The 54,813-nt window shown below is 64.4% G+C and carries 58 protein-coding genes and 1 pseudogene (1 of these 59 only partly in view); 27 read left to right on the top strand and 32 right to left on the bottom strand.

Translation table 11 applies throughout. The annotated features are described in order from the left end of the window. Positions 1 to 225 precede the first annotated feature (225 nt). The 3 genes from EPO50_RS28510 to EPO50_RS28520 are packed head-to-tail and all read left to right on the top strand — an operon-like array spanning position 226 to position 3,563. The gene (locus tag EPO50_RS28510) at positions 226 to 1,485 is read left to right on the top strand and encodes a UbiH/UbiF/VisC/COQ6 family ubiquinone biosynthesis hydroxylase (protein WP_296349971.1); all 1,260 of its coding nucleotides are present in this window, start codon (positions 226 to 228) and stop codon (positions 1,483 to 1,485) included. Between the two features lie 50 nt (positions 1,486 to 1,535). Then, positions 1,536 to 2,513 carry a GTP-binding protein gene (locus EPO50_RS28515; RefSeq protein ID WP_296349973.1) on the top strand — a complete coding sequence of 326 codons (978 nt, stop codon included), beginning with the start codon at positions 1,536 to 1,538 and terminating at the stop codon, positions 2,511 to 2,513. Positions 2,514 to 2,522: 9 nt separating this feature from the next. Next, complete coding sequence (locus EPO50_RS28520; RefSeq protein WP_296349975.1) at positions 2,523 to 3,563, top strand: WD40 repeat domain-containing protein; 1,041 nt, start codon at positions 2,523 to 2,525, stop codon at positions 3,561 to 3,563. Here EPO50_RS28520 and EPO50_RS28525 read toward each other — a convergent pair whose 3' ends face one another. Further along, positions 3,564 to 4,769, bottom strand: coding sequence for a Bcr/CflA family multidrug efflux MFS transporter (locus tag EPO50_RS28525; RefSeq protein ID WP_296349977.1), 1,206 nt, complete (start codon positions 4,767 to 4,769; stop codon positions 3,564 to 3,566). It abuts the gene before it with no gap. Positions 4,770 to 4,837: 68 nt separating this feature from the next. Between EPO50_RS28525 and EPO50_RS28530 the strand changes: the two genes are divergently transcribed. The 4 genes from EPO50_RS28530 to EPO50_RS28545 are packed head-to-tail and all read left to right on the top strand — an operon-like array spanning position 4,838 to position 8,388. Further along, on the top strand, positions 4,838 to 5,611 hold the full coding sequence (locus tag EPO50_RS28530; protein ID WP_296349979.1) for a molybdopterin-synthase adenylyltransferase MoeB: 774 nt from the start codon (positions 4,838 to 4,840) through the stop codon (positions 5,609 to 5,611). After that, complete coding sequence (locus EPO50_RS28535; protein WP_296349981.1) at positions 5,608 to 5,997, top strand: DsrE family protein; 390 nt, start codon at positions 5,608 to 5,610, stop codon at positions 5,995 to 5,997. Before EPO50_RS28530 ends, EPO50_RS28535 begins: the two co-directional genes overlap by 4 nt. Before the next feature lie 16 nt (positions 5,998 to 6,013). Next, positions 6,014 to 6,991, top strand: coding sequence for an adenosine kinase (locus EPO50_RS28540; protein WP_296349985.1), 978 nt, complete (start codon positions 6,014 to 6,016; stop codon positions 6,989 to 6,991). Continuing rightward, complete coding sequence (locus EPO50_RS28545; RefSeq protein ID WP_296349987.1) at positions 6,988 to 8,388, top strand: MFS transporter; 1,401 nt, start codon at positions 6,988 to 6,990, stop codon at positions 8,386 to 8,388. The genes EPO50_RS28540 and EPO50_RS28545 overlap by 4 nt, the downstream gene beginning before the upstream one ends. A gap of 172 nt (positions 8,389 to 8,560) precedes the next feature. Here EPO50_RS28545 and phoB read toward each other — a convergent pair whose 3' ends face one another. From phoB to pstS, 6 genes are all read right to left on the bottom strand, one after another. Next, a complete protein-coding gene (phoB, locus tag EPO50_RS28550; protein WP_296350466.1) occupies positions 8,561 to 9,253 on the bottom strand; it encodes a phosphate regulon transcriptional regulator PhoB in 693 nt (230 codons plus the stop codon). A 47-nt stretch (positions 9,254 to 9,300) separates the two neighbouring features. Continuing rightward, a complete protein-coding gene (gene phoU, locus EPO50_RS28555; protein ID WP_296349989.1) occupies positions 9,301 to 10,011 on the bottom strand; it encodes a phosphate signaling complex protein PhoU in 711 nt (236 codons plus the stop codon). 43 nt (positions 10,012 to 10,054) lie between these two features. Then, a complete protein-coding gene (gene pstB, locus EPO50_RS28560) occupies positions 10,055 to 10,885 on the bottom strand; it encodes a phosphate ABC transporter ATP-binding protein PstB (protein WP_296349991.1) in 831 nt (276 codons plus the stop codon). After that, positions 10,885 to 11,739, bottom strand: coding sequence for a phosphate ABC transporter permease PstA (pstA, locus tag EPO50_RS28565; protein ID WP_296349993.1), 855 nt, complete (start codon positions 11,737 to 11,739; stop codon positions 10,885 to 10,887). The genes pstB and pstA overlap by 1 nt, the downstream gene beginning before the upstream one ends. Positions 11,740 to 11,743: 4 nt before the next feature. Further along, positions 11,744 to 12,754, bottom strand: a complete 1,011-nt coding sequence (gene pstC / locus EPO50_RS28570) for a phosphate ABC transporter permease subunit PstC (RefSeq protein WP_296349995.1) — start codon at positions 12,752 to 12,754, stop codon at positions 11,744 to 11,746. Positions 12,755 to 12,842: 88 nt separating this feature from the next. Next, the gene (gene pstS, locus EPO50_RS28575; RefSeq protein ID WP_296349997.1) at positions 12,843 to 13,889 is read right to left on the bottom strand and encodes a phosphate ABC transporter substrate-binding protein PstS; all 1,047 of its coding nucleotides are present in this window, start codon (positions 13,887 to 13,889) and stop codon (positions 12,843 to 12,845) included. Between the two features lie 359 nt (positions 13,890 to 14,248). Here pstS and phnG point away from each other — a divergent pair, with 359 nt between their 5' ends. The 8 genes from phnG to phnN are packed head-to-tail and all read left to right on the top strand — an operon-like array spanning position 14,249 to position 20,534. Next, on the top strand, positions 14,249 to 14,719 hold the full coding sequence (gene phnG, locus EPO50_RS28580) for a phosphonate C-P lyase system protein PhnG (protein WP_296349998.1): 471 nt from the start codon (positions 14,249 to 14,251) through the stop codon (positions 14,717 to 14,719). Then, positions 14,716 to 15,330 (top strand): phosphonate C-P lyase system protein PhnH, encoded by a 615-nt coding sequence (gene phnH, locus EPO50_RS28585; RefSeq protein WP_296350000.1) that lies wholly within the window; start codon positions 14,716 to 14,718, stop codon positions 15,328 to 15,330. The genes phnG and phnH overlap by 4 nt, the downstream gene beginning before the upstream one ends. After that, positions 15,315 to 16,433: a carbon-phosphorus lyase complex subunit PhnI gene (locus EPO50_RS28590; protein ID WP_296350002.1), complete on the top strand. Its 1,119-nt coding sequence runs from the start codon at positions 15,315 to 15,317 to the stop codon at positions 16,431 to 16,433. Before phnH ends, EPO50_RS28590 begins: the two co-directional genes overlap by 16 nt. Before the next feature lie 3 nt (positions 16,434 to 16,436). Continuing rightward, positions 16,437 to 17,279 (top strand): alpha-D-ribose 1-methylphosphonate 5-phosphate C-P-lyase PhnJ, encoded by an 843-nt coding sequence (locus EPO50_RS28595; RefSeq protein WP_296350003.1) that lies wholly within the window; start codon positions 16,437 to 16,439, stop codon positions 17,277 to 17,279. Further along, the gene (phnK, locus tag EPO50_RS28600; RefSeq protein ID WP_296350005.1) at positions 17,276 to 18,064 is read left to right on the top strand and encodes a phosphonate C-P lyase system protein PhnK; all 789 of its coding nucleotides are present in this window, start codon (positions 17,276 to 17,278) and stop codon (positions 18,062 to 18,064) included. Before EPO50_RS28595 ends, phnK begins: the two co-directional genes overlap by 4 nt. Positions 18,065 to 18,095: 31 nt before the next feature. Beyond that, positions 18,096 to 18,809, top strand: a complete 714-nt coding sequence (phnL, locus tag EPO50_RS28605) for a phosphonate C-P lyase system protein PhnL (RefSeq protein WP_296350006.1) — start codon at positions 18,096 to 18,098, stop codon at positions 18,807 to 18,809. Next, positions 18,802 to 19,947 carry an alpha-D-ribose 1-methylphosphonate 5-triphosphate diphosphatase gene (locus EPO50_RS28610; protein WP_296350008.1) on the top strand — a complete coding sequence of 382 codons (1,146 nt, stop codon included), beginning with the start codon at positions 18,802 to 18,804 and terminating at the stop codon, positions 19,945 to 19,947. Before phnL ends, EPO50_RS28610 begins: the two co-directional genes overlap by 8 nt. 11 nt (positions 19,948 to 19,958) lie before the next feature. Then, complete coding sequence (gene phnN / locus EPO50_RS28615; protein ID WP_296350010.1) at positions 19,959 to 20,534, top strand: phosphonate metabolism protein/1,5-bisphosphokinase (PRPP-forming) PhnN; 576 nt, start codon at positions 19,959 to 19,961, stop codon at positions 20,532 to 20,534. Here phnN and EPO50_RS28620 read toward each other — a convergent pair. The 10 genes from EPO50_RS28620 to EPO50_RS28665 form a co-directional block, all read right to left on the bottom strand. After that, complete coding sequence (locus EPO50_RS28620) at positions 20,482 to 21,240, bottom strand: DUF1045 domain-containing protein (protein WP_296350012.1); 759 nt, start codon at positions 21,238 to 21,240, stop codon at positions 20,482 to 20,484. The genes phnN and EPO50_RS28620 overlap by 53 nt on opposite strands. Then, positions 21,237 to 22,064 carry a phosphonate ABC transporter, permease protein PhnE gene (gene phnE / locus EPO50_RS28625; RefSeq protein WP_296350467.1) on the bottom strand — a complete coding sequence of 276 codons (828 nt, stop codon included), beginning with the start codon at positions 22,062 to 22,064 and terminating at the stop codon, positions 21,237 to 21,239. The genes EPO50_RS28620 and phnE (EPO50_RS28625) overlap by 4 nt, the downstream gene beginning before the upstream one ends. Before the next feature lie 8 nt (positions 22,065 to 22,072). After that, positions 22,073 to 22,903 (bottom strand): phosphonate ABC transporter, permease protein PhnE, encoded by an 831-nt coding sequence (gene phnE, locus EPO50_RS28630; RefSeq protein WP_296350469.1) that lies wholly within the window; start codon positions 22,901 to 22,903, stop codon positions 22,073 to 22,075. Positions 22,904 to 22,991: 88 nt separating this feature from the next. Next, complete coding sequence (gene phnD, locus EPO50_RS28635; RefSeq protein WP_296350016.1) at positions 22,992 to 23,900, bottom strand: phosphonate ABC transporter substrate-binding protein; 909 nt, start codon at positions 23,898 to 23,900, stop codon at positions 22,992 to 22,994. Between the two features lie 38 nt (positions 23,901 to 23,938). Beyond that, on the bottom strand, positions 23,939 to 24,754 hold the full coding sequence (gene phnC / locus EPO50_RS28640; RefSeq protein WP_296350019.1) for a phosphonate ABC transporter ATP-binding protein: 816 nt from the start codon (positions 24,752 to 24,754) through the stop codon (positions 23,939 to 23,941). Between the two features lie 106 nt (positions 24,755 to 24,860). After that, a complete protein-coding gene (locus tag EPO50_RS28645) occupies positions 24,861 to 26,246 on the bottom strand; it encodes an ATP-binding protein (RefSeq protein WP_296350021.1) in 1,386 nt (461 codons plus the stop codon). 30 nt (positions 26,247 to 26,276) lie between these two features. Further along, positions 26,277 to 26,945, bottom strand: coding sequence for a rhomboid family intramembrane serine protease (locus EPO50_RS28650; RefSeq protein ID WP_296350022.1), 669 nt, complete (start codon positions 26,943 to 26,945; stop codon positions 26,277 to 26,279). A gap of 290 nt (positions 26,946 to 27,235) precedes the next feature. Continuing rightward, on the bottom strand, positions 27,236 to 28,651 hold the full coding sequence (locus EPO50_RS28655; RefSeq protein ID WP_296350024.1) for a radical SAM protein: 1,416 nt from the start codon (positions 28,649 to 28,651) through the stop codon (positions 27,236 to 27,238). Continuing rightward, a complete protein-coding gene (locus tag EPO50_RS28660; protein WP_296350026.1) occupies positions 28,636 to 29,298 on the bottom strand; it encodes a prolipoprotein diacylglyceryl transferase in 663 nt (220 codons plus the stop codon). The genes EPO50_RS28655 and EPO50_RS28660 overlap by 16 nt, the downstream gene beginning before the upstream one ends. Positions 29,299 to 29,354: 56 nt before the next feature. Further along, on the bottom strand, positions 29,355 to 30,611 hold the full coding sequence (locus EPO50_RS28665; protein WP_296350028.1) for an argininosuccinate synthase: 1,257 nt from the start codon (positions 30,609 to 30,611) through the stop codon (positions 29,355 to 29,357). 122 nt (positions 30,612 to 30,733) lie between these two features. Here EPO50_RS28665 and EPO50_RS28670 point away from each other — a divergent pair, with 122 nt between their 5' ends. Then, positions 30,734 to 31,765 carry a class I SAM-dependent methyltransferase gene (locus EPO50_RS28670; protein ID WP_296350031.1) on the top strand — a complete coding sequence of 344 codons (1,032 nt, stop codon included), beginning with the start codon at positions 30,734 to 30,736 and terminating at the stop codon, positions 31,763 to 31,765. A 7-nt stretch (positions 31,766 to 31,772) separates the two neighbouring features. Here the strand turns inward: EPO50_RS28670 and rlmN are convergent, their stop codons facing one another. Together rlmN and EPO50_RS28680 are read right to left on the bottom strand one after the other, a co-directional pair. Further along, positions 31,773 to 32,957, bottom strand: coding sequence for a 23S rRNA (adenine(2503)-C(2))-methyltransferase RlmN (rlmN, locus tag EPO50_RS28675; RefSeq protein WP_296350032.1), 1,185 nt, complete (start codon positions 32,955 to 32,957; stop codon positions 31,773 to 31,775). 11 nt (positions 32,958 to 32,968) lie between these two features. Then, positions 32,969 to 33,529 carry an RNA methyltransferase gene (locus EPO50_RS28680; RefSeq protein WP_296350034.1) on the bottom strand — a complete coding sequence of 187 codons (561 nt, stop codon included), beginning with the start codon at positions 33,527 to 33,529 and terminating at the stop codon, positions 32,969 to 32,971. An 83-nt stretch (positions 33,530 to 33,612) separates the two neighbouring features. Here EPO50_RS28680 and EPO50_RS28685 point away from each other — a divergent pair, with 83 nt between their 5' ends. Together EPO50_RS28685 and EPO50_RS28690 are read left to right on the top strand one after the other, a co-directional pair. Beyond that, positions 33,613 to 34,863 carry a bifunctional 2-polyprenyl-6-hydroxyphenol methylase/3-demethylubiquinol 3-O-methyltransferase UbiG gene (locus EPO50_RS28685; RefSeq protein ID WP_296350036.1) on the top strand — a complete coding sequence of 417 codons (1,251 nt, stop codon included), beginning with the start codon at positions 33,613 to 33,615 and terminating at the stop codon, positions 34,861 to 34,863. A gap of 9 nt (positions 34,864 to 34,872) precedes the next feature. Beyond that, complete coding sequence (locus tag EPO50_RS28690; RefSeq protein ID WP_296350038.1) at positions 34,873 to 35,820, top strand: hypothetical protein; 948 nt, start codon at positions 34,873 to 34,875, stop codon at positions 35,818 to 35,820. Here the strand turns inward: EPO50_RS28690 and EPO50_RS28695 are convergent. After that, complete coding sequence (locus EPO50_RS28695) at positions 35,810 to 36,802, bottom strand: D-2-hydroxyacid dehydrogenase family protein (RefSeq protein ID WP_296350040.1); 993 nt, start codon at positions 36,800 to 36,802, stop codon at positions 35,810 to 35,812. The two genes, EPO50_RS28690 and EPO50_RS28695, sit on opposite strands and share 11 nt — an antisense overlap. Positions 36,803 to 36,857: 55 nt before the next feature. On the opposite strand from EPO50_RS28695, the gene EPO50_RS28700 reads away from it, so the two are divergent. Both EPO50_RS28700 and EPO50_RS28705 read left to right on the top strand, forming a co-directional pair. Next, entirely contained in the window at positions 36,858 to 37,742 is an 885-nt protein-coding gene (locus EPO50_RS28700) for a TauD/TfdA family dioxygenase (RefSeq protein WP_296350042.1), read from the top strand. A gap of 9 nt (positions 37,743 to 37,751) precedes the next feature. Then, a complete protein-coding gene (locus EPO50_RS28705) occupies positions 37,752 to 39,029 on the top strand; it encodes an acetyl-CoA C-acyltransferase (protein WP_296350044.1) in 1,278 nt (425 codons plus the stop codon). Here the strand turns inward: EPO50_RS28705 and panC are convergent. The 4 genes from panC to EPO50_RS28725 are packed head-to-tail and all read right to left on the bottom strand — an operon-like array spanning position 39,026 to position 43,340. Continuing rightward, entirely contained in the window at positions 39,026 to 39,898 is an 873-nt protein-coding gene (panC, locus tag EPO50_RS28710) for a pantoate--beta-alanine ligase (RefSeq protein ID WP_296350046.1), read from the bottom strand. The genes EPO50_RS28705 and panC overlap by 4 nt on opposite strands. Positions 39,899 to 39,943: 45 nt before the next feature. After that, the gene (locus tag EPO50_RS28715; protein ID WP_296350048.1) at positions 39,944 to 41,224 is read right to left on the bottom strand and encodes an SGNH/GDSL hydrolase family protein; all 1,281 of its coding nucleotides are present in this window, start codon (positions 41,222 to 41,224) and stop codon (positions 39,944 to 39,946) included. Positions 41,225 to 41,237: 13 nt separating this feature from the next. Continuing rightward, entirely contained in the window at positions 41,238 to 42,278 is a 1,041-nt protein-coding gene (locus tag EPO50_RS28720; protein WP_296350050.1) for a glycosyltransferase, read from the bottom strand. Positions 42,279 to 42,290: 12 nt separating this feature from the next. Next, positions 42,291 to 43,340 (bottom strand): FkbM family methyltransferase, encoded by a 1,050-nt coding sequence (locus EPO50_RS28725; RefSeq protein ID WP_296350052.1) that lies wholly within the window; start codon positions 43,338 to 43,340, stop codon positions 42,291 to 42,293. A gap of 505 nt (positions 43,341 to 43,845) precedes the next feature. Between EPO50_RS28725 and EPO50_RS28730 the strand changes: the two genes are divergently transcribed. Then, positions 43,846 to 45,198, top strand: coding sequence for a site-specific integrase (locus EPO50_RS28730; protein ID WP_296350054.1), 1,353 nt, complete (start codon positions 43,846 to 43,848; stop codon positions 45,196 to 45,198). A gap of 37 nt (positions 45,199 to 45,235) precedes the next feature. Here EPO50_RS28730 and EPO50_RS28735 read toward each other — a convergent pair whose 3' ends face one another. From EPO50_RS28735 to EPO50_RS28765, 7 genes are all read right to left on the bottom strand, one after another. Continuing rightward, on the bottom strand, positions 45,236 to 45,931 hold the full coding sequence (locus EPO50_RS28735) for a cytochrome c biogenesis CcdA family protein (protein ID WP_296350056.1): 696 nt from the start codon (positions 45,929 to 45,931) through the stop codon (positions 45,236 to 45,238). A gap of 1 nt (position 45,932) precedes the next feature. Next, positions 45,933 to 46,193: a thioredoxin family protein gene (locus EPO50_RS28740; RefSeq protein WP_296350060.1), complete on the bottom strand. Its 261-nt coding sequence runs from the start codon at positions 46,191 to 46,193 to the stop codon at positions 45,933 to 45,935. Between the two features lie 3 nt (positions 46,194 to 46,196). Beyond that, entirely contained in the window at positions 46,197 to 46,610 is a 414-nt protein-coding gene (locus tag EPO50_RS28745) for a heavy metal-responsive transcriptional regulator (RefSeq protein WP_296350061.1), read from the bottom strand. A gap of 73 nt (positions 46,611 to 46,683) precedes the next feature. Next, positions 46,684 to 49,137 carry a cation-translocating P-type ATPase gene (locus tag EPO50_RS28750; RefSeq protein ID WP_296350063.1) on the bottom strand — a complete coding sequence of 818 codons (2,454 nt, stop codon included), beginning with the start codon at positions 49,135 to 49,137 and terminating at the stop codon, positions 46,684 to 46,686. A gap of 27 nt (positions 49,138 to 49,164) precedes the next feature. Further along, positions 49,165 to 49,380 (bottom strand): heavy-metal-associated domain-containing protein, encoded by a 216-nt coding sequence (locus EPO50_RS28755; protein WP_296350065.1) that lies wholly within the window; start codon positions 49,378 to 49,380, stop codon positions 49,165 to 49,167. 347 nt (positions 49,381 to 49,727) lie between these two features. Then, complete coding sequence (locus EPO50_RS28760) at positions 49,728 to 50,057, bottom strand: YnfA family protein (RefSeq protein WP_296350066.1); 330 nt, start codon at positions 50,055 to 50,057, stop codon at positions 49,728 to 49,730. Positions 50,058 to 50,073: 16 nt separating this feature from the next. After that, complete coding sequence (locus tag EPO50_RS28765; protein WP_367268074.1) at positions 50,074 to 50,583, bottom strand: helix-turn-helix domain-containing protein; 510 nt, start codon at positions 50,581 to 50,583, stop codon at positions 50,074 to 50,076. A gap of 65 nt (positions 50,584 to 50,648) precedes the next feature. Between EPO50_RS28765 and EPO50_RS28770 the strand changes: the two genes are divergently transcribed. The 3 genes and pseudogenes from EPO50_RS28770 to merB all read left to right on the top strand — a co-directional run bounded on the left by EPO50_RS28770 (position 50,649) and on the right by merB (position 52,294). Then, positions 50,649 to 51,041: a mercuric reductase gene (locus EPO50_RS28770; RefSeq protein WP_296350068.1), complete on the top strand. Its 393-nt coding sequence runs from the start codon at positions 50,649 to 50,651 to the stop codon at positions 51,039 to 51,041. Continuing rightward, positions 51,038 to 51,223, top strand: a pseudogene (locus tag EPO50_RS28775) (GDCCVxC domain-containing (seleno)protein); the annotation flags it as partial. The gene EPO50_RS28770 and the pseudogene EPO50_RS28775, both read left to right, overlap by 4 nt. A gap of 90 nt (positions 51,224 to 51,313) precedes the next feature. Next, positions 51,314 to 52,294, top strand: coding sequence for an organomercurial lyase (gene merB, locus EPO50_RS28780; RefSeq protein WP_367268081.1), 981 nt, complete (start codon positions 51,314 to 51,316; stop codon positions 52,292 to 52,294). Positions 52,295 to 52,366: 72 nt separating this feature from the next. On the opposite strand, the gene EPO50_RS28785 is transcribed toward merB, so the two are convergent. Further along, positions 52,367 to 53,626 (bottom strand): MFS transporter, encoded by a 1,260-nt coding sequence (locus EPO50_RS28785; protein ID WP_296350070.1) that lies wholly within the window; start codon positions 53,624 to 53,626, stop codon positions 52,367 to 52,369. Between the two features lie 71 nt (positions 53,627 to 53,697). Here EPO50_RS28785 and EPO50_RS28790 point away from each other — a divergent pair, with 71 nt between their 5' ends. The 3 genes from EPO50_RS28790 to EPO50_RS28800 form a co-directional block, all read left to right on the top strand. Further along, on the top strand, positions 53,698 to 54,030 hold the full coding sequence (locus EPO50_RS28790; RefSeq protein WP_296350071.1) for a helix-turn-helix domain-containing protein: 333 nt from the start codon (positions 53,698 to 53,700) through the stop codon (positions 54,028 to 54,030). A gap of 303 nt (positions 54,031 to 54,333) precedes the next feature. After that, entirely contained in the window at positions 54,334 to 54,732 is a 399-nt protein-coding gene (locus EPO50_RS28795; protein WP_296350073.1) for a helix-turn-helix transcriptional regulator, read from the top strand. Beyond that, on the top strand, positions 54,725 to 54,813 hold the start of the coding sequence (locus EPO50_RS28800; RefSeq protein WP_296350075.1) for a hypothetical protein. Its footprint extends 436 nt past the window's final position; the window shows 89 of its 525 coding nt (coding positions 1–89); it begins with the start codon at positions 54,725 to 54,727; its stop codon lies beyond the right edge, outside the window. The genes EPO50_RS28795 and EPO50_RS28800 overlap by 8 nt, the downstream gene beginning before the upstream one ends.

The following is a 54,813-nucleotide window of genomic DNA, read 5'->3' on the forward strand; positions in this document are numbered from 1 at the left end:
CCCAACGACAACTACTGGGACTGGCAGGCCGGCGTCGTCGTCAACGTCTATGGCTTCGACCTCTCCGCCGTCTACACAGGCACCAACCTCAGCGTCCAGGACTGCCTCGGCACCCAGAACTGCGCCTCACGCGTCATCATCGGTATCTCAAAGACGTTCTAGGCAAGGCTGACCCAGCGACCATAGAGGGTTGCCGCTCCACCGGGCGGCTGCCATCTATGGCGGATGGACAAGGAACGGTTCGATCTCGCCATCGTCGGCGCCGGCCTCAACGGCAGCCTGCTGGCGCTGGCCGCCGGCGAAGCAGGGCTCTCCACCGCCCTGATCGATCGCGTGGCGCTCACCACCATGAGCCAGGCCGGTTTCGACGGCCGCACCACAGCCATCGCCTACACCAGCCAACGCCTGTTCGCCGCGTTGGGCCTGTGGGACGAGGTCGCCGCCGAAGCCGAACCGATCCGCGATATCCGCATCTCGGATGCAGGCCATGATGGCCGCGCCAGCCCGCTGTTCCTGCACTTCGACCATCGCGAGGCGGCCGACGAGGGAACCGAAGCGGCCCCGATGGGCTGGATCGTCGAAAACCGCTTCCTGCGTGCCGCACTACTGCGCCGACTCGCCACCTGCCCGCAGGTCGAGCTGATTGCCCCCGACGAAGTCACCGATAGCAAGCGTGACCTCGACAAGGCCGAGCTCACCTTGAAGAGCGGGCGTCGCATCGCCACACGGCTGATCGCCTCCGCCGAGGGCCGCTTCGGCTCGATGCGCGAGGACGCCGGCATCGGCGCGCGCGCCTGGTCCTACGATCAGATCGCCATCGTGCTCGTGGCCAAACACGAACGGCCGCATCGCGGCGTGGCGCAGGAGAAGTTTCTGCCGGGCGGACCCTTCGCCATCCTGCCGATGACCGACAGCTCCACAGGCGAGCATCGTTCGTCGATCGTCTGGACCGAACGCGCCGATCTCGCGCGCCGCCTGCTCGAACTCGATGGACCGCGCTTCCAGGCCGAATTCGCCCGCCGCTTCGGCGACCATCTCGGTGCCGTCGCGCCCATCGGTCCGCGTTGGTGGTATCCGTTGGGCCTTGTGCATGCCGAGCGCTACATCGACACGCGGCTGGTGTTGGTAGGCGATGCCGCCCATGGCATCCATCCCATCGCGGGCCAGGGCTACAATCTCGGCGTCCGCGATATCGCCGCTCTCGTCGAAGTGTTGATCGACACCAAGCGGCTGGGCCTCGATGTCGGTGGCGCCGACGCGTTGGAGCGCTATGCCCAGTGGCGTCGCGCCGACAACTTCACCATGGTTGCCGCCACCGATCTCCTGAACCGGTTGTTCTCCAACGACATCACGCCGCTCCGTCTCGCGCGCGACCTCGGCCTCGCCGCCGTGAACCGCGTGCCGCCGCTGCGCCGCTTTTTCGTCCGCCATGCGATGGGCCTGGTCGGCGATCTGCCCAAGCTGATCCGCGGCGAGCGGCCCTAGACTTAAGGGGTTTGCAGCCCTATCTCAGGGGCCAATTTCGAGGATTTCGCATGGCCAGTCCCCAATCATCGGCGCAGGTGCCCGTCACCGTGCTCACCGGCTATCTCGGCGCCGGCAAGACCACCCTTCTCAACCGCATCCTGAGCGAACAGCACGGCAAGAAATACGCCGTCATCGTGAATGAATTCGGCGAGCTCGGCGTCGACAACGACCTCGTGGTGAATGCCGACGAGGAAGTGTTCGAGATGAACAACGGTTGCATCTGCTGCACCGTGCGTGGCGATCTGATCCGCATCATCGAAGGCCTGATGAAGCGCAAGGACAAGTTCGACGGCATCCTGGTCGAGACGACCGGACTCGCCGACCCTGGACCGGTGGCGCAGACCTTCTTCACCGACGACGACGTGAAGGCCCGCACCCGCCTCGACGCCATCGTGACCGTGATCGATGCCAAGCACTTCTTCGGCCAGCTCGAACAGGGTTCCGAAGCCGAGCAGCAGGTGGCGTTCGCCGACGTGATCCTGCTCAACAAGACCGATCTGGTGAGCCCCGACGACCTCAAGAAGGTCGAAGACAAGATCCGCGGCATCAACCGCTATGCCCGCATCTTCCGCACGCAGAAGAGCCAGATCGAGCTCGACGCCATCCTCGACAAGGGCGCATTCGATCTCGCCCGCATCCTCGAGTTCGAACCGGACTTCCTGCACTCCGGCCACGACCACAATCATGGCGACGAAGTCGCAAGCCTCTCGATTAGCGCCGACCGGCCCGTCGATCCCGACAAGTTCCAGAAGTGGATGGGCGCGCTGCTGCAGATCAAGGGTCCCGATATCTTCCGCAGCAAGGGCATCCTGGCGATCGACGGCGCGCCGCGCCGCTACGTCTATCAGGGCGTCCACATGATGATGGACAGCGACTGGGGTTCGGCCTGGAAGGACGGGGAGGCTCGGTCGAGCAAGCTGGTCTTCATCGGCCGCAACCTCGACGGCGACAACCTGAAGCGCGGCTTCGAAGACTGTCTGAAGTAGTTTGACCCTGTGAAACTCGATCTCGCCAATCCGGCCTGGCAGCAGACCCTGCCGCCGGCCCGTTCGCTTGCGACCGACGCACCAGTCGCCGCCTGCGCCTTCAGCCGCGACGGCAACACCGTAGCCTTTGCCCTGGGTGATGGCCAAGTTCGGCAGATGCCGGCCGACATCAAAGCCGCCGCACCCGACGCTGCGCCGCCCCTGCACAGCGGCGTCGCGCTGGCGTTGATCGGCGATCCAGCCGGCGACGGCTTCGTGAGTGGCGGCGATGACGGCCGCGTGCTGCGCGTGGCGCTCGACGGTACCGCCACGGAGCTGCTGACGCAGAAGGGAAAATGGGTCGAGCATCTTGCCGCCCATCGCAATGGCGCGATCGCCGCCGGCGTGGGCCGCGCGATGTTCGTGGCCAAGGATGGCGAGGTGCGCGAATTCGGGCCGCATCAGAGCACGGTGGCCGGTCTCGATTTCAGCAAGGACGGCAGCCGCGTCGCCTGCGCCCACTATGACGGCATCACCGTGTGGAGCATCGGCCAGGTCGTCCTGCCGCCGCGTCGCTTCGCCTGGCGCGGCAGCCACGTCGCGCTGAAGTGGAGCACCGACGGCAAGTTCATCGCCACGGGCACGCAGGAAAACGACATCCATGTCTGGCGCGTGGCGCAGGCCACCGACATGCGCATGCAGGGCTACCCCGCCAAGGTGAAGTCGCTCTCCTGGACCGCCGACGCGCGCTTTCTCTACACCTCGTCGCAGCCTGTCTTCACGGCCTGGCCGTTCGCCGGCAAGGGGCCCGAGGGCAAGCCGCCGTTGCAGTTCGGCGACGAGGGCGCGGGCCTGATGACGGTGGTCGCGGCCCATCCCACGGCCGAGTTCGTGGCCGGCGGCTACGACTCCGGCGAGCTGCAGCTCGGCGACATCAAGACCAAGCGCTCTGTCGTGCTCAAGATGGCCGATGGTTCGGCAATCACCTGCCTCGCCTGGGCGCCGGGCGGTTTCCGGCTCGCCGTCGGCAACGACCGCGGCGATCTTCTGGTGATCGACCTTAGGCGTTAGCTAGCCCTGTCGCACCAGCACGCGGTGCGACAAGAGGCAAAGCAGACCCGCAACGCCCATTGCCGTCGTCATGGGCGCTATGGTGCCGTCGAAGGTCTGGCCGACGGCAGCGCCGAAGGCCGCACCGATGCCGAAGGTCAGTACGCCCATGAGAGACGAGGCCGTGCCGGCCATGTGCGGATAGCGCTGCAGCGCGAGCGCCGTGGCGTTGGGGCCGATGAGGCTTAGCGTCGCGATCTGGGCGACAAAGCACACCAGAAACGGGATCAGGCCAATCGTGCCGTAAGACGCCTCGATCCACCCCAGCACGGCGGCGGTCACGCCCGCGAGAGCGGGCACGAGCACGCCGTAACGCAGGATGCGGCTGGCCCCGATCTTGGGCACGAAGCGGGCATTGAGCAGGCTGCCGACCGTCATGAAGATCACCATGCCGCCGAACACCAGGCCGAAGTCCCGTGGCGCGATGCCATAGCGCTCGATGAAGACGAACGGCGAGCCTGAGATGAACGAGAACAGGGCCGCGAACATGAAGGCGCCGGTGAAGGCATAGCCCATGAAGGCGCGATGGCGGAGCAGCTCGCCGAAGCGTTTCACCACCAGCAGCGGTTCGAGCGGCTGGCGATATTCCGGCCGCAGGGTCTCGGGCAGGCGCCACCAGGCAACGAGAAACCCGATAATGCCGGCACCCGCGAGTGCCCAGAAGATCGCACGCCAACCGGCGAACCACAGGATCTGGCCACCGATCAACGGTGCCAGCATCGGCGCGATCGAGGTCGCCGCCAGCATCAGCGACATGGCGCGCGCCGCCTCGTCGCGCTCGGCCATGTCGCGCACCATGGTGCGCGCCAGAACCACGCCACCACAGGCCGCCAGCCCCTGCAGGAAACGCAGCGCGATCAATTGGCCGGCCGAGGCCGCGAAGGCACAACCCACGCTTGCCAGTACATAGACCACCAGCCCCGACAGGATGACCGGCCGCCGCCCGAAGCGATCGCCGGCGGGTCCGTAGAAGATCTGGCCGAAGCCGAACGCCACCATGAACATCGACAGCGTGAGCTGGATGTCGCCGACGCTGCCCTTGAGATCGACGGTGATTACCGGCAGCGCCGGCAGATACATGTCGATCGAAAGGGGTGTGAAGGCCGACAACAGGGCCAGCACCGCCAGCAACAAGGGAGTCAGGGTCGGGCGGGTGGTCGTGGTCATTTTAAGGAGGTCATGTGCGCGGTCGCTCTAAAGGCAATTCCCTCCCGGCGCCATGCTATAAGCGGACCATGTCATCGCTGCCTGACCTGTCAGAAATGCAGATCCGCCGATATGCGCGCCATATCGTGCTGGCGGAGGTGGGTGGCATCGGACAATCGCGGCTGATTGCCGCCAAGGTGCTGGTGATCGGCGCCGGCGGCCTTGGCGCACCCCTCCTGCAGTATCTCGCAGCGGCCGGTATCGGCACGCTGGGTGTGATCGACCACGACACGGTCGATCTTTCCAACCTGCAGCGGCAGGTCATCCATCGCACCAGCGACGTCGGCATCTCCAAGGTCGAGAGCGCGCGGCGCGCACTCGGCGACATCAATCCCGAGGTGCAGGTGCAGGTTCACGATGAACGCCTCACCGCCGAGAACGCCACGCGCATCCTCGCGGGCTACGACGTCGTGGCCGACGGCAGCGACAACTTCGCCACGCGCTACCTCCTGAACGACACCTGTTATCGCCTGAAGAAGACTTTGGTCTCGGCGGCGATCCTGCGGTTCGACGGGCAGGTCTCGACCTACAAGGCCTGGCAGGGCCCAGGCCATCCCTGCCTGCGCTGCCTCTTTCCGGTGGCGCCGTCGGAAGACGCCGTGCCGAGCTGCGCCCAGGCGGGCGTTCTGGGAGCACTCGCCGGCACGCTAGGCACCCTGCAGGCGACGGAGGTCGTGAAGGAAATCCTTGAGGTCGGCCGTTCGCTCTCGGGCCGGCTGCTGATGTACGACGCGCTCGCTGCATCCTTCGACGAAATGACGATCGCCAAGCGTCCGGATTGCCCAACCTGTGGGGCCTCATGAGCGACGGCGGCATTTCGGTCATCCTGCGCGCCGGCGACTATGAGAGTGCCCACTATGCGCTGGCGCTGGCTGCCGCCGCATTGGCCGTGAACAAGCCCGCCGTTCTCTTCTTCACCATGTCCGGCATTCGCGCCCTGCAGGGCCCACCCCCTTCCCTCGAGGACTGGGATCGCGACGCCCAGAACCGCGCGCGCGGCGTCGGCGATTTCGAAACCTTGCTTCAGGCCTGCGTCGAGCTTGGCGCGCGCTTTATCGTGTGCGAAATGGGTTTGCGGTCGCTCGACATCGACCGTGCGAGCCTCAGGGCCGATGTACCGTTCACGGTCGCCGGTATCGTGACCTTGCTGGAAGAGACCAAGCCGGGCATGCACCTCGTTTCATTGTGACGTATCGGGAGAGTTCATGACATCCGCCGCCTTCGACGTGCTGGGAATCGGTAACGCCATCGTCGACGTCCTGAGCAGAGCCGACGATTCCTTCCTCGGCCAGCATGGCCTGGTTAAGGGCAGCATGATGCTGATCGATGAGGCGCGGGCCGAGACGCTCTATGCAGCCATGGGCCCAGGTGTCGAGATCTCCGGCGGCTCCTGCGGCAATACCATGGCCGGTGTCGCCTCGTTCGGCGGCAAGGGCGCCTATATCGGCAAGGTCCGCAACGATCAGCTCGGCGACGTGTTCGGCCATGACCTCAAGGCGACCGGTGTCTCCTTCGAGACGGCCAGCGCTACTTCGGGTCCGTCGACCGCGCGTTGTCTGATCCTGGTGACGCCCGACGCGCAGCGCACCATGAACACTTATCTTGGCGCCTGCACCGGCCTCGGCCCCAACGACATCGATGTCGCGCGCGTGGGATCGGCGCAGGTGACTTATGTCGAGGGCTATCTCTGGGATGCCCCGGCCGCCAAGCAGGCCGTGCTCAAGGCGTTCGATGCAGCTCACGCCGCCGGCCGCAAGGTCTCGATCACGCTTTCGGATTCCTTCTGCGTCCATCGCTATCGCGAGGAGTTCCGCGACCTCATCCGCAACAAGGTCGATATCCTGTTCGGCAACGAAGCCGAGATCAAAGCGCTCTACGAGGTCGAGACCTTCGAGGAAGCCCTCGAAGCCGCGCGCAAGGAAGCCAAGATCGCCGCCCTGACGCGCAGCGAGAAGGGCTCGGTCGTGATCAAGGGCAGCGAGACCTACGAAGTGCCGGCCGCCCCCGTGGCCAAGGTCGTCGACACGACCGGCGCTGGCGATCTCTATGCTTCCGGTTTCCTGTTTGGTTTCACGCACGGCAAGCCGCTGGCTGAATGTGCCCGACTGGGCGGCGTGGCAGCAGCCGAAGTGATCTCCCATGTCGGCGCCCGGCCCGAGCAGGCGCTGAGCACCCTCATTTGAGCGGTCCCGCCGCCGACACCCACACGCGCGGCTGGCGTGAGTCACTCGCGACCTACACGCATCCGCGCGTCGTCACGTTCCTGTTCCTCGGCTTCTCGGCCGGGCTGCCGTTCCTGCTGGTCTTCGCCACGCTGTCGGCATGGCTGCGCGAGTACGGCATCAGCCGTACCGCGATCGGCTTCATCAGCTGGATAGGCATCACCTACTCCTTCAAGTTCGTGTGGTCGCCGGTGGTCGACCGCGTGCCGCTGCCACTGCTCACGCGCTGGCTGGGACGCCGCCGATCCTGGATGCTGCTCGCACAGGCAGGCATCGCCGGTGGCCTGCTGGGCATGTCCTTCTGCGACCCGCGCACCGATCTCTGGAGCCTGGTGGTGCTGGCGCTGGTCGTGGCCTTCTCCTCGGCCACGCAGGACATCGCCCTGGATGCCTTCCGCATCGAGGCGACCGATGCGAGCCTGCAGGGCGCGACCGCCGCCACCTACCAGCTCGGTTACCGTATCGCCGTGCTCGCAGCCGGCGCCGGCGCGCTCTACATCGCCGAGTTCGGCTCCTGGCCCATCGCCTACCAGTCCATGGCGGCGCTCGGTCTCGTGGGCATCCTCACGACCCTCATCGTCACCGAGCCCGAGCGGCAAGTCACCGCCGGCACCTCGGAACTCGAGGGCAAGGTCGCGATCTTCGCCGCCGGTCTCGGCACGATGCCCGGGTGGGTACGCAAGGCGCTGATCTTCGTCTACGGCGCCATCGTCTGCCCGTTCGTCGATTTCTTCGCACGCTACGGCTGGATGGCCGTCGTGCTCCTGCTGTTCATCGGCCTCTTCCGCCTCTCCGACATCGCCATGGGCGTGATGGCCAACCCGTTCTACATCGACATGGGTTTCTCGCTGTCGCAGATCGCCAACGTCTCCAAGATCTACGGCTTCGTGATGTCGATCCTGGGCGCGCTGCTGGGCGGCGTGCTGGTCTTCCGTATCGGCGCGGCGCGGCTGCTCGTGGTTGCGGTATTCCTGATCGCGGCGAGCAACCTCACCTTCTCGTGGCTCGCACTGGTCGGCCAGCCCGACACCCTGATCCTCACCATCGCCATCAGCATCGACAATCTGGTCGGCGGCATGTCGGGCTCGATCTTCATCGCTTTCCTGTCCGGTCTCACCAACACGGCCTACACCGCAACACAGTACGCGCTCTTCACCTCGATCATGACCCTGCCCGGCAAACTGATGGGCGGCTCATCGGGCTGGATCGTGGACAAGCTGCAGGCGGAGTTCTCCTCAGTGCACAAGTTCGGTGGCTACGCGATCTTCTTCCTCTACACCGCGCTGCTCGGCCTGCCCGCGCTCGTGCTGGCCGTGATCGTCCGTCGTCGCTTTGAAAAAGAAACCCCTCCTTCCTGAGGAAGGAGGGGTCAGTAATTCGGCGTCGGGTGTCGTCCGAGCCGGGGGAACCGACCCATTCCGGAGCGGGGCGTGGGGCGCCGGCTTGGAATGGGCAAACCCCGTGTAGAGGGTGGACGCTACAAAACCGTTACTGGCCGTGTGGAAAACCCCGCCTTGGGGGTTACCCGTATCAGCCTGGCGTGGCGTCGAGGGCGTAGCCGGCGGCGCGAACGGTGCGGATCACGTCAACATGGCTCTCGCCATTCAAGGCGATGCGCAGGCGGCGGATATGCACGTCGACCGTGCGAGCCTCGACATAGACATCCTTGCCCCACACGGCGTCGAGGAGCTGCTCGCGCGAGAAGACGCGGCCTGGATGTTCCATGAAGTGACGCAGCAGACGGAATTCCGTCGGCCCGAGGTGGATCGGCTTGCCACCGCGCGTCACACGATGCGCCACGAGGTCCATGACGATATCGGCATAGGACAGCGCCTCGTCGGCCAACGCCGGCCGGATGCGCCGCAGCACGGCACGGATGCGCGCCACCAGCTCGGTCGGCGAGAAGGGTTTGGGCACGTAATCGTCCGCGCCGGCGTCGAGCCCGCGCACGCGATCGCCCTCTTCACCGCGCGCCGTCAGCATGATGATCGGCACGTTGGCGGTGGAGGTCTGACGGCGCAGTTGACGGCAGACTTCGATGCCTGACATCAGCGGCAACATCCAGTCGAGCAGGATGAGGTCAGGTACATCTTCCTGGACGGCCCGAAGCGCCTCTTCGCCATCGAAAGCGACATCGACCTTGAAGCCCGACTGTTCGAGATTGTACCGCAGCAACTCGACCAGCGCGGTCTCGTCTTCGACGATCAGCACGCGCGGCTTCATCGTGGGAGCTTGAGCGTCGCGGCGGGCGGGAGTCACGGCGGTCATGCTCATGGTGCGTTACTCGTCGTGTAAAGGGAGGCGCTGCCCTTCGGCCTCACCTCGTCGAAACCGTGGCCGGTGGCTCGGAAGCTCACCAGCTCGGCGATATTGGTCACGTGATCGCCGGCGCGTTCGATGTTCTTGGCCATGAACAGGAGATGCGTGCAGGCGGTGATCGTGCGCGGATCTTCCATCATGTAGGTGAGCAGGTGGCGGAACAGGCCGGTGTAGACCTGATCGATCTCCTCGTCGCGCTGCCAGACGTCGTGTGCCTTGGCGACATCGCCGTGGGCGAACGCGTCGAGCACATCCTTCAGCGCCGTGCGAACCAGGCGGCCCAGCCGCTCGATGCCGGTCACCGCCGAAGCTGGCGCGTTACTCTGCGACAGCACGATGCTGCGCTTGGCGGTGTTCTTGGCATAGTCGGCGATACGCTCCAGTGCCGCCGCGATCTTGATCGAGGACAGGATGACGCGCAGGTCGACGGCCATGGGCTGACGCAGCGCGAGGAGCTGAACCGTCTGCTCCTGCACGGCTTCGTCGAGCGCGTCGACACGGGCGTCATCGGCGATCACCCTCTCGGCCACCTCAGTGTCACGATCACGCAAGGCGATGAGCGATTGCGCGAGCTGGCTCTCGGCAAGGCCACCCATCTCGCTGATGGTGGCACTCAGCCGCTCCAGCTCTTCGTCGAAACGCTTCAGAGTATGCTCGGGCATGTCTTGTCCCTTCTTCTGCTCTTGTCTGATCGGCTGGATCAACTCAGCCGAAACGCCCGGTGATGTAGGCTTGGGTGCGCTTGTCGCGCGGCGTGGTGAACAACGTCGCCGTGCCGCCGAACTCGACCAGCTCACCGAGATACATGAAGGCGGTGAAGTCGGAGACGCGCGCCGCCTGCTGCATGTTGTGGGTGACGATGACGATCGTGTAGTCCTGCTTCAGTTCGTCGATCAGCTCCTCGATCTTGGCGGTCGAGATCGGATCGAGCGCCGAGCAGGGCTCGTCGAACAGGATGACCTCGGGCTTCACCGCAACGGTACGCGCGATGCAAAGGCGCTGCTGCTGACCACCCGACAGGCTCTGCCCGTTGGCGTCGAGCTTGTCCTTGACCTCGTCCCACAGCGCGGCGCGACGCAAAGCCTGTTCGACGCGGCCGTCGAGTTCCGAGCGCGGCAGGCTTTCATAGAGCCGAACGCCGAAAGCAATGTTCTCGTAGATCGACATCGGAAAGGGCGTTGGCTTCTGGAACACCATGCCGATGCGGGCGCGCAGCAGGTTGATGTCCTGATCTGCGCGCAGCAGGTTGTCGCCGTCGAACTGCACCTCGCCGGTGGCGCGCTGGCCCGGATAGAGGTCGTACATGCGGTTGAGCACGCGCAGCAGGGTCGACTTGCCGCAACCCGACGGGCCGATGAAGGCGGTCGTCTTGTTGGCATAGAGCGACAGAGAGATGCCCTTCAGGGCACGGCTGTCGCCGTAGAAGAACTCGAGATTGTTGATCGAGATCTTGGGCGTGAGCTTCGACGTGTCGAGGCTTGCATGGCTGGCGACGGGAACGGCAAGGCTAGGCCCGCCAGAAGATGCGATGCTCATTACTGTTTCCTCGTTGCGGTGAGGGATCGGGCAAAGATGGAGAGGGCGAGAACGGTAACGGTGATCAGGAGCGCACCGGTCCAGGCGAGCTTCTGCCACTCCTCGTAGGGCGACAGGGCGAACTGGAAGATGACCACAGGCAGGCTAGGCATCGGCGCATTCATGTTCAGGCTCCAGAACTGATTGTTCAGAGCGGTGAACAGGAGTGGCGCCGTCTCACCGCTGATGCGGGCAATGGCCAGCAGGATGCCCGTGACGATGCCGGCCTGGGCAGCGCGATAGGCGATCCGCATGATCATGAGCGAGCGCGGCAGGCCAATCGACGCGGCCGCCTCGCGCAGCGTGTCAGGCACCAGGGTCAGCATGTCCTCGGTCGTGCGCACCACGACGGGGATCACGATGACAGCCAGGGCCACGGCGCCGGCGTAGCCGGAGAAGTGGCCCATCGGCGCGACCATCACCTCGTAGATGAAGAGGCCGATCACGATCGACGGCGCGCTGAGCAGGATGTCGTTGATGAAGCGCACGACGTTCGAGAGTTTGTCGTGGCGCCCATACTCGGCAAGGTAGGTGCCGGCCAGGATGCCGATCGGCGTGCCGATGATGACCGCCAGCACCGTCATGATCACGCTGCCGATGATGGCGTTTGCCAAGCCGCCAGCGGCGCCGGGCGGCGGTGTGTTCTCGGTGAAGACGGCAAGCGACAGGCCCGACAGGCCGTGGAACAGCAGTACGCCCAGGATCAGGACGAGCCAGCCGAGGCCGAAGATGGTCGCGGCCAGCGCCAGGGTTTTAGCAATGGCGTTGCGGCGACGGCGGCCGGCATAGAGGGAATTCGCGGCGGCAGCAGACATGGCGTTACCCCAACCGGTTCATACGCGCCAGCAAGTAGCGGGCAATGGCGAGCACGATGAAGGTGATGAAAAACAGGATCAGGCCGAGCGCGATCAGCGAGGAGGTGTAGAGATCGCCGACTGCCTCGGTGAATTCGTTGGCGATCGAGGCCGAGATCGTGGTGCCCGGCGCCAGGATCGAAGCGGAAACCTTGTGCGCGTTGCCGATCACGAAGGTCACGGCCATGGTTTCGCCGAGCGCGCGGCCCAGACCCAGCATGAAGCCGCCGATCACGCCGACCCTCGTGTAGGGCAAAACGACGTTGCGGAACACTTCCCAGGTCGTGCAGCCCACGCCATAGGCCGCTTCCTTGAGGACCGGCGGGACGGCCGAAAAGACGTCCCGTGAGATCGAGGTGACGAAGGGCAGCACCATGATCGCGAGAATAAGCCCCGCCGTCAGCATGCCGATGCCGTAGGGAGGTCCTTCGAAGAGCGTGCCGAGGATGGGAATGCTGCCGAAGGTGTCGATCAGGAAGGGCTGCACGTACTTCTGCAAGAAGGGCGCGAACACGAACAAGCCCCAGATGCCGTAGATGATGCTGGGGATGCCAGCCAGCAGCTCGATGGCGATGCCGATCGGTCGGCGCAACACCATCGGACAAAGCTCGGTCAGGAAGAAGGCCACCATCAGGCCGACCGGCACAGCGATCACCATGGCGATGAAGGAGGTGACCAGCGTGCCGTAGATCGGCGCCAGTGCTCCGAACTTCTCAGTGACCGGGTTCCAGGATTGGCTGGTTAAGAAGGAAAAGCCGAAAGTGCCGAGCGCGGGCGCGGCACCAATGATCAGGGCGATGATGACCCCGCTCAGCAGCGCCAGCACCGTGAGAGCGGCACCTCGGGTCAGCCCATGGAATATCCGGTCGTTCAGTCTCAGCCGTCGCAGGACGGCAGCGCGCGATGACGACTCTCTAGCCGTCACGTTTGCGTCTCTTAAAGCCACTTCGCTCACGTCACGCCCCCTCGAACCCATGCTCCTCCCCCTGCCTCTCCACCCAGGTACGCTCGGGTGGAAAGGACGAATGGAGGGCGGGTGGAAACCACCCGCCCTCCCGCGAGCCTTAGTTGGTCGGCGAGAAAAGCGGCTTGCCGCCGGCGTCCTTGATCTCCGCAGACCACATCTTCTGAATGTCGGCGACGACGTTGGCCGGCATCGGCACGTAGTCCAGCTCCTCGGCCGACTTGCCGCCCTTGGCGTAGGACCAGGCGAAGAACTTCAGGGCTTCGCCCGTGGTCGCCGCATCAACCGGCTTCTTGTAGATCAGGATCCACGTCGCCGCGGTCATCGGCCAGGACTGGTCGCCGGGCTGGTTGGCCAGAATCACGCCGTAGCCGGGCTGCGACTTCCAATCGGCATTGGCAGCAGCGGCCTGGAAGGTGGCCGAGGTCGGTGCGACCGTCTTGCCCGCCTTGTTGATCATGTTGGTGTGGATGAGCTTGTTCTGCTTGGCGTAGGCATACTCGACGTAGCCGATCGAGCCCTTCGTGTTGGCGACGTTGTTGGCAACGCCCTCGTTGCCCTTGGCGCCGATGCCGACCGGCCACTCGAGCGCGGTGGCGACACCGACCTTCGACTTCCACTCCGGGCTGATGTCAGCCAGGTAGTAGGCAAAATTGAAGGTCGTGCCCGAGCCGTCCGAGCGGCGCACCGGCACGATCGCCTGCTTGGGCAGCTTGGCGTTCGGGTTCAGCTTGGCGATGGCGGCATCGTCCCAGCTCTTGATCTGACCCATATAGATCTTGGCGAGCGTCGTACCGTCGAGCGTGAGCTCACCCGGCTTGATGCCTTCGAGATTCACGACCGGCACGATGGCGCCCATCACCATCGGGAACTGGGCGAGGCCCGAATCATCGAGCTCCTTGCCGGGCAGCGGCGCGTCGGTCGCGCCGAAGGTCACGGTCTTGGCCTTGATCTGCTTGATGCCGCCGCCCGAGCCGATGGACTGGTAGTTGAGACCGACGCCGGTCTCCTTCTTGTAGGTGTCGGCCCACTTGGCATAGATCGGGTACGGGAAGGTCGCGCCGGCGCCGGAAATGTCGGCGGCGTAAGCGGCGACCGACGAAAGCGCGAGCGCCGCTGTCGTCAGGGCAATTTTGGCGAAGTGCATAGGGTTCTCCTTCGATGAATTCCGAAGCGCCCTTCCCCTAGGAGCCGCACGTCACTGTCATATGACTCTTATATGACACTTCAATGACATCGATTTCCTGGCACTGAGGACGAAGTCCCATTCTTCCTCTAAGCCACTGACAAATCGGACTATTTTTCTTTTCACCGAGTATGCAGAGCATTTCGGAACAAAAGCTCGGAGCCCTGCCTCTCGGCTTACGCCACAGCCTTTTGTGACAGACCCGCTATTGGCCAAAGCACTATTGGGGACAAACCAGCACTCGTCACAGGATCTTAACTCTACCCCCTCGGAACGGTAACGCGCTCTGCCGATGGTGCGGCTCGTTTCAAGAGCACACCATGTCTTGCAAAGAATCCGACACCGAGGCCGTCGACCGCCGCCGCCGGTGGCTTTCCATTTTGGCGAAAGCACCCGAAGCCCGTCTCGACTTGCTATGGCAGGCACTGGGCCCTGTCCCCGCTTACACTATCCTGCGTCGGCCCGAGACCGGGCTCGTCATGCTGCACGGTCGTATCTCGGGCAACGGCGCTCCCTTCTGCGCCGGCGAGATGACGGTGACACGCGCCGCCGTCCGGTTAGAAACAGGTGAGGTCGGCTTCGGCTACGTCGGCGGTCGCCACGCCCATCAAGCCGAGATCGTGGCCGTCCTCGACGCGCTGGGCCAGCGCGAGGAGTGGCGCGACAGGCTCGAGGCCGAGATCGTGTCGCCGCTCGCCGACGAAGCCGAGGCCCGGCATCGCCTGATCGCTGCGCGTGCCGCCGCCACCAAGGTCGAGTTCTTTACCGTCGCGCGCGAGGCCGGCACATGAGCGGCACGCTGAGTTCCCTGTCGCCGGGCCTTGCCGATCCTTCGCACGACGCCCAACAGCTCTTTCGCGAGGTGCTCGACGCCTTCAGCCATCCGGGCCGCATCGTAACTCTCGCCGATGCACCGCAGGGACCCGGCATGATCTCACCGGCCGCCACGGCCTATCTGCTGACCCTGGCCGATCGCGACACGCCGCTCTGGTTGGCGCCCTCATTCAACACGCCCGAGGTTCGCGACTATCTGCGCTTCCACACCGGCACGCCGATTATCGAGGATCGCGCGGCCGCGACCTTCGCCGTGCTGTCGCATGACGATGCGGATCCTTTCGAAGGGTTCGCCAGCGGCACCGACACCTACCCTGATCGCTCGGCCACCTTACTGATCGAGGTGCCGGCTCTCGGTACTGGTCCGGTCCGCACCGGGCGCGGCCCGGGCATCAAGGGCGAGACCCAGCTCGCCATTGCCGGGCTGGACGACTGGTTCTGGCGCCAGTGCGCCACCAATCACGCGCTCTTCCCATGCGGTGTCGACTTGATCTTCACCACAGGGTCCCAGCTTCTCGCGCTGCCGCGCAGCATCTCCGTGGAGGTCTCGCCATGTACGTCGCGGTGAAAGGTGGCGAGACCGCCATCGCCCATTCGCTGCATCTGATTGCCGACCGGCGCCGTGGCGACCGCGACCTCGCCGAGCTCACGCTGGAGCAGATCGACCAGCAGCTTGGCCTCGCCGTCGACCGCGTGATGACCGAGGGCTCCTGCTATGACCGGCGCCTGGCGGCGCTGGCCATCAAGCAGGCGCGCGGCGATCTGATCGAAGCGATCTTCCTGCTCCGCGCCTACCGCACGACCCTGCCGCGCTTCGGCGATTCCGAGCCGCTCGACACGGCACGCATGGTGGCGGAGCGGCGAATCTCGGCCGCCTTCAAGGATGTGCCGGGTGGCCAGGTGCTGGGGCCGACCTACGACTACACACATCGCCTGCTCGACTTCTCGCTGGCCGTCGCCGCCGATCGTCCGGAGGCACCGACCGCGCCCGCCGATACGGCGCACGCGCTGCCGCATGTCGGCGATATCCTGGCCCGTGAAGGCTTGCTCGAACCGCCGCCCGAAGCCACCGGCGAGCGACCCGACGATCTCACGCGCCATCCGCTCAGCCTGCCGGCGGACCGGCCGTTGCGCCTGCAGAACCTGGCGCGCGGCGACGAAGGTTTCCTGCTGGCGCTCGGCTACTCGACCCAGCGCGGCTACGGCAACAATCATCCTTTCGTTGGCGAGATCCGCTACGGCCATGTGCCGGTCGCGTTCATTCCCGAGGAGCTGGGCTTCGCCATCGAGATCGCCGAGATCGACGTCACCGAGTGCGACATGGTCAATCAATTCGCCGGCTCGCACGACGTCCCGCCGCAGTTCACCCGCGGCTATGGTTTGGCCTTCGGTCATGCGGAACGCAAGGCGATCGCAATGGCCCTGGTCGATCGCGCGCTGCGCGCCCGTGAACTCGCGGAAAGCGCGGACTCGCCTGCGCAGGACGAAGAGTTCGTGCTGGCGCATTCCGACAATGTCGAGGCCTCGGGCTTCGTGCAGCACCTGAAGCTGCCCCACTATGTCGACTTCCAGTCGGAATTGGTGGTGGTGCGGGCGCTGCGCGCCGAGGTCGAGGAACGCAACCGGCGCGCGGCCGAGCAGGCTGTAACCCTCAGCCAGGCGGCGGAGTAGGCCATGCCGGACACCAGCATTACCGAGGGCGCCTATAACTACGCCTACCTCGACGAGCAGACCAAGCGGATGATCCGCCGCGCCATCCTGAAAGCGGTGGCCGTGCCGGGCTATCAGGTGCCATTCGGCGGACGCGAGATGCCCCTGCCCTATGGCTGGGGCACCGGCGGCATCCAAGTGACGGCCGCCATCATCGGCCGCGACGACACGCTGAAGGTGATCGACCAGGGCGCCGACGACACGACCAATGCCGTGTCGATCCGCCGCTTCTTCGCGCATGTAGCCGACGTCGCCACGACGACACGCACGGAAGAGGCCACCATCATCCAGACGCGCCATCGCGTGCCGGAGACACCACTCAAGGGCGGCCAGATCCTGGTCTTCCAGGTGCCGATTCCCGAGCCATTGCGCATGCTGGAGCCGCGCGAGACCGAGACGCGGACCCTGCACGCCCTGTCCGAATACGGCGTCATGCAGGTTAGCCTCTACGAGAGCATCGCCCGGCACGGCCGAATCTCGAAGTCCTACAATTATCCGGTGCAGGTGAACGGGCGCTACATCATGAGCCCCTCGCCCATTCCGAAGTTCGACAATCCCAAGCTCGACCGCAGCCCGGCCTTGCAACTCTACGGCGCCGGCCGCGAGAAGCGCATCTACGCCGTGCCGCCCTACACGCCGGTGAAGAGCCTCGACTTCGACGACCATCCCTTCGAGATCGAGCGCTGGAACGAGTGCTGCGCTTTCTGCGGCTCCACCGAGAGCTTTCTCGACGAGATGATCGTCGACGATGCCGGCAAGCGCCTGTTCGTCTGCTCCGACACCGACTATTGCGAGGGACGGCGATGAGCGCACCGACGCTTTCGTCCCCTCTCCTCTCGGCGCGCAACGTCACCAAGCGCTTCGGCGGCCGTGTGGCCTGCCAGGACGTCAGCTTCGATCTATGGCCGGGCGAGGTCTTGGGCATCGTGGGCGAATCGGGTTCGGGCAAGACGACCTTGCTGAACTGCCTCGCAGGTCGCCTCACACCCGACGAAGGCTCGGTTACCTACGAGACGGCATCGGCCGGCGCTGTCGACGTGCATCGCCTCTCCGAAGCGCGTCGCCGCCTGCTCACGCGCACCGAGTGGGGGTTTGTGAACCAGGATGCGCGCGAAGGCTTGCGCATGGGCGTGAGCGCCGGCGCCAATATCGGCGAGCGGCTGATGGCGGTGGGCGCGCGCCACTATGGCGAGATCCGCGGCAGCGCCGCCGATTGGCTGGCGCGTGTCGAAATTGATGCCGACCGGCTCGACGACAGGCCAACTACCTTCTCTGGTGGCATGCGCCAGCGCCTGCAGATCGCCCGCAACCTGGTGAGCGGGCCGCGGCTCGTGTTCATGGACGAGCCGACGGGCGGCCTCGATGTCTCCGTGCAGGCGCGCATCCTCGATCTTCTGCGCGGCCTCGTCGAACACCTGCATCTGTCGGCCGTGCTGGTGACCCACGATCTCGGCGTCGCCCGTTTGCTGACGCATCGGCTGATGGTGATGCAGGGCGGCGCTGTCATCGAGGACGGCCTGACCGACCAGGTCCTCGACGATCCGCAGCACGCCTACACGCAGATGCTCGTCGCTTCGATCCTGCCCGTATGAACCGCCCCACATGAGCTGCGGAGATCCGACCATGCCGCCCGCCTTGCGCGTTTCGGGCCTCAGCAAATCCTTCATCGTCCATGCCCACGGCGATCTAGCCCTTCCCGTGTTGCACGATGTGGCGCTTGCCGTGTCGCCGGGCGAATGCCTGGCCCTGGTCGGCCCCTCGGGTGCAGGCAAGAGCACCCTGCTGCGGTCGCTCTATGGCAACTATCGCGCCGACGCCGGGTCCATCCGCGTTCGACAGGACGATGCTTGGACCGAGCTGGTGGGAGCGGAACCGCGCACCGTGCTCGACGTGCGTCACCGCACCATGGGGTTCGTCAGCCAGTTCCTGCGAGTGATCCCGCGCGTTGCCGCCGTGGACGTCGTGGCTGAACCGCTGTTGCGCAGGGGCATCGAAGCGACAGAGGCGCGCCACCGCGCCGAGTTCCTTCTGGGCATGCTGGGCATTCCCGCCCGCCTGTGGGCGCTCCCACCTGCCACCTTCTCGGGCGGTGAGCAGCAGCGCATCAACATCGCGAGGTCGCTGATCGTCGACTATCCGATCCTGCTGCTCGACGAGCCCACGGCTTCGCTCGATGCCGCCAATCGTGACGGCGTCGTCGAGCTGATCTGTCAGCGCCGCGATGCCGGCGCGGCCGTCGTCGGCATTTTTCACGACACCGGTGTTCGCGACGCCGTCGCCACGCGCATCCATGAAGTTCTTCCCCCCGCATCCCCGGCTGGAGCCTGCCATGCGTAGCGAAACCATCCTGACCAACGCCCGTATCGTCACGGCCGATGCCGAGTTCGACGGCACTGTCGTGCTGCACGACGGGCGCATTACCGAAGTCGCGGCCGGTCGCAGCCATGTCGCGGACGTCATCGACCTCGAAGGCGACTACCTCCTGCCCGGCCTGGTCGAGCTGCATACCGACAACATGGAGAAGCACTTCGCGCCGCGACCTGGCGTGAAGTGGCCGAGCGTCTCCGCCGTCATGGCACACGACACGCAGATCAGCGCCGCCGGCATTACCACCGTCTACGATTCGCTGGCGCTGGGTGACGTGCACGGCAAATCGGATCGAGTGCAGAACCGGGAGCGCATGATCGAGGCGGTCTGCGCCGCTGCCGATCGGCAGATGACGCGCGCCGAACATCGCATCCATCTGCGTTGCGAGATCTCGGCCGACGATGCCGTCGAGGCCGTCGACAAGTGGATCGACCTGCCGCTGGTCGGTCTTGTCTCGATCAACGATCACACGCCCGGGCAGCGTCAATTCCTCGATCCCGAGAAGCTGAAGCAGTACTACAAGGGCAAGCATGCGATGACCGACGAGCAGTTCGAGGAATTCTCGATCCGCGTCACCGAGTTGCATCACCGAAATGCCACCCGGCATCGCAGTGAGATCGTGAGCCGCGCCCACGCGCGGGCCCTGCCGATCGCCAGCCACGACGACGCCACCGAGGCGCACGTTAAAGAGGCTGTAGCGAACGGCATGACCATCGCCGAATTCCCCACCACGCGAGAGGCGGCCCAGGCGTCGCGTGATGCGGGCCTCGCTGTGCTGGTCGGTGCGCCCAACCTCGTGCTGGGCGGCTCGCATTCCGGCAACATTGCCGCCATCGATCTGGTGCGTGCTGGCCATGCCGAGATCCTGTCTTCCGACTACGTGCCGGCGAGCCTGATGGAGAGCATCTTCAAGCTGCCCGCCGCCGGCATCGGGATCTCGCTGCCGCAGGCGGTGCGGCTGGCGTCGCTCAATCCTGCCAAGGCCGTCGGTCTCGGTGACCGCGGCGAGATCGCCGTCGACCGCCGCGCCGATTTGGTGCGCGTCCGCGCCGTCGATGGTGCTGCCGTCGTGCGCGCCGTCTGGCGCGAAGGCGACCGCGTCGTCTGAGGGTGCACGACATGGAGGGCACCCTCGTCTACGTCATGGGTCCTTCGGGCGCCGGCAAGGACTCGGTGCTGGGCCGCGCCCGTGCCCTGCTGCCGGCCGACGCGCCGGTCGTCTTTGCCCATCGCTACATCACACGGCCGGCCGACAGTGGCGGCGAGAACCATGTGGCGTTGAGCCGGGCGGAGTTCGCCACGCGTCTCGCCCATGGCCTCTTCGCCTATCACTGGCACGCGCATGGCAACGACTATGGCGTCGGCCGCGAGATCCACGACTGGCGGCGCGCCGGCATGGCCGTGGTGGTGAGCGGTTCGCGCGACCACTTCCAGAAGACCGGCGGCCTCGATTCGCTGGCGCGTCCCGTACTGATCACGGCGTCACCGCAACGCCTTGAGCAGCGCCTGGCCACCCGCGGCCGCGAAACGGCAGTTCAAGCGGTGGCCCGGCTCGACCGCGCCGATGCCTACAGGATCGACGATCCACGGTTGATGACGATCGTCAACGATGGTCCGCTGGACGAGGCGGCCACCCGCTTCGTTACGCTGCTTGCCACACTTGCGTACTCAGGCGACGCCCTCCGCCGAGCCTGAAGCGCGCCAGCACCGAGAAGGGCCGACCGAGGCCCGGCTGACGGAAAACACAAAGGTCACGCACCGCCAGAGGCCGGTCGATTTCGCCGCCAAAGCGGCGGCGCAGCTCCGCGAGGACCATCTGGCGTTCCCGCTCGTCGGGCAGGCGCCCGCTCAGGGTGAGGTGGAAGCGCCAATGCTCCAGCACATAGGGATAGCCCCAGCGCACCAGTAGATCGTCCTGGCGCTGCGACAAACCCGAGCCGCGGCGGCGCATCAGTTCGGCTTCGTCGGCCGGGCGGCGGAACTCGTCGAATTCGACGACACACTGGTCGGCAAGATCGTGAAGCTCCACGCAGCGCGCGCCGGGAACCAGGGCAAGGAAATCCGACAACTCGGTCAACACCATCGTCGGCACGGTGATCGGCCGCTGGCCCATGGCGAAGCGGCCTACCGCGTCGAGCAGGTCGCGTTCCGTGATGCCATCGGCGAGTGCGATCGGCGCCTTCAAGGTGCCGTGGAAACCGTAGAGCCGGGGATCGGCGACGATGGCGGCCAGCCGCTCGTAGGCGATGCCGGCCACGGGTACGAGGGCGCGGCTCTGGCCCGTTTCGGCGTTACGACCCAGCCATTGTGTGGCGGTGCGGGCCAGCGGTTCGTCGGCCCGTGGCGCGTAATAGAGTGCGTATCGGGGCGTTTCGGCCAGATCGGGAGACAGATCGGTCAAACGGATACTCCTCCACGCCGGCCGATCATGGCGAAGCGCAGTTGGCTCGAAAGGAAGTCGATGGCAGCGACCGCCACCAGGATCATCAGAACGATAAAGGAGGTTTGTTGTAGCTCGAGGGTGCGAATCGCCTCGGCGAGATGCAAACCGATGCCCCCCGCGCCGACGATGCCGATGATCGAGGCCGACCGCGTGTTCGACTCGAAGTAGTAGAGCACTTGGCTCATCAGCACGGGAAAGACTTCGGGCAGGATACCGAACCGGATGCCGAAGATATGGCTGCCGCCAGCCGAGGTGATGCCTTCGACCGGCTTGCGATCCGCGGCCTCGATCGCCTCGGAAAAGAGCTTACCGAAGCTGCCGATGTCGGCGGTCATAATGGCGAGAGCGCCGGCGAACGGGCCCAATCCCACCACGTTGATCCAGATCAGTGCCCATACGAGAATGTCGACGCTGCGGATCGTGTCGAGCGAGCGGCGCGAGAGGAAGCGCACGACACGTTGGGCGGTAACGTTGCGCGCCGCCAGCAAGGCGACTGGCAATGCCAATACGGCAGCCGACAGAGTGCCAAGCAGCGCAATGGCCACCGTCTCGAGAAGCGAGATCGAGTAGGTTTTGACGTGCGCCCACGAACCGGGATCGGGCGGCAGCATGAGACCCACAATCTCGAACAGCCGACCCAGGCCCGAGAGCAGCGTGCCGTCGAAGAAGCCGAGCCGGCCCATCGCATAAATCAGCAGGGCGAACAGGCCGACGCCGATCGCCGCCATGACGAACCGGTCGCGGCCGAAGCGCTGGAAGTGTTCGGGGTAGCGCTGACGCATGGCCGACATCAGGGCTTCCCTTCCAGACCGATCAAGCGATGCCGCGCCTTGGACGTGAGCATGTCGATCACCGCCACTGTCAGCAGGATCAGCACCAGGATGGCGGACACATCCGAGTAGTAGAACTTGCGAATGGCCTCGACGAGATCCTGGCCGATGCCGCCGGCGCCGACGAAGCCCATGACGGCCGCCTCGCGCACGTTGATCTCAAACCGCAGCAGCGTGTAGCTGGTGAAGTTCGACATGACTTGCGGCAGCGCGCCGAAACGCATGGCGACATGCCAGGGCGAGCCGGTCGACGACACGCCCTCGACCGGCTTCATGTCGATATTCTCGATGACTTCGGCAAACAGTTTGGTGAGCACACCGAACGTATGGACGATGACCGCCAGCACGCCCGCCATCGGGCCAAGGCCAAAGGAAATGACGAAGATCAGCGCCAGCACCAGGGTCGGCACGGTGCGGCAAACCTCGCCGAAGCGGCGCACGATGATGCGCAGCCAGCGCGACGGCGCCACATTGGCGGCTGCCAGGAAAGCCAGGACAAAGGCCACGCCCGCACCCAGCACGGTGCCGACATAGGCCATGAGCAGGGTTTCACCGAGCAGCCTCAGCCAGCGCTGCAGGCCCCAGAACCACTCACCAAAATCGGTCCAGACCGGTTGGCCGTTCTCGAGAAAGAACAGCCGGACGATGTAGCTCGGGAAACGATGGATGTTTTCCGCGAGCTTGGAGAGCGAGACTTCAGCCGAGATCGAGGCCAGCAACATCGCCACCGCGACACACGCCAGGATCAGCAGCGTGTGCCGGCGACGGCTGCGGACCGAGGCGTTGTACACCGCCAGCAAAGGCTGGAGCTGCGCCTCGGGCAGTCTGACGACGTGCGTACTCACGGGAGCAATACGCCCCGGACGACGTGCGCTGGGCTCAGCTCTTCTGCTTGCGCAACTGGTCGACGAACTTGATCAGCTCGACCACCGGCTCGTAGGTCGTGGCATCGACCTTGGTGAAGCCGCGATCCTTGCCGTCGGACAGTTTATCAAACGCCGCTTTGGCCTTAGTCGGCGCCTCGTTGAACGCCTTGACGATGGCGGCCTTGAGGTCAGGCGGCAGGCTGGCGAGGTAAGCGAAGGGCGAATTGGGGATCAGGTCCGACTTCGAGATGATGCGGAAGTCGTCCTGCTTGGCGAGACCCTTGGAGACCATACGTGTCAGATTCGAGTCGTTCTCCGCATTCCACCAGTTGGCCGCGACGTCGACCGTCTTCTGCTGGAGCGCAATGATCGCGTTCTCGTGGCTGCCCGTGTACGTGACGCGAGCAAAGAACGTGTCCGGGTTGATCTTGAGCTTGTTCAAGGTGAAGCGCGGCACGTTGTTGCCGGAGGTCGAGTTGGGATCGACCAGGCCCAGGTTCTTGCCCTTGAGATCTTCGATCGTCCTGTAGGGGCTGTCGGCGCGCACATAGAAGACCGAGTGGTAGCCGATCGTGCCGTCGTTGTTCACGGTCGTGACGAAGGGCTCGACCTTCACGCCGGTGACGACGGCGCGAGCGTAGGAGGCCGGGCCGTAGCCGGCGAGATGGATGCTGCCGTTGCGCTGGCCTTCGATCACCGCTGCATAGTCGTTGGCAATGCGCAGGGTCACCTTGGTGCCGAGTTCCTTGGAGAGATACTCGATGAACGGGCCATAGCGCTCGGTGACGCCCGACGCGTTCTCCGCCGGGATGACGGCGAACACCAGTTCGGGATAGGCGCCGCGCCAGCTTTGGGCGTGAGCAGCACCGGCAAACGAAGCAGCGGCGAGGGCAGCGCCCAGCGCGAGACGACGGGTGAGCATGAGTGTTCTCCTTGGAAAAACGCGAAAACGCAGAGAGGTCAGGAACCCGCGAGGGCAAAGCCCGGCTGGACGCCAGCCGGCAACATCGGGGGCGGAGCGGCATGGCCGACCACGTCGCCTGCCTCGAGCCCGTAGAGATCGCGGGCCGTGGCATCGGTGAGGGCGGCCGGAGCACCGTCGAACACCACACGACCGCCGGACATGCCGACCAGCCGGTCGCAGTAGCTGCGCGCCAGATCGAGGCTGTGGAGGTTGCAGATCACGGTGATACCGAGATGGCGGTTGATGTGCTGCAGCGCATCCATCACCACCTTCGTGTTGCGCGGGTCGAGCGAGGCGATCGGCTCGTCGGCCAGAACGATATCGGGCTCCTGGACCAGGGCGCGGGCGATGGCGACCCGCTGCTGCTGACCACCCGACAGTGTCTCGGCGCGCTGACCAGCCAACCGTGCCATGTCGAGGCCCTCGAGCGCCGAGAGTGCTTGCGCCTTCTCATCGTCGGTCCACATCTTCAGGAGCGCGCGCGAGGGCGGCATATGGAAAGCGCGGCCCATCAGCACGTTGGTCAGGACATCGAGCCGGCCCGCGAGATTGAACTGCTGGAAGATCATGGCGCATCGCGCTCGCCAGGCGCGCAGCGGCCGGCCGCGCAGCGCCGTGACATCGGTGTCACCGAACAGGATGCGGCCGGACGTCGGCTCGCCCAGGCGATTGATCATGCGCAGCAAGGTCGACTTGCCGGCACCCGACCGGCCGATCACGCCGACGAGCTGACCGACGGGCACGGTGAGAGACACGCCGTCGACGGCATGCTTGCCGCCAAAGCTCTTGGTAATCCCTTCCAGTCGCAGCACCGTAACCCCCACCTATACAAGGCGTTGCCCAGTCGGTGGGTAGCGGCTGCAGGCTGCGACGGCGCTACAGTCTGGTTACAAAGAAAAGACGATCGGTGGAGAAGAGCTATCGCACGGCGGGCAGAGTGACTGTGAAAGTCGAGCCCTTGCCCGGGCTGCTCTGGATGTCGAGCCGGCCGCGATGGCGGTTGACCACGTGCTTCACGATGGCGAGGCCGAGGCCGGTGCCACCGAGCTGGCGCGAGCGCGCCGTATCGACCCGGTAGAAACGCTCGGTGAGGCGCGGCAGGTGAGTAGCGGGAATGCCGTCACCCTCGTCGCTCACTGCGACAGCCACCCGATCCGAGCCGACCGGCCGCGCCGCGATCCGCACCGTCGTGGCCGGTCGCGCATACTTGACGGCGTTGTCGATCAAGTTCTGGAACACGATGGTGAGCTCGTCAAAATCGCCAACCGCAGACGGCAGCATCGGATCGAGGCTGAGTTCGATCTTCACGTTGCGCGAGGAGGCCTTGAGCTGCAGCAAGTCCATCACTGAACGCAGCACCCGGCCGAGAGCAATGTCGGCATCCGGCCGCGCGTGCTCGTGCTGCTCGATGCGCGACAGCATCAGGAGATCGTCGACCAGGCGGCGCATGCGATCGGCCTGCTCGGCCATGATGCCGAGGAAGCGCTCGCGCGCCACCGCATCGTCGCGTGCCGGTCCGCGCAGGGTTTCGATGAAACCGGCAAGGCCTGCGATCGGCGTCTTGAGTTCGTGGCTCGCGTTGGCGACGAAATCGGCGCGCATGCGCTCGGCCCGGCGCAAGGCCGTCGTATCGTGCAGCACGATTAGCGCCAGCGATCCGTCGGCTGCCGCGCGCGGCAGGCGGCGCAGATGGGCGATGAGGTCGAGTTCAGGCGGCCCCGCCAGCGCCAGCTCGACCGCACTCTGATCTGCCTTGGCGAAGTTCCCATCAGCACTGGTCTCAAGCAGCGCGTCGATTGCCGAAAGAAGCTGTGGCTGGCGCAGCACCGTCGAGAGGTCGCGTTCGGCACCGACAGTGCCGAGCAGCGATGCAGCCGCGAGGTTGGTCCGCACGATACGGCGCTGGCGATCGACCGAAATCAGCGGGTCGGGCAGGCCATCGACGATCGCTTGGGCGGAGGCTGCCAAATTGTCGATCGAGGCGCGCTGACGACGCCAACCCACAGCCAGGGTCGCCGCCGCCGTCGCCAGCTCCTCGGTGGCCGGCGCGAAGGAAAGCCGCGGCATCACCGGCTCACGCTCGTCGGAAAGCTCTCCGACGAAGCGGGCGAAGCGCGCCAACGAGCCAAGATAACGCTGGACCAGCAGGCCGGTCAGGACGGCGATACCGGCCATCGCGATCAGCATGGCGCGGCCGCTGAGTTCACCCATGCCGTAGAGAATGACGAGCGCGCCCCAGGACGGTGCTAACGCCACAGCATTGGCGAGGAGCGTGCGACGCAGGGGGATCGCCTGTTCGGCCATACGCCGACTATAGCCCGGTTTGTTAACCGGCTAAGTCGGTCCGTTCGATAGGCGAGGCGCGAAAAAGCGGATGGCCAAGAGGCCGAAGACGAAACCGGCGATATGCGCCACCCAAGCGATCGACTCGCCGCCCGCTCCCGGCGCGCCACCGAACAGGCCGAAGAAGACATTGAGGCCGATCCAGATGCCGGCGACCGGCAGCAGCGAGGTCAGGCTGCCGACATAGCGCATCAGCATCAGCACGGCGCCGAAGACGCCGCTGATTGCACCGGAAGCGCCGACCACCGGATCGGGCGAGTCGGGGTAGACCAGGATGTGCACGAAGCCGGCCACGATGCCGCACACCAGATAGAACAACACGAACCGCTTCACGCCCAGCAGCCGCTCGACCGGCGCGCCAAAGGCCGCCAGGGTCAGCATGTTGACGCCGAGATGCATCCATCCGCCATGCAGGAACTGATAGGTGATGGGTGCCACGATGAGCGACAAGAGATCGTGGTTTGGGTCAGACGTATAGGCGACAGGAATCAGCCCGAACTGCAGGATGATATCCTGGTCGGCCTGTTCGCCCAGCAGTTGGCGCACGAGTTGGACGGCGACGTTGATGCCGATCAGCCAGAGCACGGCCGGCGGCAGGTTGATCGCCCGCTCGCTGGTGCCGCGCCCCCGTCCCGGACGGTCGCCGTCATCGAAAGGCATCAAAGACTCCGTAAGTACCCAACACCATACCGAGCTTGCTTAGCGGTTTAGACGGCGTGAGCCCAGCCAAAGAAAGAGGCCTCCAAGGATCAAGGTCGGTGAACCGCATAGAAGGGCTATGCCGCCCATTTCACTAAACGGATTACCCTCGGTGACTGCGAGGATGCAGCCCAGGGTAAGAAACAGCACGATCCCACCCGAAATAAGGAAAAACCAGGCGAGCCCGGTGCTTTTCGGGGGCGGAACCGGATTTACGGGCGGTGGTGGCGGTGGAATGACCGAGGGATCGCTCACCGTCCCTGCTCCTTCATCAGCCGCCCATTTCCCGCGGCGCCCGGCCGATAGAAGGTATTGTAGGTGTCGAACGGAATGATCCGGCCTTCCGGCGTCACAAAATGAACGCAGGAGCGCTTGACGTTGCCCAGGCAGAAATTGAACCGGTCGAGAAACTCGACAATCGTGATCCGGAAGACGTTCTCGTAACCCGAACCTTCGGGCATCGGCACGTCGGGCAGGCAACACAGCAACGAGCCAAGACGCTCCGCCGTGTTCGTGTCGGCCGTGGAAAGCGACAGAAGATCGACGAAACGCTGCCGCAGCTCAGGATACTTCTCGAATGAGATGGCGTTGGGTATAGCCGGCAACAACGCATCGCGCGGCACCAGCGATGTCAGCGGGATGACGCGTTCGCCGTCGCGCAATCCATAGCCGATAGAAATCGACGCGGGATTGCAGGGCAGCGGGATCATGTCACCGTCGCCGAACACACCGGACTCCTCGACGATCCGGCGGCGGATCTCCGACAGCACGATGCGATTCTTGCGCGGATCGAAGCCGTCGTTACGGCCGGCATCCTGCACCGGTTGGAAGTTGATGCCCCGCACGCAACGGAAGGTGAGCGCGTGGCGGATGATTTCACCAATCTCACCATCGTTCACGCCGCGCTTCACCGTGCAGACCAACGTCGTCGAAATGTTGCGCGCCTCGAGGGCCGCAAGAGCCTGACGGCGAATGCGGGTGAGCGCCGCGCCGCGGATGTTGCGTAGCGCATCGTCGTTCATTGAATCGAACTGCAGATAGACCTCGAAACCCGGCGTCAGGTCGGCCAATGCGTCGACGAAGGCAGGATCCTCGGCGATACGAATGCCGTTCGTGTTCAGCATGACATGGCGGATCGGACGCCGCCGCGCTGCGGCAAGGATCTCGAGAATCTCGGGATGGATGGTCGGCTCACCACCCGATATCTGAACCAGATCAGGCTCACCCTCGCTGGCCACCAATGCGTCGAACATGCGTTCGACTTCGGCAAGACTGCGATGGGAGTTACGCTTGGGCGAGGAGTCGGCAAAGCACACGGGACAGGCGAGATTGCAGGCCTCGTTGATCTCGACGATGGCCAGGCAGGAATGCTGCTCGTGATCGGGGCATAACCCACAATCCCAGGGGCAGCCATGATCGGTACGTGTCTGTGGCGCCAACGGCCGGTCGCCAGGCTTGAGATATTCGAGAGTACGGCGCCAGTAGATCGGATCGTCGGACACCAGGGTCTTCATCACCCCATGTTCGGAGCACCGCTTGGAATAATAGATGGCGCCGTCTTCCTCGATGATCTTGGTCGGCACGAGACCGAGGCAGGTCTCGCAAAGTGATGTCGTCTGGCCGAGGAAGAGATATGGCGCCGACTTGCGCGCTATGCCGTCGTACATGCACCGCTCCTGCTGCGGATCATGACGGCAGCGTACAGGAGCAATCCCAGGCAGACCACGTGGAACAGGTTGAAGGGCCCGATCACGGTTGCATAGGGCTTGAAAAACTCCCAGACGAAGCGCTGGAGCGCATACCAACCCACGGTGAGGTAGAAGCCGTTGGCCAGCCAGAAACGGTCGCGTGCAATAAAGCGCCAGATCAGAACGACGAACATCAGCGCCATCGCGAGAGCTTCGTAGAGCTGCACGGGATGGCGCAGGACGCCATCGCCGAAATCGACGGCCCAGGGCAGCGTCGTCGGCGTGCCGTAGGTGAAATCGGCAAGTCCGGAGAAGAAGCAGCCGAGCCGACCGACCGCGACCGTGGCGGCGAAAGGCGCGGCAAAAACAATGCCGGTCGAACCGCTGACACCGGTCATTCGCTTGAAGGCTTCGATAGCAGCGATGGCGCCCGCGAGCCCGCCCACCATCGAGAAGCCGATGGCCCGCTCGCCCGAAAGCAAGGCATTCGCCGTGCCGAAGAACATGGCGCCGCAAAGCGCACCGCAGCCGGCAGCGATCGCATAGGCGCCGGGATGGGAAACGCGATTGGCCGGCAGTGCAGTGGCTGGAAGAAGGTGGCGGGTGGTCAGCCAGAACACCGCCATCGATGTCACCCAGGCGGCGACATCGAAGAACGAATGGACGTACGGGAGCCCGAAGATCAGGTCTTCGGTCCGCCCTGGCCCAGGGCCCGCAGCCTGAGGCGCAGTGCGTTCAGCTTGATGAACCCTTCGGCGTCGCGCTGATCGTAGGCGCCCTGGTCTTCCTCGAAGGTCACGTGCTGCATCGAGTAGAGCGACTTGGGCGACTTGCGGCCGACGACCGTGGTGTTGCCCTTGTAGAGCTTGAGCCGCACCGTGCCGGTGACGTTCTCCTGGCTCTTGTCGATCAGGGCCTGCAGCATCTCGCGCTCCGGCGAATACCAGAAGCCGAAATAGACCAGCTCGGCATACTTGGGCATCAGCTCGTCCTTGAGGTGCCCCGCACCACGGTCGAGCGTGATCGATTCGATGCCGCGATGCGCCGCGTAGAGGATCGTGCCACCCGGTGTCTCGTAGATGCCGCGGCTCTTCATGCCGACGAAGCGGTTCTCGACCAGATCGAGGCGGCCGATGCCGTTGGCCTTGCCCAGCTCGTTCAGCTTGGTGAGCAGGGTCGCCGGCGACGTCTTCACGCCATCGATGGCGACGGCATCGCCCTTTTCGAAGTCGATGGTGATGTACGTCGCCTTGTCGGGCGCGGCCTCGGGCGAGATGGTGCGCTGATAGACGATCTCGTCGGCCTCTTCCCAGGGATCTTCCAGGATCTTGCCTTCGCTGGAGGAGTGCAGAAGGTTGGCATCGACCGAGAACGGCGCCTCGCCGCGCTTGTCCTTGGCAATGGGAATCTGATGCGTCTCGGCGAACTCGAGCAGCGTGGTGCGCGAGGTGAGTTCCCACTCGCGCCACGGCGCGATCACCTTGATGTCGGGCTTCAGCGCATAGTAGCTCAGCTCGAAGCGGACCTGATCGTTACCCTTGCCGGTGGCGCCGTGGCAGACGGCATCGGCGCCGACCTCACGTGCGATCTCGATCTGGCGCTTGGCGATCAGCGGTCGGGCGATCGAAGTGCCGAGCAGGTACTGGCCCTCGTAGAGGGCGTTGGCGCGGAACATCGGAAAGACGAAGTCCTTCACGAACTCTTCGCGCACATCGTCGATGAAGATGTTCTGCGGCTTGATGCCCAGCAGCTCCGCCTTCTGGCGTGCCGGCCCCAGCTCCTCACCCTGTCCCAGGTCGGCGGTGTAGGTCACCACCTCGCAGGCATAAGTGGTCTGCAGCCACTTCAGGATCACCGAAGTGTCGAGGCCGCCGGAATAGGCCAGGACGACCTTCTTGATGTCGCCCTTCCTGTGGGGGCCGGTATAAGAAACGCTCATGCTGGCGGCTTTCGTGTCCGTTCGGTGAAGGCGCGCGAATATAGCGGCCGACCCCGTCGGAGCAAGGGTAAGGGCAAGAGTGCCGCAAAGCCGCTATATTAGGCGGTATAGTTGCACCTCACATGGTTTCCGCCCTCGACCGCCTGAGCTATGCCGCCCGCCAGACCGCGCGGGTCGCCTGGTATGCTGGCCACTATGCGGCTGGCCGACGCCTGCTGAAGCCCCTCCCCAAACCCGATTTTCCCATCGGGCCAATGCCGACCCGGGCCGAGTTGACGGCCGACCTGCGCAGCCTGTTCGAGCGGGAATGGCAGGATATCGCGGCCGGGCTGTTTGCCGCCCCGGCCCTGCTCGGCCCCGATCCGGCCGAGCTGTTGCGCCGCAGCGCGCTCTATTTCCGCGATCTGCCCAAGGTCGATGCCCGCCGCCATGGCCGCATCAATGATGAGCCGGACCAGGACGAGGCCAATGCGCACCTGCCGCGCTACTACCGGCAGAATTTTCATTTCCAGAGCGGCGGTTGGCTCACCGAGGAATCGGCCGCGATCTACGACACGCAAGTCGAGGTGCTGTTCACCGGCGCCGCCGACGCCATGCGCCGACGCATGCTGCGGCCGATTGCTGACTGGATGAAGGGACGCCGCCAGCGCGAGGTTCTGGGCCTAGACGTCGGCTGTGGCACCGGCCGACTGCTCGCCTTTCTGCATAGCGCGTGGCCCGGCATGAGGCTCACCGGCATCGACCTCAGCGCACCTTATCTGGAAGAAGCCCGTCGCCTGATCGGCCGCACTGCGCGCGTGAAGCTTCTCGAGGCGACGGCGGAAGCGCTGCCCTTCGACGACGCCAGCCTCGACCTGGTCGTCTCCTCGTTCCTGCTGCACGAGCTGCCGAAAAAAATCCGCGCCGAGGTCCTGGCCGAGATGGCGCGTGTCTTAAAACCCGGTGGCCTGGTCGCGATCGTCGACTCGATCCAGAAGGGCGACCAGCCGACATGGGATGGGCTGCTAGACCTCTTCCCCTACTACTTCCACGAGCCGTACTACGCAGAGTATGCGAACGGCAGCATCGACGCCTGGGGTGATGCGGCAGGATTGCAGCCAGTCGCCAGCGAGCGGGCATTCCTCGCGCGCGTTAGCGCTTTCACGAAGACCTGAGCCGCGACTACAGGAGGACCTTCTCGCGTCGGCTGCGCTGGCTCGCGCTCTTCAGCTGGCCGCACGCCGCGAAGATGTCGCGACCGCGCGGCGTGCGCACAGGTGCGCTGAGGCCGCCATCGTTCACGATCTCGGCGAACCGATGGATGCGGTTGTTGGAGCTGCACTCGTAAGGCGCTCCCGGCCAGGGGTTGAACGGGATCAGGTTCACCTTGGCGTGGATCGGCTTCAGGATACGAACCAGCTCGCGCGCATCGGCGTCGCTGTCGTTGATGCCCTTCAGCATGGCGTATTCGAAGGTGATGCGCCGGCTGTTCCGGGCGCCGGGATAGGCGGCGCACGCCGCCAGCAGCTCGGCGATCGGCCACTTCTTATTGATCGGCACCAGCGTGTCGCGTACCTCGTCGCTCACGGCGTGCAGCGAGACCGCGAGGTTGACGTCGAGCACGTCGCCCACCTTGGCGATCATCGGTACGACACCGGAGGTCGAGAGCGTGATGCGGCGACGGCTGAGCGCGATGCCCTGCTCGTCCATGACGATCTTGAGTGCAGTCGCCACGTTGTCGAAATTGTACAGCGGCTCGCCCATACCCATCATGACGATGTTGGAGAGCATGCGCGTCGTCTCGGTCGGCGTCGGCCATTCGCCGTAGCTGTCGCGCGCCACCATGAACTGGCCGACGATCTCGTCCGGCGTCAGGTTGCGCACCAGCGGCTGGGTGCCGGTATGGCAGAAGGTGCAGGTGAGCGTGCAGCCGACCTGGCTGGAGACGCAGACCGATCCGCGATCCTGCTCCGGAATATTGACCGTCTCGGCCTCGTTGCCGTCAGGGAAACGCAGCAGCCATTTGCGCGTACCATCGACCGATCGTTGCTCGGTCACGATCTCCGGGCGCGCTACCACGAAGAGCTCGGCCAGCCGGTCGCGCGTCTTCTTGGCGATGTTGGTCATGCGCTCGAAGTCGGTGACGCCATGCCAGTAGATCCACTGCCAGACCTGGCGCGCACGGAACGGTTCGAGACCCGCCTCGACCAGAGTCGCCTTCAGATCGTCGCGCGACAGCCCGATCAGATTGCGGCGCAGGTCGTTGCGGCCGTGCGGGGTGCGCGGCTCGACGATTTGCAGCGGTTCGGTGGGCAGAATGGCCATGGAGGCCGTGAGATAGTCGCACCGCCCCTCCGGCGCAACCATGGCCCGCCAATCTATTGTTTTGCCTCGGCTTTTTGCCGCAGGCGCTGGCGGCGCTTGTACATCGGCTCGCCAAATACCGGCAATTCGACCGCCTCCGTGGGTGCTCCCTCGGCGACCGGGCGAGGTGCGTGGCGGCCGAGGCTCACCAGCCGGTCGTACATGACCAGGGCGCCGGCGACGCCGAGATTGACCGAGAAACGCATCGGAATCTTCACGATGTAGTCGCAGATGGACTGCACGCCCTTCGAGAGGCCTTCGCGCTCGGCGCCCAGGATATAGGCGGCCTGCCGCGGATGGCGGAAGGTCGGCAATTCGATTGCATCGTCGGTGATCTCAATACCCACCAGCCGGCAACCGAGCGGCAGGCGGAAGCTTTCGAGGTCGGCGAAATGATAAGTCGGTACCGAGCGCGGCGTGTCGGAGGTATCGCTCTGGATGCCTTCCCGATGGTTGTACTGGGCACGCAGCGTGAACACGAAGGCAGCGTCGAAGGCATGGGCGGTCCGGAACAAGGTGCCGACATTCACGGCCTTGCTGATGCCTTCCACGCCGATACCGAAATAGCCTTTCATGGCCCTCTGATTTGTTGCACTAATGATTCGCAGGCGATGCCGTCCTCCCGGTAGCGCCCCGCCCGTCGTCAAACAAGGCCCGAATGACCGTTCCCTCGCCGTTGGATGAAGTCCGCGCCCAATACGAAGCGTTGCCCTACCCGGCGCGCGATCCGCGCGACGAGGCAATCAGGCTGATCACGGGCACACCGAGCCATATCCTCGAGATCAATCATTATCTGTTCGCCGGCCGGCTGAACTTCATTCGGCCCTTTCGGGCCCTGGTGGCCGGCGGCGGCACCGGCGATGCCTGCATCATGCTGGCCCAGCAGCTCGTCGACCGGCGCTGTCCGGGCGAGGTCGTCTACCTCGACCTGTCCACGGCCTCTCGGCAGATCTGCGAGGCCCGCGCCAAGGCCCGCGGCCTGCGCAACATCCAGTTCCTGACCGGCTCGCTGCTCGACCTGCCGTCCATGAACATCGGACAGTTCGACTACATCGACTGCACCGGCGTGCTGCATCACCTGCCCGATCCGACGGCGGGCATGCGGGCGTTGGCGAGCGTGCTGCATCCCGACGGCGGCGTCGGCGTCATGCTCTATGGTGAGTATGGCCGCAGCGGCGTCTACCCGCTGCAGCAGATGCTGCAAACCCTCGCCCCGCTATCTATGGCATTGGAAGACCGGCTGGCGATGGCCAAACGGCTGATCCGCTTCCTGCCCACGACCAACCTGTTCCGCCGCAACCCCTATCTCAACGATCACGTCACCGGCGGGGATGCCGGCCTCTACGACCTGTTGCTGCACAGTTGCGATCGCGCTTTCACGGTACCGCAGATCGGCAGGATGGCGTCCGAGTCCGGCCTGCGCGTCGTCGCCTTCCTCGAGCCGGTGCGTTATGAGCCGGCGACCTACATGAGCGATCCGGTGATCGCCCGCCAGACCAGCTCCCTGCCCTTGATCGAGCGCGCCGCCTTCGCCGAGCGGCTGGCCGGCAACCTGCGCACCCACATTTTCTACGCCACGCGTGCCGGCTTCGACACGGTGGCCCGGCCCGAGGACACTTCGGCCATTCCGGTGCTCCGCGAGATGGATGCGCAGAAGCTCGCTGCCGGCCTGCAGCCCGGCGCGCCGCTGGTCGCCAACCTCGACGGCTTTCCCTGGCGCGCCCAGCTTCCGTCGTTGGCGCCGCGCATCATCTCGCAGATCGATGGCCGCCGGACCGTCGCTGAAATCTACACCTCGCTCGGCGCCCAGGGTGGACTGCCGCAGTGGGAGGATTTCTACACGCAGTTCGAAGACCTCTACGTCAAGCTGAACGGCGTCAACCACCTGCTGCTGCGCTTCCGCACCTAGGCTTCCATCATGACCGGCCCGATGAGCGGCAATGTTCTGGCCATCGCGCTGGGCAATTCGTTCCTCTGGTCCACCTATCTCCTGTTCACGCGCCATGTCGTGAGTGGGGCGCATCTCGACGCCTGGGCCTACACGCTCGTGCAGCTCCTGAGCGCGGGCCTCGCCATGCTTTGGGTGGGCCGGCGCACGCCGGGAAGCTGGCGCGACCTGCTGGCGCCCTGGACGATCAGCTACGCCTTCATGCGCGTCATCATCAACGGCGCGACGTCGGCGGCCATCGTGTGGCTCGCCGTCACACAGAGCACCCTGATCTCGACCGTGAGCGTGCTGATCGGCGCGGCGGCCGGCTGGGCCTTGACCCGTCAGGCGCCAGCGCGACGCGACTGGCCGGGCCTGCTCCTGCTCGCCGCCGGTATCGCGTCTTTCGTCCTGGCGCTGGCATCGGACACGGCCTGGCGCGGCGTACTCTGGCTGATCCTCTCCGAGACCGTCGCCGTCGCGGCTTCGTGGATGATTGCCTATCACCCGCGCAATCGCGAGACCGATCCGGCCGCGCGCAGCCGCTTCACCGGCGAGATCCTGGTCGCCGCATCTCTGGCGCTGATCTTCGTCTGGTCGCTGGCCGGACTCCTCGGCGTCATCGTCTCACCCTGGGCCGGCGGTGGCGATGCCTTCGGGCGCGTCGAGCTCTGGGTCTACGCCATCATCGCCGGCGTGGTGTTCCGCGCGCCCGGAACCTGGCTCGGTTTCTGGACCATCAACCGCTCAGGCGTGCAGACCTATCTGATTGCGCTGACGGCCATGCCCTTCTTCGCCATCGTGCTGGAAGCCGCCGCCGCCCAGCTCGGCTGGTTATCGCCGCCCAACCTGTCAAAGGGTGAATGGCTCTCCGCCGCCGTCATTCTGGGCGGCGCTGTGTGGCTGATCGCAGCTCGCCTCCGGACGCCTACTTCTTGAGGGCATCCGGATTGAGGACATTGATCGGCTTACCGTCCAGCCAAGCCTCGATGTCCTTGATCGTGCCGTCGTAGAAGAAGCGGTAACTCTCCTCGACCACATAGCCCAGGTGCGGCACCAGGGTGACGTTCTCCAGCTTGGTCAGCGGGTGGCCGGCCGGCAGCGGCTCCTTGTCGTAAACGTCGAGGCCGGCATGGGCGATCGTGCCGTTCTTGAGGGCCGCGATCAGCGCCGCCTCGTCGACGATCGGACCGCGCGACGTGTTCACTAAGATAGCCGTCTTTTTCATCTTCGCCAGCTCGGCCGCGCCAATCAGCCCGCGTGTGCGATCCGACAGAGCGAGGTGGATCGAGATGAAGTCCGAGGTCGATAGCAGCTCGTCCTTGCTGACGTACTTGACCCCAATGGCCCCGGCTTTCTCGGCTGTGAGATTCTGACTCCAGGCCACGACGTCCATGCCGAAGGCCTTGGCGTAACCCGCGACACGGCTGCCGAGCTTGCCGAGTCCCAGAATGCCGAGCCGCTTGCCCTCCAGCACGTTCATCTGCTGGATGCCGTCATGCCAACCACCGCTGCGCATCAGGCGCTCAGCCTTGGCAAGATCGCGCGCACAGGACATCAGGAGCGCCCAGCCCAGCTCTGCTGTCGGCGCGTTCGAGCCGCCGCCCGGCGTCGTGGAAATCGGAATGCCGCGCTCGGTCGCAGCCTTGTCGTCGAGACTCGCCGCTCGGGCGCCGGTCAGCACCATGAACTTGAGGTTCGGCAGCTTCTCGATCAGCGCCCGCGGAAAGGCAGTGCGCTCGCGCAGCAAACCGAGAATTTCGAAGGGCGCTAGCTTTTGCGCTGCATCATCGACCGATGCGAAGGGTTCGTTGAAGACAGTGATCTCGATGCAGCGTTTGCGCAGGCGGTCCCAGTCGGCCAATCGCAGAGCGACCTTCTGATAGTCATCGAGCAGGGCGAGCTTCATCGTTTGCGGCATGGCATTTCCTGGGAGAGAATGTCGGTTGTCGGCACTATAGCCGCAGGAGGCGGTTGTGAGCATCACGGTTACGCCAACGCATCCGGAGTTCGTTGCCGAGATTGGGGGTGTCGATCTCGGTGCCCCGCTGAAGCCTGCCGATCGCGACGCAATCGAAGCCGCGATCAACCGCTACGCCGTCGTCATCTTCCACGGCCAGAAGCTCGACGACGAACGGCAGGTCGCCTTCGCACGCCACTTCGGCCCCGTCGAGGCTTCTGCAGCGAAGCTCCGGCAACGCGACATCAAGCACCGCCTGTTAGCGGACGAAATCGCCGACATCTCCAACCTCGACAGCGACGGCAAGGTGCTCGAAGCCGATGCGCGCCGCCGACTCGACTGGCTGGGCAACAGGCTCTGGCACACCGACGCCTCGTTCCGTCGCGTGCCGGGCGCGCTTTCCATGCTCTATGCCCATGTCATTCCGGATGAAGGCGGCGACACAGAGTTCGCCGATATGCGCGCCGCCTATGATGCGCTGCCAGACCGGACGAAGCAGGAACTGGAAGGTCTCGTCGCGGAGCATTCGATCTGGCGTTCGCGCGAACAGCTCGGCGTCGTGAAGTACAGCGCGGAAGAACTCGCCTCCCTGCCGCCGGTGCCGCAGCGTGTCGTCCGCACCCACCCCGGTTCGCACCGCAGGACCCTCTATATCGCTTCGCACGCCTCGCACATTCTCGGCCGGCCGGTCGCCGATGGCCGCCTGCTCCTGATGGATCTGATTGAGCACGCAACTCAGCCCAGGTTCACCTACGCACACGCCTGGAAGCAGGGCGATCTGGTGATCTGGGACAATCGCTGCACCATGCATCGCGCCCGGCCGTTCGACACGACCAAGGTGCGCGACCTGCGCCGAGTCACGACACGCGATGTCGCCTCGACACTCGAACAAGCCGCTTAGGATCTGCCGATGAAGCGCCCAACCGACGTCTGGCTGGCGGCCGGCGTGCGCACGCCGTTCGCCAAGGTGGATGGTGCGCTGGCCAAGCTCGACGCCATCGAGCTTTCCGTGCCGGTGGCCCGCCACATGATGGCCGAACTCGACGGCGCCAAGCCCGACTTCGCCGTATGGGGCGTCGTCGTGCCCAGCCTCACCTGGAGCAACATCGCACGCGAAGTGCTGATGGACGCCGGCATCGATGCCACGGTGCCAGCCTTCTCGACGATCATGGCCTGCTCGACCAGCATGATGGGCACCATCGAGGCGGCGGGCATGATCGACGGCGAGAGCCGCAACCTCGCCCTGGTCGGCGGTGTCGACAGCCTCAGCCGTGTGCAGGTGGGCCTCGGCCAACAACTGTCGGATTGGCTGCGCAAGTTCCAGCAGGCGCGGTCGCTCGGCCAGAAGATCGACCACATCACCCATCTGCATCTGAAGGACATTCGTCTCTTCATTCCGGCGATCAGCAACCGCACCACCGGCCTCAGCATGGGCGAGCATACCGAGATCACCGCCAAGGAATGGCAGATCGGTCGGGCGGAGCAGGACGAGATTGCCCTGGCCAGCCATCGCAATGCCGTCGCTGCCTGGGACCGCGGCTTCTTTGATGACCTGGTGATCGAGGTCGACGGCACGAAGCGCGATACCATTCCGCGCAAGGACACCTCGCTCGAAAGGCTGGCCAAGCTGCAGCCTTCGTTCGATCGCACCAGCGGCAAGGGCACGCTGACGGCGGGCAATTCCTCGCCGCTCACCGACGGAGCCGCAGCCCTCTGGGTCGCTTCCTCGAAGGGTCTGGAAAAGCTGCCGGCGAAAACGCCGCGCGTAAAACTGGTCGATTGGGAGATCGCGTCCGTCGATTTCCGGGTCGAGGGGCTTCTGATGGCGCCGGCTTTCGCCATCCCGCGCCTGCTGGCGCGCAACAATCTCGGCTATGGCGACATCCATCTCTGGGAGATCCACGAAGCCTTCGCCGCCCAGGTCGCCTTCCATCTGAAGGCATTGGAAAGTGCCAAATTCCGGAAGAACAAGGCGGGCATCGATCGCGACTTCGGGGCCTTTCCGCGCGATCGCATCAATCCCAATGGTGGCAGCACCGCGATCGGCCATCCCTTCGGCGCGACCGGCGCGCGCATCCTGAGCCAGGCCATCAAGGAACTGGCCGCCATGCCCAAGGGCCAGCGCGCCATCGTCAGCATCTGTGCCGACGGCGGGCAGGGTTCGGTCTGTCTGCTGGAAGCGGCCTAAGCCGCGATATTGTCGATCAGGCGCGTGCGGCCGAGCCGCGCGGCAGCGATGACGCGGGCAGGCCCTGAGACCTTTTCCAAGGGCGCCAGGCTTTCGGCATCGACGACGGTCAGATACTCGATTTTGTCGAAACCACCCGCCAGCAAGGCCTTGGCTGCTTCTGCCGCGGCAGCCGTACAGGACGCACCGCCTCGTGCTGCCTTCGCGACCGCATTGAGTTCGCGATAGAGGCCCGCGGCAATCGCGCGTTCCGTCGGGTTCATGTAGCGATTGCGCGACGACATCGCGAGCCCGTCCGCCTCGCGCACGGTCGGCATGCCCACGATCTCGAAGGGCATGGAAAGGTCGCGCACCATGCGCTTGATCACCTGGAGCTGCTGATAATCCTTTTCGCCGAAGAAGGCGCGATCGGGCATCGCCATCAGCAGGAGCTTGGAAACGACGGTCGCGACGCCTTCGAAATGGCCGGGGCGCAGCGGACCACAGAGCCCGTCGGTGATACCCGCCACCGTGACGGTCGTGAGCTGCTGGCCGGGATACATCTCGTCTTTGCTCGGAGCGAAGACGATGCGGCAGCCGGCAGCACGCAACTTGTCGAAGTCACCCTGTTCGTCACGCGGGTAGGCAGCGAAATCCTCGTTGGGTCCGAACTGTGTCGGGTTGACGAAGATGCTGGTCGCCGGAACGTCACCCCGGTCGAGCGCGCCCTTCACCAGGCTGACATGTCCCTCATGCAGGGCGCCCATGGTCGGAACCAGGCCGATCGTGCGGCCGGCCTTACGAAAGGCGGCAACGGTGCGACGCAAGTCCGCCACCGTGCGGACGACGGCGAGGTCTTGCTCTCGAGTGGGATCGGTCGAGCTGTTCACGCTCGTGGTTAAGCACACCGCGCCGAGACCGCGCAACCCGTGCTGTCAGTCGAGTTTCGCCTTCAGGGTAGCCTTGAGTTGTTCGGCGATACGATCGGCCGCCAGACCCTGGCCAGATTCCGTCCAATGCGCATCGGACTTGCGATAAGTATCGACCCGGCCTTCGAGGATCGGCCGCAGATCGACGAACGGCACATCTGTGCCGCGGAGTGCTTTGACGAGCCGTTCGTGCATCGCGTCGCAATGCAGATACCAACTGTAGTAGTGCGGCCAGGGCGACCAGAAATCGACAAAGGCAGGATCGACGCCACCCGTCGGGATGATGAAGAGCGAAAACGGGACGTTGCGCTCATGCGCCAGACGATACATGGCCACCAGCCACGATAGCGTCCCGTCGATATCCTTCTGGTGGATGGCGGCGTCGGCCTGCTGAGGTGTCGTGATACTATTGAATGATGTCGGCGTGAGTTCGGCGCGCAGGATGAGATTTGGCAACCAGCCTGCGAGATATTCCTGATCGTCCGGTCTGTCCGCAAAGAGGTCGAACAGCCGCCCGTCGCCACGCGACAGGATTTCCCTCAATTTCTGCTCCGGCACATTGGGGTAGTAGTGGCGCTTCATGTGCTGCGCGAGCTTCGTCAGGCCCTGTTCCTTGGGTTCCTTGGCGATCTGCTGCAAGGTCGCGAACTCGCCTTCGATCGGCTCGTTGCTGTTCAGCACTTCGGACAGGCGCAACCGGTTGACCAGCAGCCAGTTGGTATGCGGCATCACACGGCCAACGATCGAGCGACCCGGCGATTCGTCGAGCAGCGGCGGCAGCCATTCCCACTTGAAGTTGTCACCGAAGAGGAAATCGTTGCCGGAAAAAAAGAACACCGACACGGCGTCCGGCGACAGTGGGAGCGCCACATCGCGCATCCGGTAGTAGTAGCTGCGCGGGTTCGTCCCGCTGATCCCGAAGTTGACGGCTTCGACGGCCTTCTTGCTTTGCCTAAGAAGGCGCTCCTCCACGGCTTCCGGCAGGCTATGCCGCAGCGGCTGGAATTCCACGAAGCTGTCGCCGACAAAAGCAGTCCGCACCGTTCCGGCTGGCGCTGGGTCGAACCTACGTTCGCGATCCCGCATGCCCCAAGAGTTGAACGGCGCCACCATCCACGCTGGCAGTTCGGCGCCTGGCGGAAAGCTGTTGACCGGCGGTGTCGACCGCAGCGCGTAGGCTGGCCAAGACGGACTGTAGAACGACGCGATAATCTCGATCCCCACCAGCGTCACCGCGGCCAGGATCAGGAAGTAGATCGAACCGAAGGCCAGTGTCTTTGTTTTCATTCTGGAAGCCATCTCAACGGCCGTTGCCGAAGAACTTGCCCAGCCGCACCAGTACGCCGCCGCTGTCGTCGTGGCTTTCCTCGCGAGCTCGATCCTCGACCTGGTCACGATTCATATCGGCGATACCGGCGGTAAACAGAGCTAGGGAATGATTGAAGTGCCCTGCGCCGACAGCAGCACAGAGCTCGTCGCGCCGGGCCTGCATGTCCCTATGGACGAGCTGCAGAATATTACGGTTGATCGCCGCCCAATCGTTCCGCGACGTGGCGAAGGTGCCGCCGACGACCGCCGCCGTAGAATGATTGTTTTTGCCATGCATTCGATAGGCGTAAAGAGACTCGTGAATGGCGATGCTTCCGGCGACGAGCACACCGAAGGTCGAAAGATAGTGATCGAGGTAGAGCCGCAACTGCTCATCGGTCTCTGGGTAGATCAGGTCGACCAGACTGCGCCGGAACATCAGCGAGGCCATGCTGTTGCACGACCAGGTCGGCGACCATTCGGCATGGAGCGTCAGGCTGAGCTTCGGCGGAAAATCGGCCACACCCTTCGCGGCATCGATCGTCGGCGCAGCGGCCGGCTCGATTGGACGATGCGGTGGATCCCCGTTGGGCCGCTCGAACCACCAGGCCGTTCCGGCCAGCACCTCACCTTCGCCATTGATGACGTGGGAATCGCAATAGGTGAACCCGACGGGAAAGTCGGTGTTCAGGTGAGCGGAGAGATGTCGTTCGACGAAGGTCTCGTGCCAGACATCGTCACCGTCGAGGAAACAGATGAAGGGCGTGTTGAGTTCGCCGAGCCCTCGTCGCGCCGCGCCGGTCTGGCCGAGGTTCACGGCCAACGGTACGAAGCGAAACCGTCGATCCTTTAGCCTCGTCAACGTTTGCTCAATCACGTCGGCGGTCCGATCTTGTGACGCGTCGTCGACGATCACGACTTCGAGATTGCGGATGGTCTGGCGCGCCACAGATTCGATGGCCTGAGCGACATAGGCCTCGCAATTGTGGCTCGTGATGATGACGCCGACCGGCGGCAGTTTGACTTCGGACATGGTGGTGGGCGATCAGGCTGCCTTGGCGAGAATGTCTTGCGTCCGCTCAGAGGGGACAGCCACGATGTTCGGCGAGACCGCTGCCCCCTCTTTCATAATCTCGACGCCGCCTGTATGCGCCGAGAAAACGAGAATGTCGTAGCGGAAATCGGAGCGAAGGAGTGCCAGGAGTTCCTGCACACTAGTGCCTTGTGCCTGGAGTGCCGGCTCGTTGGCCTCGAGGAGGAGGAGCGGACGCGATGACATCAGCACCTGCCGGGCACCCTGCAGAACACCCACTTCGGCGCCTTCGACGTCGATCTTGATGAAGTCGATCCTCGGGAACCCGCAGCGTTGGACCACATCGTCCAGGGTCTCGACCGTGACCAGCTCGGAGTCGACGGCGAGCACGTCGTCATAGGCGAAGGTGCCGAGAGTATTGTGGCCGGCATGCAGGCCGTGAGCGATCTTCAGGCTCGCCTGCCCCGCCGCCGCGCCAAGCGCCGATGGCCACACAACGACGTTCGACAACCTGTTGCGTTCGATATTGCGTGTGAGGTTGGCGCGCTCGCGCGAACTCGGCTCGGCCGCCAGCACGCGCCCCGACGGACCGATGCGACGTGCGGCAAAGACGGTGTAGAGACCGTCGTTTGCGCCGACATCGATGACGGTCATGCCCGGCGTCAGCACGCGGTCGATGAAAGCAAACTCGTTGGGCTCGAATGATCCGCTGACATAGAGGCAAAGGCTCTGATCGTTGCCGAGGGTCACGTCGACCGTCGTGCCGGCGTACCATGGGATGCTGAGCGGCACGCGAAGCTTTTGCTCCAACGCGAAATCCCAAAGGGCGGCCCGGCGCAACGCCGTCCACCGCCGTTCGATGAAATACTCGGCCGCGAAGGTCCAGCCCGGATAGCGTTCCAGCCGCGGCCGGCCGCGCGACCACAAGCCGGCATAGAGCTTGCCCGCCGTGGGCGCGTTCACGAGCAGCCAGCAACCCAGCCTGTCGAGGTAGTTGCCGACTTTCCACCGATAGTCGGACCAGACCTTGGCAAGGCCCCGAGGGGGATCGGCGAGCATCATCACTTCAACAACCAACGGGCAGGGCAGCGTGAGTGCCTAATGATATTGGGTCGGGCGCGGCGGCAAAAGCGATCTTAACCCGACAATACGCGGCCATTGGGGCAAGCCCAGCGATTCTTTTACAGCGCACAGCGACTGCTGACGCCCCAGTGATGAACTTGAAGGAAGGGTGTTCGGGGTTTCTCAATGTTTTGCGCTGAGCGCCAAACGGGCCTCTGTCGAAACCCCTTGAAACCCTTCTAGATCAATGGAGCGGGCGAAGGGATTCGAACCCTCGACCCCGACCTTGGCAACACGCCCAGACCATTTACGCCACAGCATCTTTCTCTAGCCGCAAAGCCTATAAGTGACTGTACCACAAAGGTTTTCTCCAGTTTAACCCATCCCTGCCCTATCCTCTCAATACCTTACGATTTTCGCTCTCGTGCTTCCCCCCTGCTTCCCCGGCCTCCGCCGAAAACCCGGGGAAGCAGTACGAATCGTGTGGTCTTTGAGGAAACGTATTATGGGTAAGATTACCAAACGTGCAGTAGACGCGCTTCAAGCCGAACCTGATCGCGACGTGTTCGTGTGGGATGCGGAGTTGAGAGGCTTCGGAGTTCGCGCGAAGCCATCGGGAGTGAAGACCTTCCTCATCCAGTACCGAAACATGGAAGGCCGGACCCGCCGCTTGGTGCTAGGGCAATACGGCGTGCTGACGCCCGAGAGCGCACGCCACCTCGCCCGCAAGAAGCTCACCGCTGTAGCGGAGGGCGCCGACCCGGCGGCCGACCGCCAGGGCGTCCGGGTCGGCATGTCGGTCAAGGAAGTGTGCGATTGGTATTTGGAACAGGCTGAAGCCGGCCGTCTCCTCGGTAGAAACCGCCGGCCGATCAAGGCATCGACACTCAAGAGTGACCGAAGCCGGATCGAAACGCACATCAAGCCCTTGGTCGGTGTCCGGCTCGTAAGCCGCCTCACTTTGCACGACATCGAGGGAATGCAGGCGGATATCGCGGCAGGAAAGTCGGCTCGCGGACGTAAGAAGGGTCGCGGTGGCCGGTCAACTGGGGGACCCGGCGTCGCTAGCCGAGCGATCAGCACACTACGGGCATTGCTCGGCCACGCCACTCGTGTCGGCGTCATTAGCAAAAATCCTGCGGAAGGCGTCCGGCAGCTGGCAGTCGGCAGCCGCAAGCGACGGCTGAGCGAAGACGAAATCCGTCGTCTCGGACGCGTGATGCGCGAAGCTGCAGCCGAAGGTGAGCATCCGACCGGTCTCGCTGCTATCCGGCTCATGCTCCTGACCGGTTTCCGACGGATGGAGGTGCTGGGACTAAAGCGGCCGTGGTTCAGTCGGAGCGATCACTGCATTCGCTTTCCTGACACCAAGAGCGGCGAACAGGTCCGAGCGCTTGGAGAAGCTGCGATGGACTGTATTGAAGCCCAGCCCACCCGTGGGGGTTCTGTCTTCGTCTTTCCGGCCGACTGGGGCGACGGGCATTTCATTGGTGTCGTCCGCGTACTCGACCGTGTTTGCCGGAAGGCGAAACTTGGCGGCGTGACCCCGCACGTGCTCCGCCATACCTTCGCTAGCGTTGCAGGCGACCTTGGCTTCTCCGAACTTACGATAGCCGGTTTGCTTGGACACTCCGCGCACGGCGTCACGCAAAGGTACGTGCACCTGGATACGGCCTTAGTCGTTGCGGCTGACAGGGTTTCGATGGAGATCACAAAGATGCTCGGATCCGAAGAGCCGATAGGTAAACCATCCAACATCGAGTACGTTGCTTTGCAGCGGGAAGACGCGGCACCGCAGCCAGTCGAGGACTTCAATTTCTCCTCGCTGACGATCGATTTCACTCATAGACAAAGGTGAGTCGGTCTCGACTCTTTAGCGTCGCCTACACCGACGGCTAACCGGCCAACGACGGTAGCCAGAAGAAATAGGCATTCAGCATGTAGAGACCAGACAGGATCAGGATAAATCCGCCAACCGTCTCGAAGGCGCGTCGATACGGGTCCAGGCCGCGCAGATTCTCGAGCCAGCCGATGCTGATGGCGCCCACGGCAACGGGAAGCGCGCGCCCGACAGCGAACGCGAGAAGCAGCGCGGCGCCCATCCAGGGCGAACCAAGCCCTACAGTCGCCCCAAGAAGAACGACCAGTGCCGGCGTACAAACCGGGCAGATCGCAACGGAGAACACCGCTCCGAGAAGGAACGCGCTCCAGACCGCCGAGGGCCGTTTGGCCTTCAAGGCAAATGCCGGAAGCGGCAATCGGACCCAGCCTGCCCACATAAGTCCCAGCAGGATGAGGAACGGACCGACAACCACTCCCCATTCCCGTCCCAGCAGAGAGGCCACCCACTGGCCGCCGAGCCCGGCCGCAAAGCCCATCGCTGTGTGCACGACCAGCATGCCGACGATGAACACCGTACCGAACAGGATCGCCTGCTTCTTCTCGCGGGCCCTGGTCACATAGGCGAGCGACACCGGGATCGAGGCTATGGCGACGGGATTGAAGCTGAACAGAAGGCCGGCAAGGAAACCAAGCCCGATGGCCGCAATGCCGGCATTGGCAACAGCCTGTTGAAGGGCGTCGGGCGCCACTTCAACGCCTCCGATCGTTCCGCCTGATCAAGGCGGCGCGGAGTTGCTGCGGTGTCGGCAAGGACGAAAACACGAGTTCGCCGTCGATCACGACCGCCGGCAAGGACAGCACGCCGCGCTCGACGGCGTAGTCCATCTCGTCAAGCACATTGATTTCGCGCCACTCCAGGCCAGTGACTGCCGTTTCCGCGGCGGCCTTGAGGCTCTCTCTCGCGCCGGCACAACGGCTGCATCCTGGCGCATGGAACAGCTCGATCTTCATGGCTCAGTGCACCTGGCCAACGGCTTGCTCCAATGCGGCGATGATGGTGCAGTCCTCGACAGGCTGCGCCTCGTTGGCGCAATCGGCAATGAGGCGATCGAGCGCCTTGGACATGGATTTCATGGCCTTGATCTTGTGCTCGAGCTGAAGCTTCTTCTCGATGGCCCGTTTGCGCACGTCACCGCAACAGGCGGCATCGCGGTTGCGCAACACGAGGAGGTCGCGGATCTCCGTCAGCGTGAAGCCGCAATGCTGCGCTTGCCTGATGAAGCGGATGCGACGCTCGGAACCTTTGTCATAGAGGCGATAGCCGCTCTCCGTCCTGTCGGCCGGTTCGATCAGTCCTTCGCGCTCATAGTAACGCAGCGTATCGGTGCTGGTCTCCGTGAGCGCGGCGAGTTTTCCGATCGTCAACATGCTTGACCTCCAACGCCATCCTGGGCCCTGGAGTATAGTCCAAGGTCAAGGCCTGCAGCCGACCGTCTCGGGCTCACGCAGTCTGCGGCGATGCGCCTGCGAGTGGGCGGCCAACACTCTGAATCGCATCGAAAAACAGCCGCGGGCTGCCCCAGAGCGAGTTGATGAAGATCGCCGTCACGCTCACCGCCATCGCCACCATTGCCCAGACAGGATGGATCAGGCCCGTCGCCGCGAGCGGGATGCCCGCGCCATTGAACAGAAAGGCCAGCACGACGTTCTGGACCATCTTGCGGTAGCTGCGGCGGCTGATGTCCCGCGCTTCAGGAAGGGCACTGAGTTTGTTGGACAGGATGATGATGTCGGCCGCCTCGATGGCGATATCGGTGCCGCCGCCCATTGCGATGCCAATGTCAGCCTGCATCAGGGCGGGAGCATCGTTGATGCCGTCGCCAACCATCGCAACCCGGGCGTCCGCCTGAAGCTCCCGAACGATGGCCGCCTTGCGCTGGGGCAATATGCCGGCATGGACTTCATCGACGCCCACCTCGCGGCCCACCCGTTGCGCCGCGCGTTCGTTGTCTCCGGTCACGAGGACGGTCGAGAGGCCGGACTTGCGCAGGCTGGCGACGGCTTCGATCGCATCCGGCCGCAGCGTGTCCCCTACAGCGACAATGCCCAACGCTCGCCCTTTGTTCGCGACGGCAATCACGGTCCGCCCCGCCGCCTCGAGTAGTTCTATTCGCTTCTGAAGGAGCGAAAGGTCGATGTTCCGTTCGATGAGGAAGCGTGGGCTGCCGACGATAGCCTCGCTACTGCCGATTTGAGCGACAACGCCCTGTCCTGGGAACGCCTGGAACGAAGCCACCTCGGGCGGTGTAACACCGCGTTCAAACGCTGCTTTGACGACAGCCTGGCCGAGCGGATGCTCGGAAGAAGCTTCCACCGCGGCCGCAATGGCCAGGAGTTCGGCTTCGCTTCCTCCGGCCGTTTCGACCTCGCGAACCGTGGGGCGGCCTTCGGTCAGCGTACCCGTCTTGTCCAGGATGATCTTCCTTACGAGCCTGAACCCCTGAAATGCTTCGCCGGTTCGCATGAGGATGCCCCTTTCGGCGGCCTGCCCCGCACCGCGCACGATGGAAAGTGGCGCGGAAATGCCCACGGCGCAGGGGTAACCCATCACCAAGACACTGAGGCCGGCAAAGACTGCGCGCTCGATGTCGATTTGCCCGGTAGCGAGCCACGAACCGGCAAGCCATCCGACAAAGGCCAACGCCGCGATCACCAGGACCGCCGGCGTATAGACCCGCAGCACGCGGTCGATGAGATGGAGGATGCCGGGCTTCAACGCCCGCGCATCCTCGACATGGCGGATCACCTGATGAAGGAAGCTACCTTCCCCCACAGCCGTGATGGTCACCAACAGCGTGCCCGTGCCATTGATCGATCCACCGATCACTGCGTCCCCCTCACGCTTCTCGACGGGGACGGCCTCGCCGGTCACCAGAGACTGGTCGACGCCAGAATATCCGTTGACCACGGTGCCGTCGGCCGGGATGCGTTCCCCTGGACGAATTCGCACATGCTCGCCGAGCTCTACGTCCTCGATCGGAACTTCAAGCTCCTGGCCGGCGCGCACGACTCGCGCCGTTTCGGGCTGCAGATCAAGCAGACGCTTCACGGCCTGCGAACTGCGCGTCTTGACGATGAGTGAGAGCCACTCCGAGAAAATGTGGTAAGTGCCGACCATGACCGAGACGGCAAAGAAAGCTGCGGTCGGATAGTCAGGTCGATCCAATACCAATCCGATGACGCCGCCCGCCATGCCGGCGAAGGCGCCGATTTCCAGCAGGACGTGCTGGTTGAGGATGTCACGCCGCAGCGCCTGGACGGCCATATGCAGGATATGCCTGCCCACTCCGAAGATCAGCACGACGGCCAACGCGCCAGCCAGCCAGGGCGCGGCGCGCGTTAGGTGTCCTGTCAGGTTGAGATAGAGCAGCGACAGCGCCATGACCGTGAGGCCCGTCGCGGCGCCGATCGCGATCCACAAACCGGTCGATCTAAGGACGAGGAACACGAACCCGCCGAGGCTGAGGCAGACCAGCGCCGGCAGAAAGCCGATCCAGCCAACCGTTGGGTCAGCGATGATAGGGATGGCCGCAACGCTGAGGATCACCGCGAGCACGAACCGCCGCGCTTCGTGCACGAGATCGCGCTCTTCGTCTTCGAAGGCGCGAAGCTTGCGCGGATCGGAGATCGTGTAGCCGATGTCCCGCAAGGTTTGCAGCAGACGCTCGGGACGCGCGACCGCCGGATCGTATTCGACGAGCGCCTGTTCGTGCGTGAGGCTTACCGCCACCTTGTCGACGCCCGGCATGCGGCCGAGTGCCTTCTCGATGGTGCCGGTGCACAGCGAGCAGTGGAGGCCGCCAATGCGGGCTCGGATCTTCCGGCGATCGGGGCGGCTCGACGGCTCTTCACTCCAGGGTTGGAAAGAGGATTGAGCCAGAGTTGCGTTTGTCATTGCTTGCACCATGGGATGCGACGATCGCTACTCGTGGCCGACGATACGAAAGCCAGCATCGTGAACCAGTGCGACAAGACGATCTTCGGTTACGGCCTGCGGATCGAAGAGGATGCGGGCTTCCGCCTGTGAGAAGGAGACGGCAGCTGCCTGCACGCCAGGTAGTTTCTCGGCGAGCGCCTTGATCCTGCCGGCGCAAGCATCGCAGTTCATCCCTTCGATCTTGAATGTCGCGGTTTTCATTCATCGGCTCCCGGTGAAGTGCTGTCGACGAGCGTAAGCTAACCCTTGAAGTTAGCTCCAAGGTCAAGGGACTCTTTGCTATCTCGGGAGGCCATTTCTTCGCCAGAGCCACCTAACTCCGCACAAGCCCGTGGTTACCCTTTCCAGCTGCTGCTGTGCCCCCCTTCCCTGTGGCAAGCGGGGTTGAGCTCGGCGTTGGAACAGGATGGCGAGGCAGAACAAGATCACAATTGATAGTTGCCCCGGCGGATACGCACCCCGACAGGATCGGCCAGGCCAATGAAGTTTTCCTCCGCTTGGCCCGCCTGATCGGCCGCCAAATGGCTCGTGAGGCCTTCGAGCGTGGCCTACGTCGAACGCGGGCCGAAAAGAATGATGGATGCCCCGACAAGAACCACGGCGGCTCCAACTATGTCCCAGCGATCGGGCCGCGCTCCCTCTAGGAACCAGAGCCAGGCAATAGAGGCCGCTACGTAGATACCGCCGTAGGCAGCATAGGCACGACCAGCATAGTCAGAGTCGATCAGGGTCAGTAGCCAGGCAAACGCGACCAGACTGACGATACCCGGCAAAACCCAGACTGGCGACTTGCCGCTCCGCAGCCAAACCCAGAAAGCAAAGCAACCAGCAATTTCCGCGAGTGCCGCACCCGTATAGATCAAGAGAGCTTTGGCCATGCGATCTGCCCTGGAGTCACTTGATGCGGTGCCGTGACCGCGCGCCGCGTATGGAGGTCGGACTCTTAGCTGGACCAACGCCTGTCCTGCGAACTGTTGTGGGCAAAGCTGCCTTCGTCCTGGGTGCCGCCAGGGCTTGCAGCAGCTGGCATTCGGGCACCGTGGTGCCCGCGCAGGAACGGACGAGGTCCGACAATACACGTTCCATCCGACGCAGGTCGGCGAGCTTTGTGCGCACCTCCGCCAGATGCGCGATAGCCAGCTCTCGAACCTCGTCGCAGGTATTCGCCTTGCGATCGGCAAGGCCCAGTAGCCGTCGCACGGCATCGAGCTTGAATCCAAGGTCTCGCGCCTGGCGGATGAACGACAGCCGCTCGACATCGGAGGCGTCGTACAGCCGGTAGCCGCCCAAGGAGCGTTCCGGCTTACGCAAGAGCCCTTCCGTCTCGTAGTAGCGGATGGTTTCAGCCAGCACGCCCGAGCGTTTGGCGAGGACGCCAATTGGGATCATCCCTGGAGTGGTCATGGTTCCACCTTCACTCCGTACATACTTGACCTTGTAGTTCCTACAAGGTCTAGGCTTGCCAAACCATGACTGATTTTCACAACACACGCGCTTCGACGCCGCGGGCGGAGACTGGGCGCGACGCCGCCAAGACGACCTTGGCCACAGGCGCGCTTCTGGCGGCATTCGGCGTCGCATCCTGCTGCGCGCTGCCGGTCGCGCTCGCCGCGCTCGGGATCGGCTCGGCCGGCCTGTTTGCAATCGCGGCACTGGTCGGGCCTTATCAACTCCATGTCCTGGCCGCGGCGGTCATCTGCCTCCTCGGCGCAGCCGTGCTCATGTGGCGTCAGCGCCGTGCGCGGGCCTGCGGCGCTGCAGGTCCGCGCAGCCGGCCGGTCCTCGACCGCATTAGTCAGGTCGCCCTCGTGCTGGCACTCGGGTTGCTGGCCCTCACCTTCTGGATGGAGCCGCCGCTATGACACCGATCCTGGAGTCGACACTGACTTGCCCGGACTGTGGCACGCAGGCGGTCGAGACCATGCCGACGGATGCATGCCTCTACTTTTACATCTGCACCGGGTGTGGCAGCCGGCTCAAGCCCAAGCACGGGGATTGCTGTGTCTTCTGTTCCTATGGGTCGGTTCCCTGCCCGCCAATCCAGATGGGCGACGGGAACGCATGCTGCGCCGCTGAGCCGACAACCGTGGTCCCGGAGGTTTGCTCACTGCAACCGGCCGCATTCCATGAGCGAATGGCCGAAATCGGAGCGCTTGTGCAGGCCTACGGCGGCGTCGCGGAACGCACGCCGGGCGGCGTAGTGTTGCGTTTCAAGGTGGGAGAAGGTTTGCTTGGCGCGCTCGATGTGCTCGCCGAGAAGGAGCGCTCATGCTGCGCGACTCTCAAGTTCACGGTCACGGAAGAAGCTGGCTCGATCTCATTCAGAATTGGCGGTCAGGCTTCCGATAGCACGGCGATCGAGGACTTGGCGGCGCGTCTCGGCGTTGCGCCTCTTTCGGGCGAGCTGCGTGCCGGCGTGCGCCGACCGGACTGGTCGAGGATGACTCTTCCGAAGGCTCGCGAAGTCCTGCAGCGCAGGCTTGCCGCGCATCCCTCAGGCGTAGATGGCTGGGCAGGATTGGACGAGGCCGAGGACAAGGCTCTAACAGCCATCCTGCGCCACTTTGCGGATCATGGACGAGGCCCATCGATCGAGGATGTGGCTGGTACAAGCGGCCAGCCTCTCGATACCGCGCGGCGCGCGCTGGAGACGTTGCGCAAACGCGATCTTGTCGTCCTTAACGAGTCCGGCGCAGCGATCCTCGCGGCCTACCCTTTCGCCGCCTACCGCACCGGTCATCGCGTTACTCTTCACGGTCAAACTGTGGACTCCCTGTGTGCGATTGACGCGCTGGGCACTGGCGCGATGTGCCGGACGGAAACGACGATCAGCTCTGAATGCGCCCACTGCGGGAAGCCGATTTATATCGCGACGTCGAGTAGTGGCACGACGCTGGCAGCGGTCGAGCCCAGGACGGCTATTGTCTGGTATACCTTGGCATTCGAGGGCTGCGTCGCCCAAAGCCGTTGCCCCAGCACGGTGTTCTTCTGCGATGACGATCACTTGGCGGCATGGCGCTCTAGCAGCGCGCAATCGGCCGGCGACCGGCTCACGGTGGAGGAAGCACTGGAGATCGGCATCGCCTTGTTCGAGCCGTTGCTGAGATTGGCCTGACGGCGGATCACTCAAACCTGATCAGATCCACTTCAGGGCCAAGCTCGACCGCCCCATAGTAATGCTAGGGTCTCACTTTGAAATTGCGGGTCGGCGAACGACGAAGCTGGCGAAACCGCACGCGAGACACAGCGCGCAACTGCCGATCAAGGCGACGGCGTAGCTACCTGTCCACTCGATGCTCGCGGCAAAGGGCAGGGGTCCGAAAGCAGCTCCGGATACTCCAAACAGGGACGACACGCCGCGAATCGCACCGAGATGATCGCGGCCGAAATACTGCGCGTAGCCCGCCGCGCCGATCGCCTGCTGCGACCCGTACGCGCCACCCAGACAAAGTGCATAGAGCCAGCTCACGACGATGCCGGTCCCGAATGCCGGCAGCGCCGATGCCAGCGCCAGGAAGAGCATCGCTACCGGCACAAGGCGGCGCGGCTCGTAATAGTCGATCAGTGCCCCGGTCCCCAGCGTCACGGCGACCTGGACAGCCGCATAGACCGACAGGACGAGCAAGGCATCGGCCCGCCCGATACCCGCGCCCTGCATGATCGAGAAATGGTTCAGCAGCAGTGCGGTGCCGATGGCATTCGTCAGGAAGCCGATGGCGGTCAGCAGCCAGAAGACGCCGGTACGCAGCGCCTGCGGTCGCGTAAACGACGGCTCTTCCCGCACCTCCGTGGTGGCCGGCGGCAGTCCGGCATCCGTGGTCAGTCCGTATTTCTCCGGCCGATCGCGGAACACAAGCGCCGCGACGGGCAGCAGGGTGGCGCCGATCAGCAGGGCCAATGCCAGATAGGCGCCACGCCAGCCGTAGAACGAGATCAAGGCCTCGATGGCCGGCGGGAAGATCATCGAGCCGGCTGCGACACCGAGGCTCGCGGCGGCGGCGGCGATGCCGCGACGGTGCACGAACCACAGGTTCACGACCTGACCGCTGACCAGGCTCAGCCCGCCGATCGCCGTGCCGCGCAGCAGGGCGAAGCCGATCAGCAGCATCAGGCCTGACTCGACGATGGCCATGTAGGCGCAGGCGAGCGCAAGGGCCGCCGCGATGATCGTCGCCGACAGGCGCGGACCGCGCCTGTCGATCCAGCGGCCGATCAGGGGAGCGGGCAGGATGCCAGCCAGCGTGCCGGCGGCGTATGCCATCGACGCCCAGGACCGCGAGACTTGCAGCTCAGTAGTGAGCGGGTCGAAGAAGACTGACACGCCGGCCGTCTGGCCCGGCAGCGTCATGAAGGAGCCGAACGTCCCGGCGGCAAGGATGATCCAGCCGTAATGGACGGGCGAGTTCTTGATCAGGTCTGGCCGCCTCTCATTGTTGTCCGCGGCCATTCTAAGGCAACATAACCATAAAGCTAGTTTTATCGTTGATATTCGTGGCAGCCACCGCCTAAAATGGCGGCATGAATCGCGACCTTGCTGCAAAGTGCCTGAGCGAGCTGGGCAACCTGACCCGACTCGATATCTTTCGGGTGCTGGTCCGCGCTTCGCCCAAGGGCCTCAATATCGGAGAGATCCAGGCACGCCTCGACATACCGGCCTCGACCTTGGCTTTCCATCTGCGCGGTCTGGTCGAAGCCGGCCTGGTCGTGCAGGAAAAAGTCGGGCGGGAGGTGAGGTGTCGCGCCAACCATCGTCAGGTCACGATGGTTGTCGAGTTCCTGCGGGAGAAGTGCTGCATGGGCTTCGTCGAGGAGGAGCCCTCCCGCCCCGGGCGGCGCGCCGAGGCTGCTTGAGCAATTCTTCAAGGCTCCTGGTCAATCGATAGGAACAGCTTAACGCTGCAGCGCGGTCTTGCTTTGGCGCCACTCCGCCGGAGATCTCGGTTGAGAGTTGCCGGGTCCGAGCCGTGCGGATGAGCTCGTAGATCTCGCGGCCGACTTTCTCGTGCGAGACCAGACCGCGCTGAGCGCCCCTCACGGCCGTAATCGAGTTTTTCCGGCTCCTGGCTTTGTGGGCTCGATCTGACATGGGGCAACCATTTGCCGGGCTCCATCGTTAAAGGCATGTATGCACATAAATGCCTATATGGAGGCAAGATGGCGGTATCGCGACAGGAAGCTGCGCGTCGGTGCGTGGCGGTCTTCGACACGGGGTTCTTCAGGGCACTGTGCGAGCCGGCTCGCATCGCCGTGTTACGCGAGCTCATTCTCCTGGGCCGTGCCGATATCGCTGCGATCGCCGCCCGCCTGCCCCAGGATCGCTCGGTCGTCGCGCGCCATTTGCAGCAGCTTGCCGCTGCGCAAATCATCAGGGCGAGCAAGGAAGGCCGCCATGTCTTCTATCAGATCGACGCCGGCTCGGTCGCGGCACGCCTCGAAGGCATTCTCGCGATAACGCGTCTGCTCGAGTCGGCGATGGGCGCCAATGGCATGGCAACCAAGGCCAGTCGCTCTGATCCGCACAAACCGATGGCAAAGCGACAATCGCATGCCTGATGAGACAACCATCGTATTCGGCGTGCCGGTGCCTTCTATCGACCCTGGCTTCCTCGCCGTCGTGCGCTTCCACATCCTGGT

Source organism: Reyranella sp., assembly GCF_004297405.1.
GTDB lineage: Bacteria > Pseudomonadota > Alphaproteobacteria > Reyranellales > Reyranellaceae > Reyranella.

What these genes read in the sequence shown, in the direction of transcription:
- EPO50_RS28790 (WP_296350071.1), top strand. Translation starts at nt 53,698, where the DNA reads ATGAATCGCGACCTTGCTGCAAAGTGCCTGAGCGAGCTGGGCAACCTG.
- phoB (WP_296350466.1), bottom strand. Translation starts at nt 9,253, where the DNA reads ATGAAGCCGCGCGTGCTGATCGTCGAAGACGAGACCGCGCTGGTCGAG.
- phnH (WP_296350000.1), top strand. Translation starts at nt 14,716, where the DNA reads ATGAGCGGCACGCTGAGTTCCCTGTCGCCGGGCCTTGCCGATCCTTCG.
- EPO50_RS28795 (WP_296350073.1), top strand. Translation starts at nt 54,334, where the DNA reads ATGGCGGTATCGCGACAGGAAGCTGCGCGTCGGTGCGTGGCGGTCTTC.
- EPO50_RS28755 (WP_296350065.1), bottom strand. Translation starts at nt 49,380, where the DNA reads ATGAAAACCGCGACATTCAAGATCGAAGGGATGAACTGCGATGCTTGC.
- phnK (WP_296350005.1), top strand. Translation starts at nt 17,276, where the DNA reads ATGAGCGCACCGACGCTTTCGTCCCCTCTCCTCTCGGCGCGCAACGTC.
- merB (WP_367268081.1), top strand. Translation starts at nt 51,314, where the DNA reads ATGGCCGAAATCGGAGCGCTTGTGCAGGCCTACGGCGGCGTCGCGGAA.
- phnL (WP_296350006.1), top strand. Translation starts at nt 18,096, where the DNA reads ATGCCGCCCGCCTTGCGCGTTTCGGGCCTCAGCAAATCCTTCATCGTC.
- phnN (WP_296350010.1), top strand. Translation starts at nt 19,959, where the DNA reads ATGGAGGGCACCCTCGTCTACGTCATGGGTCCTTCGGGCGCCGGCAAG.
- EPO50_RS28535 (WP_296349981.1), top strand. Translation starts at nt 5,608, where the DNA reads ATGAGCGACGGCGGCATTTCGGTCATCCTGCGCGCCGGCGACTATGAG.
- EPO50_RS28645 (WP_296350021.1), bottom strand. Translation starts at nt 26,246, where the DNA reads ATGGCCGAACAGGCGATCCCCCTGCGTCGCACGCTCCTCGCCAATGCT.
- rlmN (WP_296350032.1), bottom strand. Translation starts at nt 32,957, where the DNA reads ATGGTTGCGCCGGAGGGGCGGTGCGACTATCTCACGGCCTCCATGGCC.
- EPO50_RS28655 (WP_296350024.1), bottom strand. Translation starts at nt 28,651, where the DNA reads ATGTACGACGGCATAGCGCGCAAGTCGGCGCCATATCTCTTCCTCGGC.
- EPO50_RS28715 (WP_296350048.1), bottom strand. Translation starts at nt 41,224, where the DNA reads ATGAAAACAAAGACACTGGCCTTCGGTTCGATCTACTTCCTGATCCTG.
- phnG (WP_296349998.1), top strand. Translation starts at nt 14,249, where the DNA reads ATGTCTTGCAAAGAATCCGACACCGAGGCCGTCGACCGCCGCCGCCGG.
- EPO50_RS28650 (WP_296350022.1), bottom strand. Translation starts at nt 26,945, where the DNA reads ATGCCTTTCGATGACGGCGACCGTCCGGGACGGGGGCGCGGCACCAGC.
- phnD (WP_296350016.1), bottom strand. Translation starts at nt 23,900, where the DNA reads ATGCTCACCCGTCGTCTCGCGCTGGGCGCTGCCCTCGCCGCTGCTTCG.
- EPO50_RS28770 (WP_296350068.1), top strand. Translation starts at nt 50,649, where the DNA reads ATGACTGATTTTCACAACACACGCGCTTCGACGCCGCGGGCGGAGACT.
- pstB (WP_296349991.1), bottom strand. Translation starts at nt 10,885, where the DNA reads ATGAGCATCGCATCTTCTGGCGGGCCTAGCCTTGCCGTTCCCGTCGCC.
- EPO50_RS28705 (WP_296350044.1), top strand. Translation starts at nt 37,752, where the DNA reads ATGAAGCGCCCAACCGACGTCTGGCTGGCGGCCGGCGTGCGCACGCCG.
- EPO50_RS28665 (WP_296350028.1), bottom strand. Translation starts at nt 30,611, where the DNA reads ATGAGCGTTTCTTATACCGGCCCCCACAGGAAGGGCGACATCAAGAAG.
- EPO50_RS28690 (WP_296350038.1), top strand. Translation starts at nt 34,873, where the DNA reads ATGACCGGCCCGATGAGCGGCAATGTTCTGGCCATCGCGCTGGGCAAT.
- EPO50_RS28530 (WP_296349979.1), top strand. Translation starts at nt 4,838, where the DNA reads ATGTCATCGCTGCCTGACCTGTCAGAAATGCAGATCCGCCGATATGCG.
- EPO50_RS28660 (WP_296350026.1), bottom strand. Translation starts at nt 29,298, where the DNA reads ATGGCGGTGTTCTGGCTGACCACCCGCCACCTTCTTCCAGCCACTGCA.
- phoU (WP_296349989.1), bottom strand. Translation starts at nt 10,011, where the DNA reads ATGCCCGAGCATACTCTGAAGCGTTTCGACGAAGAGCTGGAGCGGCTG.
- EPO50_RS28760 (WP_296350066.1), bottom strand. Translation starts at nt 50,057, where the DNA reads ATGGCCAAAGCTCTCTTGATCTATACGGGTGCGGCACTCGCGGAAATT.
- EPO50_RS28685 (WP_296350036.1), top strand. Translation starts at nt 33,613, where the DNA reads ATGACCGTTCCCTCGCCGTTGGATGAAGTCCGCGCCCAATACGAAGCG.
- EPO50_RS28745 (WP_296350061.1), bottom strand. Translation starts at nt 46,610, where the DNA reads ATGTTGACGATCGGAAAACTCGCCGCGCTCACGGAGACCAGCACCGAT.
- EPO50_RS28680 (WP_296350034.1), bottom strand. Translation starts at nt 33,529, where the DNA reads ATGAAAGGCTATTTCGGTATCGGCGTGGAAGGCATCAGCAAGGCCGTG.
- EPO50_RS28610 (WP_296350008.1), top strand. Translation starts at nt 18,802, where the DNA reads ATGCGTAGCGAAACCATCCTGACCAACGCCCGTATCGTCACGGCCGAT.
- EPO50_RS28765 (WP_367268074.1), bottom strand. Translation starts at nt 50,583, where the DNA reads ATGACCACTCCAGGGATGATCCCAATTGGCGTCCTCGCCAAACGCTCG.
- EPO50_RS28515 (WP_296349973.1), top strand. Translation starts at nt 1,536, where the DNA reads ATGGCCAGTCCCCAATCATCGGCGCAGGTGCCCGTCACCGTGCTCACC.
- EPO50_RS28725 (WP_296350052.1), bottom strand. Translation starts at nt 43,340, where the DNA reads ATGATGCTCGCCGATCCCCCTCGGGGCCTTGCCAAGGTCTGGTCCGAC.
- EPO50_RS28695 (WP_296350040.1), bottom strand. Translation starts at nt 36,802, where the DNA reads ATGCCGCAAACGATGAAGCTCGCCCTGCTCGATGACTATCAGAAGGTC.
- EPO50_RS28540 (WP_296349985.1), top strand. Translation starts at nt 6,014, where the DNA reads ATGACATCCGCCGCCTTCGACGTGCTGGGAATCGGTAACGCCATCGTC.
- EPO50_RS28670 (WP_296350031.1), top strand. Translation starts at nt 30,734, where the DNA reads ATGGTTTCCGCCCTCGACCGCCTGAGCTATGCCGCCCGCCAGACCGCG.
- EPO50_RS28740 (WP_296350060.1), bottom strand. Translation starts at nt 46,193, where the DNA reads ATGAAGATCGAGCTGTTCCATGCGCCAGGATGCAGCCGTTGTGCCGGC.
- EPO50_RS28730 (WP_296350054.1), top strand. Translation starts at nt 43,846, where the DNA reads ATGGGTAAGATTACCAAACGTGCAGTAGACGCGCTTCAAGCCGAACCT.
- pstA (WP_296349993.1), bottom strand. Translation starts at nt 11,739, where the DNA reads ATGTCTGCTGCCGCCGCGAATTCCCTCTATGCCGGCCGCCGTCGCCGC.
- EPO50_RS28785 (WP_296350070.1), bottom strand. Translation starts at nt 53,626, where the DNA reads ATGGCCGCGGACAACAATGAGAGGCGGCCAGACCTGATCAAGAACTCG.
- EPO50_RS28590 (WP_296350002.1), top strand. Translation starts at nt 15,315, where the DNA reads ATGTACGTCGCGGTGAAAGGTGGCGAGACCGCCATCGCCCATTCGCTG.
- EPO50_RS28750 (WP_296350063.1), bottom strand. Translation starts at nt 49,137, where the DNA reads ATGACAAACGCAACTCTGGCTCAATCCTCTTTCCAACCCTGGAGTGAA.
- phnE (WP_296350467.1), bottom strand. Translation starts at nt 22,064, where the DNA reads ATGCGTCAGCGCTACCCCGAACACTTCCAGCGCTTCGGCCGCGACCGG.
- EPO50_RS28525 (WP_296349977.1), bottom strand. Translation starts at nt 4,769, where the DNA reads ATGACCACGACCACCCGCCCGACCCTGACTCCCTTGTTGCTGGCGGTG.
- EPO50_RS28595 (WP_296350003.1), top strand. Translation starts at nt 16,437, where the DNA reads ATGCCGGACACCAGCATTACCGAGGGCGCCTATAACTACGCCTACCTC.
- EPO50_RS28510 (WP_296349971.1), top strand. Translation starts at nt 226, where the DNA reads ATGGACAAGGAACGGTTCGATCTCGCCATCGTCGGCGCCGGCCTCAAC.
- EPO50_RS28720 (WP_296350050.1), bottom strand. Translation starts at nt 42,278, where the DNA reads ATGTCCGAAGTCAAACTGCCGCCGGTCGGCGTCATCATCACGAGCCAC.
- pstC (WP_296349995.1), bottom strand. Translation starts at nt 12,754, where the DNA reads ATGGGTTCGAGGGGGCGTGACGTGAGCGAAGTGGCTTTAAGAGACGCA.
- pstS (WP_296349997.1), bottom strand. Translation starts at nt 13,889, where the DNA reads ATGCACTTCGCCAAAATTGCCCTGACGACAGCGGCGCTCGCGCTTTCG.